Source organism: Saccharopolyspora dendranthemae, assembly GCF_007829955.1.
In the GTDB taxonomy this organism is placed as follows: Bacteria; Actinomycetota; Actinomycetes; order Mycobacteriales; family Pseudonocardiaceae; genus Saccharopolyspora; species Saccharopolyspora dendranthemae.
The window spans coordinates 287,928-344,901 of record NZ_VIWX01000002.1; the positions used below are offsets into that span (position 1 = coordinate 287,928).

54 protein-coding genes (2 of these 54 only partly in view) are annotated in these 56,974 nt (G+C 69.7%); 33 read left to right on the forward strand and 21 right to left on the reverse strand.

What is annotated here, in order from left to right:
* From FHU35_RS10270 to FHU35_RS10300, 8 genes are all read left to right on the forward strand, one after another.
* A protein-coding gene (locus FHU35_RS10270; RefSeq protein WP_145739861.1) for a YeiH family protein crosses the window boundary here: on the forward strand, positions 1-947 show its 3' portion. 37 nt of this gene lie to the left of the window's left edge; the window shows 947 of its 984 coding nt (coding positions 38-984); its start codon lies off the left edge, out of view; the stop codon is at positions 945-947.
* Between the two features lie 108 nt (positions 948-1,055).
* Positions 1,056-1,136, forward strand: a complete 81-nt coding sequence (locus FHU35_RS30400) for a putative leader peptide (RefSeq protein WP_425474135.1) — start codon at positions 1,056-1,058, stop codon at positions 1,134-1,136.
* Between the two features lie 106 nt (positions 1,137-1,242).
* Complete coding sequence (locus FHU35_RS10275; RefSeq protein WP_145738276.1) at positions 1,243-2,454, forward strand: SfnB family sulfur acquisition oxidoreductase; 1,212 nt, start codon at positions 1,243-1,245, stop codon at positions 2,452-2,454.
* 21 nt (positions 2,455-2,475) lie between these two features.
* The gene (locus tag FHU35_RS10280; RefSeq protein WP_145738277.1) at positions 2,476-3,114 is read left to right on the forward strand and encodes a 3,4-dihydroxy-2-butanone-4-phosphate synthase; all 639 of its coding nucleotides are present in this window, start codon (positions 2,476-2,478) and stop codon (positions 3,112-3,114) included.
* A gap of 105 nt (positions 3,115-3,219) precedes the next feature.
* The gene (gene sfnG, locus FHU35_RS10285) at positions 3,220-4,344 is read left to right on the forward strand and encodes a dimethylsulfone monooxygenase SfnG (protein ID WP_145738278.1); all 1,125 of its coding nucleotides are present in this window, start codon (positions 3,220-3,222) and stop codon (positions 4,342-4,344) included.
* 40 nt (positions 4,345-4,384) lie between these two features.
* Positions 4,385-5,605, forward strand: a complete 1,221-nt coding sequence (locus FHU35_RS10290; protein WP_145738279.1) for an acyl-CoA dehydrogenase family protein — start codon at positions 4,385-4,387, stop codon at positions 5,603-5,605.
* Between the two features lie 103 nt (positions 5,606-5,708).
* Positions 5,709-6,929 carry an IS30 family transposase gene (locus FHU35_RS10295; RefSeq protein ID WP_186459227.1) on the forward strand — a complete coding sequence of 407 codons (1,221 nt, stop codon included), beginning with the start codon at positions 5,709-5,711 and terminating at the stop codon, positions 6,927-6,929.
* A 198-nt stretch (positions 6,930-7,127) separates the two neighbouring features.
* The gene (locus FHU35_RS10300) at positions 7,128-8,255 is read left to right on the forward strand and encodes an NAD/NADP octopine/nopaline dehydrogenase family protein (RefSeq protein ID WP_145738280.1); all 1,128 of its coding nucleotides are present in this window, start codon (positions 7,128-7,130) and stop codon (positions 8,253-8,255) included.
* Here FHU35_RS10300 and FHU35_RS10305 read toward each other — a convergent pair.
* Genes FHU35_RS10305 through FHU35_RS10315 form a run of 3 tightly spaced genes read right to left on the reverse strand, consistent with a single transcriptional unit; the run spans position 8,185 to position 11,503 of the window.
* On the reverse strand, positions 8,185-9,030 hold the full coding sequence (locus FHU35_RS10305; RefSeq protein WP_145738281.1) for an SDR family NAD(P)-dependent oxidoreductase: 846 nt from the start codon (positions 9,028-9,030) through the stop codon (positions 8,185-8,187). The two genes, FHU35_RS10300 and FHU35_RS10305, sit on opposite strands and share 71 nt — an antisense overlap.
* Positions 9,027-9,935, reverse strand: coding sequence for an alpha/beta fold hydrolase (locus tag FHU35_RS10310; protein WP_145738282.1), 909 nt, complete (start codon positions 9,933-9,935; stop codon positions 9,027-9,029). The genes FHU35_RS10305 and FHU35_RS10310 overlap by 4 nt, the downstream gene beginning before the upstream one ends.
* Positions 9,932-11,503 (reverse strand): flavin-containing monooxygenase, encoded by a 1,572-nt coding sequence (locus FHU35_RS10315; RefSeq protein ID WP_145738283.1) that lies wholly within the window; start codon positions 11,501-11,503, stop codon positions 9,932-9,934. The genes FHU35_RS10310 and FHU35_RS10315 overlap by 4 nt, the downstream gene beginning before the upstream one ends.
* Before the next feature lie 19 nt (positions 11,504-11,522).
* On the opposite strand from FHU35_RS10315, the gene FHU35_RS10320 reads away from it, so the two are divergent.
* Positions 11,523-12,767: a PucR family transcriptional regulator gene (locus FHU35_RS10320; RefSeq protein WP_145738284.1), complete on the forward strand. Its 1,245-nt coding sequence runs from the start codon at positions 11,523-11,525 to the stop codon at positions 12,765-12,767.
* A 5-nt stretch (positions 12,768-12,772) separates the two neighbouring features.
* On the opposite strand, the gene FHU35_RS10325 is transcribed toward FHU35_RS10320, so the two are convergent.
* Positions 12,773-13,840, reverse strand: a complete 1,068-nt coding sequence (locus FHU35_RS10325) for an NAD-dependent epimerase/dehydratase family protein (RefSeq protein WP_145738285.1) — start codon at positions 13,838-13,840, stop codon at positions 12,773-12,775.
* 143 nt (positions 13,841-13,983) lie between these two features.
* Between FHU35_RS10325 and FHU35_RS10330 the strand changes: the two genes are divergently transcribed.
* A complete protein-coding gene (locus tag FHU35_RS10330; protein WP_145738286.1) occupies positions 13,984-15,165 on the forward strand; it encodes a zinc-dependent alcohol dehydrogenase in 1,182 nt (393 codons plus the stop codon).
* A 40-nt stretch (positions 15,166-15,205) separates the two neighbouring features.
* Here FHU35_RS10330 and FHU35_RS10335 read toward each other — a convergent pair whose 3' ends face one another.
* Positions 15,206-16,495: an ATP-grasp domain-containing protein gene (locus tag FHU35_RS10335; RefSeq protein ID WP_186459363.1), complete on the reverse strand. Its 1,290-nt coding sequence runs from the start codon at positions 16,493-16,495 to the stop codon at positions 15,206-15,208.
* 303 nt (positions 16,496-16,798) lie between these two features.
* Here FHU35_RS10335 and FHU35_RS10340 point away from each other — a divergent pair, with 303 nt between their 5' ends.
* Positions 16,799-18,583 carry a thiamine pyrophosphate-requiring protein gene (locus tag FHU35_RS10340; protein ID WP_145738287.1) on the forward strand — a complete coding sequence of 595 codons (1,785 nt, stop codon included), beginning with the start codon at positions 16,799-16,801 and terminating at the stop codon, positions 18,581-18,583.
* An 80-nt stretch (positions 18,584-18,663) separates the two neighbouring features.
* Here the strand turns inward: FHU35_RS10340 and FHU35_RS10345 are convergent, their stop codons facing one another.
* Both FHU35_RS10345 and FHU35_RS10350 read right to left on the reverse strand, forming a co-directional pair.
* Positions 18,664-18,855: a hypothetical protein gene (locus FHU35_RS10345; RefSeq protein WP_145738288.1), complete on the reverse strand. Its 192-nt coding sequence runs from the start codon at positions 18,853-18,855 to the stop codon at positions 18,664-18,666.
* Between the two features lie 145 nt (positions 18,856-19,000).
* Entirely contained in the window at positions 19,001-19,978 is a 978-nt protein-coding gene (locus FHU35_RS10350; protein WP_145738289.1) for a TIGR03557 family F420-dependent LLM class oxidoreductase, read from the reverse strand.
* Positions 19,979-20,172: 194 nt separating this feature from the next.
* On the opposite strand from FHU35_RS10350, the gene FHU35_RS10355 reads away from it, so the two are divergent.
* Positions 20,173-22,197 (forward strand): CocE/NonD family hydrolase, encoded by a 2,025-nt coding sequence (locus FHU35_RS10355; protein ID WP_145739865.1) that lies wholly within the window; start codon positions 20,173-20,175, stop codon positions 22,195-22,197.
* A gap of 122 nt (positions 22,198-22,319) precedes the next feature.
* On the opposite strand, the gene FHU35_RS10360 is transcribed toward FHU35_RS10355, so the two are convergent.
* From FHU35_RS10360 to FHU35_RS10370, 3 genes are all read right to left on the reverse strand, one after another.
* Positions 22,320-22,598, reverse strand: a complete 279-nt coding sequence (locus tag FHU35_RS10360; protein ID WP_145738290.1) for a WhiB family transcriptional regulator — start codon at positions 22,596-22,598, stop codon at positions 22,320-22,322.
* Positions 22,599-22,699: 101 nt separating this feature from the next.
* Complete coding sequence (locus FHU35_RS10365) at positions 22,700-23,155, reverse strand: ATP-binding protein (RefSeq protein WP_145738291.1); 456 nt, start codon at positions 23,153-23,155, stop codon at positions 22,700-22,702.
* Between the two features lie 64 nt (positions 23,156-23,219).
* Complete coding sequence (locus tag FHU35_RS10370; RefSeq protein WP_145738292.1) at positions 23,220-23,594, reverse strand: STAS domain-containing protein; 375 nt, start codon at positions 23,592-23,594, stop codon at positions 23,220-23,222.
* A gap of 70 nt (positions 23,595-23,664) precedes the next feature.
* Here FHU35_RS10370 and FHU35_RS10375 point away from each other — a divergent pair, with 70 nt between their 5' ends.
* A complete protein-coding gene (locus FHU35_RS10375) occupies positions 23,665-24,876 on the forward strand; it encodes a PP2C family protein-serine/threonine phosphatase (RefSeq protein WP_145738293.1) in 1,212 nt (403 codons plus the stop codon).
* A 227-nt stretch (positions 24,877-25,103) separates the two neighbouring features.
* Here the strand turns inward: FHU35_RS10375 and FHU35_RS10380 are convergent, their stop codons facing one another.
* Together FHU35_RS10380 and FHU35_RS10385 are read right to left on the reverse strand one after the other, a co-directional pair.
* A complete protein-coding gene (locus FHU35_RS10380; protein WP_145738294.1) occupies positions 25,104-25,301 on the reverse strand; it encodes a DUF2795 domain-containing protein in 198 nt (65 codons plus the stop codon).
* Between the two features lie 59 nt (positions 25,302-25,360).
* The gene (locus tag FHU35_RS10385) at positions 25,361-26,251 is read right to left on the reverse strand and encodes an alpha/beta hydrolase (RefSeq protein ID WP_145738295.1); all 891 of its coding nucleotides are present in this window, start codon (positions 26,249-26,251) and stop codon (positions 25,361-25,363) included.
* A 292-nt stretch (positions 26,252-26,543) separates the two neighbouring features.
* Here FHU35_RS10385 and FHU35_RS10390 point away from each other — a divergent pair, with 292 nt between their 5' ends.
* The 9 genes from FHU35_RS10390 to FHU35_RS10430 all read left to right on the forward strand — a co-directional run bounded on the left by FHU35_RS10390 (position 26,544) and on the right by FHU35_RS10430 (position 36,298).
* Positions 26,544-27,332 (forward strand): MlaE family ABC transporter permease, encoded by a 789-nt coding sequence (locus FHU35_RS10390; protein WP_145738296.1) that lies wholly within the window; start codon positions 26,544-26,546, stop codon positions 27,330-27,332.
* A gap of 3 nt (positions 27,333-27,335) precedes the next feature.
* Positions 27,336-28,175, forward strand: a complete 840-nt coding sequence (locus FHU35_RS10395; RefSeq protein WP_246110220.1) for an MlaE family ABC transporter permease — start codon at positions 27,336-27,338, stop codon at positions 28,173-28,175.
* A complete protein-coding gene (locus tag FHU35_RS10400) occupies positions 28,172-29,494 on the forward strand; it encodes an MCE family protein (RefSeq protein ID WP_145738297.1) in 1,323 nt (440 codons plus the stop codon). Before FHU35_RS10395 ends, FHU35_RS10400 begins: the two co-directional genes overlap by 4 nt.
* Positions 29,491-30,519 (forward strand): MCE family protein, encoded by a 1,029-nt coding sequence (locus tag FHU35_RS10405; protein WP_145738298.1) that lies wholly within the window; start codon positions 29,491-29,493, stop codon positions 30,517-30,519. Before FHU35_RS10400 ends, FHU35_RS10405 begins: the two co-directional genes overlap by 4 nt.
* A complete protein-coding gene (locus FHU35_RS10410; RefSeq protein WP_425474136.1) occupies positions 30,519-31,547 on the forward strand; it encodes an MCE family protein in 1,029 nt (342 codons plus the stop codon). Before FHU35_RS10405 ends, FHU35_RS10410 begins: the two co-directional genes overlap by 1 nt.
* A complete protein-coding gene (locus FHU35_RS10415) occupies positions 31,544-32,728 on the forward strand; it encodes an MCE family protein (protein ID WP_145738300.1) in 1,185 nt (394 codons plus the stop codon). The genes FHU35_RS10410 and FHU35_RS10415 overlap by 4 nt, the downstream gene beginning before the upstream one ends.
* Positions 32,728-33,861 carry an MCE family protein gene (locus FHU35_RS10420; RefSeq protein ID WP_145738301.1) on the forward strand — a complete coding sequence of 378 codons (1,134 nt, stop codon included), beginning with the start codon at positions 32,728-32,730 and terminating at the stop codon, positions 33,859-33,861. The genes FHU35_RS10415 and FHU35_RS10420 overlap by 1 nt, the downstream gene beginning before the upstream one ends.
* A complete protein-coding gene (locus tag FHU35_RS10425; protein ID WP_145738302.1) occupies positions 33,858-34,973 on the forward strand; it encodes an MlaD family protein in 1,116 nt (371 codons plus the stop codon). Before FHU35_RS10420 ends, FHU35_RS10425 begins: the two co-directional genes overlap by 4 nt.
* 95 nt (positions 34,974-35,068) lie before the next feature.
* Entirely contained in the window at positions 35,069-36,298 is a 1,230-nt protein-coding gene (locus tag FHU35_RS10430) for a PucR family transcriptional regulator (RefSeq protein WP_145738303.1), read from the forward strand.
* Positions 36,299-36,313: 15 nt separating this feature from the next.
* On the opposite strand, the gene FHU35_RS10435 is transcribed toward FHU35_RS10430, so the two are convergent.
* Positions 36,314-38,551 (reverse strand): GH92 family glycosyl hydrolase, encoded by a 2,238-nt coding sequence (locus tag FHU35_RS10435; RefSeq protein ID WP_246110221.1) that lies wholly within the window; start codon positions 38,549-38,551, stop codon positions 36,314-36,316.
* A 452-nt stretch (positions 38,552-39,003) separates the two neighbouring features.
* Between FHU35_RS10435 and FHU35_RS10440 the strand changes: the two genes are divergently transcribed.
* From FHU35_RS10440 to FHU35_RS10455, 4 genes are read left to right on the forward strand one after another with little or no spacing between them, the layout of a single operon-like run.
* A complete protein-coding gene (locus FHU35_RS10440) occupies positions 39,004-41,283 on the forward strand; it encodes an ATP-binding protein (protein ID WP_145738304.1) in 2,280 nt (759 codons plus the stop codon).
* Between the two features lie 5 nt (positions 41,284-41,288).
* Positions 41,289-41,708, forward strand: a complete 420-nt coding sequence (locus FHU35_RS10445; RefSeq protein ID WP_186459364.1) for a roadblock/LC7 domain-containing protein — start codon at positions 41,289-41,291, stop codon at positions 41,706-41,708.
* Positions 41,709-41,711: 3 nt separating this feature from the next.
* On the forward strand, positions 41,712-42,086 hold the full coding sequence (locus FHU35_RS10450; protein ID WP_145738306.1) for a DUF742 domain-containing protein: 375 nt from the start codon (positions 41,712-41,714) through the stop codon (positions 42,084-42,086).
* Positions 42,070-42,663 (forward strand): GTP-binding protein, encoded by a 594-nt coding sequence (locus FHU35_RS10455; protein WP_246110222.1) that lies wholly within the window; start codon positions 42,070-42,072, stop codon positions 42,661-42,663. Before FHU35_RS10450 ends, FHU35_RS10455 begins: the two co-directional genes overlap by 17 nt.
* Here FHU35_RS10455 and FHU35_RS10460 read toward each other — a convergent pair.
* Positions 42,617-44,005, reverse strand: coding sequence for a flavin-containing monooxygenase (locus FHU35_RS10460; protein ID WP_186459365.1), 1,389 nt, complete (start codon positions 44,003-44,005; stop codon positions 42,617-42,619). The genes FHU35_RS10455 and FHU35_RS10460 overlap by 47 nt on opposite strands.
* 243 nt (positions 44,006-44,248) lie before the next feature.
* Between FHU35_RS10460 and FHU35_RS10465 the strand changes: the two genes are divergently transcribed.
* On the forward strand, positions 44,249-45,325 hold the full coding sequence (locus FHU35_RS10465) for a tryptophan dimethylallyltransferase family protein (protein ID WP_186459366.1): 1,077 nt from the start codon (positions 44,249-44,251) through the stop codon (positions 45,323-45,325).
* 51 nt (positions 45,326-45,376) lie between these two features.
* Here FHU35_RS10465 and FHU35_RS10470 read toward each other — a convergent pair whose 3' ends face one another.
* On the reverse strand, positions 45,377-47,029 hold the full coding sequence (locus tag FHU35_RS10470; protein ID WP_145738310.1) for an L-lactate permease: 1,653 nt from the start codon (positions 47,027-47,029) through the stop codon (positions 45,377-45,379).
* A gap of 119 nt (positions 47,030-47,148) precedes the next feature.
* Here FHU35_RS10470 and FHU35_RS10475 point away from each other — a divergent pair, with 119 nt between their 5' ends.
* The 5 genes from FHU35_RS10475 (at position 47,149) to FHU35_RS10495 (ending at position 51,777) form a co-directional block, all read left to right on the forward strand.
* Positions 47,149-47,925, forward strand: coding sequence for a FadR/GntR family transcriptional regulator (locus FHU35_RS10475; protein ID WP_145738311.1), 777 nt, complete (start codon positions 47,149-47,151; stop codon positions 47,923-47,925).
* Positions 47,926-47,994: 69 nt separating this feature from the next.
* Entirely contained in the window at positions 47,995-49,287 is a 1,293-nt protein-coding gene (locus tag FHU35_RS10480) for an aspartate aminotransferase family protein (RefSeq protein WP_145738312.1), read from the forward strand.
* 426 nt (positions 49,288-49,713) lie between these two features.
* The gene (locus FHU35_RS10485) at positions 49,714-50,130 is read left to right on the forward strand and encodes a peptidase inhibitor family I36 protein (protein WP_145738313.1); all 417 of its coding nucleotides are present in this window, start codon (positions 49,714-49,716) and stop codon (positions 50,128-50,130) included.
* A 93-nt stretch (positions 50,131-50,223) separates the two neighbouring features.
* On the forward strand, positions 50,224-50,685 hold the full coding sequence (locus FHU35_RS10490) for a nuclear transport factor 2 family protein (protein ID WP_145738314.1): 462 nt from the start codon (positions 50,224-50,226) through the stop codon (positions 50,683-50,685).
* 78 nt (positions 50,686-50,763) lie between these two features.
* Positions 50,764-51,777 carry a CobW family GTP-binding protein gene (locus FHU35_RS10495; protein ID WP_145738315.1) on the forward strand — a complete coding sequence of 338 codons (1,014 nt, stop codon included), beginning with the start codon at positions 50,764-50,766 and terminating at the stop codon, positions 51,775-51,777.
* A gap of 29 nt (positions 51,778-51,806) precedes the next feature.
* On the opposite strand, the gene FHU35_RS10500 is transcribed toward FHU35_RS10495, so the two are convergent.
* Positions 51,807-52,571, reverse strand: coding sequence for a 2-phosphosulfolactate phosphatase (locus tag FHU35_RS10500; protein ID WP_145738316.1), 765 nt, complete (start codon positions 52,569-52,571; stop codon positions 51,807-51,809).
* A gap of 351 nt (positions 52,572-52,922) precedes the next feature.
* Between FHU35_RS10500 and FHU35_RS10505 the strand changes: the two genes are divergently transcribed.
* Positions 52,923-54,125 (forward strand): hypothetical protein, encoded by a 1,203-nt coding sequence (locus FHU35_RS10505; RefSeq protein ID WP_246110223.1) that lies wholly within the window; start codon positions 52,923-52,925, stop codon positions 54,123-54,125.
* A 51-nt stretch (positions 54,126-54,176) separates the two neighbouring features.
* On the opposite strand, the gene FHU35_RS10510 is transcribed toward FHU35_RS10505, so the two are convergent.
* The 5 genes in view from FHU35_RS10510 to FHU35_RS10530 are tightly spaced (at most 8 nt apart) and all read right to left on the reverse strand, a layout consistent with a single transcriptional unit that may run on beyond the window.
* Positions 54,177-55,007, reverse strand: a complete 831-nt coding sequence (locus tag FHU35_RS10510; protein ID WP_145738317.1) for a methylenetetrahydrofolate reductase — start codon at positions 55,005-55,007, stop codon at positions 54,177-54,179.
* The gene (locus FHU35_RS10515) at positions 55,004-55,627 is read right to left on the reverse strand and encodes an MBL fold metallo-hydrolase (protein WP_145738318.1); all 624 of its coding nucleotides are present in this window, start codon (positions 55,625-55,627) and stop codon (positions 55,004-55,006) included. The genes FHU35_RS10510 and FHU35_RS10515 overlap by 4 nt, the downstream gene beginning before the upstream one ends.
* Complete coding sequence (locus FHU35_RS10520) at positions 55,624-55,866, reverse strand: MDR/zinc-dependent alcohol dehydrogenase-like family protein (protein WP_145738319.1); 243 nt, start codon at positions 55,864-55,866, stop codon at positions 55,624-55,626. Before FHU35_RS10520 ends, FHU35_RS10515 begins: the two co-directional genes overlap by 4 nt.
* A gap of 8 nt (positions 55,867-55,874) precedes the next feature.
* Entirely contained in the window at positions 55,875-56,474 is a 600-nt protein-coding gene (locus tag FHU35_RS10525; protein ID WP_145738320.1) for a sarcosine oxidase subunit gamma, read from the reverse strand.
* A protein-coding gene (locus FHU35_RS10530) for a 2Fe-2S iron-sulfur cluster-binding protein (RefSeq protein ID WP_145738321.1) crosses the window boundary here: on the reverse strand, positions 56,467-56,974 show its end. Its footprint extends 2,309 nt past the window's final position; 508 of the gene's 2,817 nt are visible here — the last part of the coding sequence; its start codon lies off the right edge, out of view — the gene reads right to left on this strand; it ends in the stop codon at positions 56,467-56,469. Before FHU35_RS10530 ends, FHU35_RS10525 begins: the two co-directional genes overlap by 8 nt.

Sequence of the window (56,974 nt, forward strand, 5' to 3'; positions counted from 1 at the left end):
CGGGACTCGCGCTCGCCGCGACCGCCGTCGCGGTGGCGATGGCGGTGTCGTCGCAGGTTCCGGCGCTGAGCGCGTTGACCATCGCGGTGGCGCTGGGCGTCGTGGTCGGGAACCTCCCGCGCTTGCCCGAACGGGTCCGGCCCGGCCTGGCGTGGGTGGCGCGCACGCCGCTGCGCGCGGGTGTGGTGCTGCTCGGGCTGCAGCTGAGCGCCGGTCAGATCCTCGGGCTGGGTGCGGGCACGGTGCTGGCCGTGCTGATCACGGTGATCGCGACCTTCGCGGGAACCCTGTGGCTGGGAAAGCTCCTGGGGGTGTCGAAGGGCTTGTCGTTGCTGGTGGCGACGGGGTTCTCGATCTGCGGGGCGTCCGCGGTGGCCGCGGTCGAGGGGGTCGTGGACCGGGAGGACGAGGACGTGGCCACCAGCGTGGCGATGGTGACGGTGTTCGGGACCATCGCGATGATCGCGCTGCCGGTGACCTTCTCCCAGACCGGCGTCGGCGGTGACCTCGCCGGCCGCATCGCGGGTGCGGGGGTGCACGAGGTGGCCCAGGTGGTGGCCGCGGCGTCTCCGCTGGGCGCTTCCGCGGTGGCTGTCGCGGTCGTGGTCAAGCTCAGCCGCGTCGTTCTGCTGGCACCGCTGGTGACCGCCGTCAGCCTGCTCCGGCGGCGGGACGACAGCGCGCTGCGTCCGCCGATCATGCCGCTGTTCGTGGTCGGGTTCCTCGTGACCGTCGCCCTGCGCAGCAGCGGGCAGCTGCCCGATTTCGTGCTCGACCTCGCCAAGCCGGTCGCCACGCTGCTGCTGACCGCCGCGCTCTTCGCGCTGGGCACGACGGTGCGCGTGGCCGCGCTGATGCGCACCGGGCCGCGCGCCTTCGCGCTGGGCACCTGCTCGACGATCCTGGTCACCGCGCTGGCCACCACGACCATGACGCTGCTGAGCTGAGGAGTTCCGCGCACCGGGAACGGGGGGAGCGGGTTCTGACGTCGTCCGCAGGGTGGGATGCCGGCTCCAGCTGTTGACACCCGTCTCGGGCGCTGATGGCATGAGCTCGTGCTCATCGCGGATCTGCTGACCAAGCGCCGCCACGTCGACCTCGTTCGCGTGGCCGCGCAGGCGTGTCGCGTCCGCTGAACGTCAGCGTTCTTCTTCTTTCTCTCTCCCACCTCATTCGGCGCAGCCGCGTTCGTCTCGTGCTGCCACGCGCCGTCTTTCGCTGCCCAGGTTCGAGGAGCACCAGATGGCAACGACTTCAACCACGTCCACCTCGGTGGCCGCCGTCCTGCGCGACGACGCCGAAGCGCTCGCGCAGGCCCGCCGGTTGGCCGCGTCCTTCGCGGTGGAAGCCGCCGACCGCGACCGGGACCGCCGGATCCCGCACGCCGAGCTCGACGAGCTGTCGGCCAGCGGCCTGCTCGCGGCCACCGTTCCCGCCGCTCACGGTGGTGCTGACATCACGACCCGCACGCTGCTGGAGGTGTTCCGGCTCCTGGCCAGCGCCGATCCCAGCATCGCGCAGATCCCGCAGAGCCACTTCGCCTACGTCAACGTGCTGCGCGAGAGCGCGACTCCCGAGCAGGAGCAGTTCTTCTTCGCGGAACTCCTGGCGGGCAAGCGGTTCGGCAACGCGCAGTCCGAAACCGGGAGCCGCACGGTGCAGGACGTCCAGACCCGGCTGCAGGACACCGGTGAAGGCGACTTCGTGCTCAACGGCCGGAAGGGCTACTCCACCGGCGCTCTGCTGGCGCACTGGATCCCAATGCTGGCCAAGGATGACGAGGACCGGCTCCAGGTCGCCTACGTGCCGCGCGACGCCGAGGGCGTCGAGGTGATCGACGACTGGGCGGGGATGGGCCAGCGGACCACCGCCAGCGGCACCGTCGTGCTCGACCGGGTGCGGGTGCCTGCGGACCGGATCGTCCCGCACCACTTGACCTTCGAGCGCCCGCAGCTGCACGGCGCGCTCGCCCAAGCCCTGCACGCGGCCATCGACGTCGGCATCGCGGCGGGAGCGTTGGACGAGGCCGCCGAATTCGTGCGCACCCGCAGCCGGCCGTGGGGCGAGGCGGGCGTGGACACCGCGGCTGAGGATCCGCTGACCATCCAGCGATTCGGCGACCTGGGCATCCGGCTGCGCGCGGCTGAAGCCCTGCTGGACGAGGCGGGCGCGGCGATCGACGCAGCCCGCGCGGACCTGACCGACGAATCCGCGGGGGCCGCTTCCATCGCCGTGGCCGCCGCGAAGGCGTTCGCCGACGGCACCGCCATCGAGCTGACCAACGCCCTGTTCGAGGTCTCCGGAGCGCGTTCCAGCCTCGATTCGGCGAACCTGCACCGCCATTGGCGCAACGCCCGGACCCACACCCTGCACGATCCGGTCCGCTGGAAGGTCCACCACGTCGGCCGCTACACCCTCAACGGCACCTTGCCGCCGCGTCACGGCCAGATCTGATCAGAGGAAACGAGGAACCCCATGCTGATCGAAGAGCAGGACGTCGCACTGTCGGCCGTCGCCGCAGGAGAGGCCGTCGTCGTGCACGGCGCCGGTGACGAAGGAGGTGTCGTCTTCGCGGCGGGACGCGCGGACGTGTCCAACACCGCGTTCGCCGTGCGGCACTCGTCGGGATTCCTGTGCGTGGCTCTGCCGGAGGAGCGCTGCGACGCCCTCGCCCTGCCCCCCATGTTGCCGCGTGCTCACCGAGACACCGGGGCCACGGTGTGCGTGACGGTGGACGCGAGCGTCGGTGTGAGCACCGGCATCTCGGCCGCCGATCGCGCCCGCGCCGCGCGGGTGCTCGCCGATCGCGACGCCGTGGCCGCGGACCTGACACGCCCCGGGCACCTGGTGCCCGTCGCGGTCGACCTGCAGCACCCGGTACCGAGCCTCGCGCAGGTGGCGCTGCGCCTGGTCACCTCGTCCGGGCACGCCCCCGCAGCCGTCTTCGCCCACCTGGTCAGCCCCGTCGACGAGACCCGGATGGCCACGGGGGAGGAGCTGCGCGCCTTCGCCGTCGACCACGGGCTCACGGCCGTCTCCGCCGCTGCTGTGGTGGACACGGCCGGTGGACGGCACGACGGCCTCACCGGCGTCGGCGCCCGGCCGGGTAGCTGACCCGCCCCCGAGAAGCCCGCTCGTAGCGGGACATCCCTCCTAGCGCACGTGGTGCACGTGCGTCGATTCCGCCTGTCCGATTCCGCTCGCATTGGAGCAATTCGCATGTCCGACAACGCACCGCTGAAGTTCGCCTACTGGGTCCCCAACGTCAGCGGGGGACTCGTCACCAGCAGCATCGAACAGCGCACCGAGTTCACCTACGACTACAACAGGAAGCTCGCCGTGCTCGCCGAGAACAGCGGGTTCGAGTACGCCCTGAGCCAGGTGCGCTACGCCTCCTCCTACGGTGCCGCGCAGCAGCACGACCCGGCGGCGTTCAGCCTCGGTCTGCTCACCGCCACCGAACGGCTGAAACTCATCGTCGCCGCCCACCCGGGTCTGTGGCACCCGGCGATCCTCGCGAAGTTCGGCATCACCGCCGACATCATCTCCGGCGGCCGGTTCGCGGTGAACATCGTCAGCGGCTGGTTCAAGGACGAGTTCACCGGCCTCGGCGAGCCCTGGCTCGAGCACGACGAGCGGTACCGCCGGACCGAGGAGTTCATCCGCGTCCTGCGCGGGCTGTGGACCGAGCCGAACTTCGAATTCCCCGGCGACTTCTACCAGATCCACGACTTCAGCCTCCGCCCGCAGCCGTTCGACGTGCCCGGGCGTCCGCACCCGGAGATCTTCCAGGGCGGGAACTCCACCGCCGCGCGCAAGCTCGCGGGACGGGTGTCGGACTGGTACTTCAGCAACGGCAAGGACTTCGACGGCTTTTCGGAGCAGGTGGCGGACGTCCGGGGCTTCGCCGCCGAGAACGACCACGCCGTGCGCTTCGGGCTCAACGGCTTCGTCATCGCCCGCGACACCGAGGCCGAGGCGCGCGACGTGCTGCGCGAGATCGTCGACAAGGCCGACGTCGGCGCCGTCGAGGGGTTCCGGAAATCCGTGCAGCAGGCCGGCAACGCCACCTCCGACGGCAAGGGCATGTGGGCGGACTCCGAGTTCGCCGACCTCGTCCAGTACAACGACGGCTTCCGCACCGGCCTGATCGGAACGCCCGAGCAGATCGCTCACCGGATCGTCGAGTACAAGAAGCGCGGAGCCGACCTGCTGCTGCTCGGGTTCCTGCACTACCTCGAGGACGTCGAGCACTTCGGCAAGAAGATCCTGCCGATCGTCCGCGAACTCGAAGCCGACCTCGACCGCACCGGTGACCCCATCGGTGTCGGCAACGCCCGCTGAGACCGGGCAATTCGCGCAACACCGAGAGAGGGAGACAACCGTGACCACAACCGAACAGCGCCGGTTCACCGATCGGCCCGACACCGCCCAGGGATGGTTGCAGCGCGCCCGCGAGGTCGCCGAAGTGCTCGCCCAGACCGCGGTCGCGCGTGACCGCGCCAACGAGACACCGCACGAGGAGGTGCGCCTGCTCAAGGAATCCGGGCTGGTGACGCTCCTCGGGCCCCGTGAGCACGGCGGTGCGGGCGAGACGTGGCAGACGGCCTACCGGGTGATCCGCGAGGTCGCCAAGGGCGACGGATCGATCGGCCAGCTGCTCGGGTACCACTACCTGTGGGCCTGGGCCGCGAGGCTCGTGGCGACCCCGGAGCAGATCACCGAGGTCGAAAGGCTCTACACCAGCAACGAGTTCTTCTTCGGCGGAGCGGTGAACCCGCGCGATGAGGATCTGGTCATCACCGACGAGGGGGACGCCCTCGTGTACCGGGGTCGCAAGTCGTTCTCCACCGGCGGCAAGGTGTCGGACCTGACGGTGCTGGAAGGCGTGCTGGAGGGCACCGACACGCACATCTTCGCGATCGTGCCCTCGCAGCAGGACGCCATCGTCTACGGCGACGACTGGAACAACCTCGGCCAGCGGCTCACCGAGTCCGGCAGCGTGGAGATCAACGGCGTCCGCGTGCCGTGGGAATCGGCGGCGGGATTCGTGGACAAGGAGTTCCAGCCGCTGACCTACAACACGCTCAACGTGCCCGCGATCCAGCTGGTGTTCACCAACTTCTACCTCGGGATCGCCCAGGGGGCCCTGGACGCGGGACTCTCCTACACCGCCGGCCACACCCGCGCCTGGCCCTACGGCGGCGACAACAAGGACTCCGCCGGTGAGGAGTTCTACCTCCTGGACGGGTACGGCGACCTGCAGGCAAAGCTGTGGGCGGCGGAAGCCCTGGTGGACAAGGCGGGAGAGGAGATCTCGGCGGTCCTGCACGCGGAGCGCGAAGCCCTCACCGAGCAGCAGCGCGGTGACGTGGCCGTGCGCATCGCGGCCGCCAAGCAGCGGGTCATCGACGTCGGCCTGGAGATCGCGAACCGGGTGTTCGAGCTGACCGGCGCTCGCGCGTCGTCGAACTCGGTGGGCCTGGACATCTACTGGCGGAACCTGCGCACCCACAGCCTGCACGACCCGGTGGCCTACAAGCGGGTGGAGGTGGGCCGCTACGCCCTCCTCGGTGAGATCCCCGAACCCACCTGGTACACCTGACCGACCCCGAGCAGCGGTGGTGGCCCCCGGTGGGCCACCACCCTCCCTCACCGCACCGATTCCCAGTTTTAGTCCAAACCGAGGACGCGGGTTCAAGCGGTCGTTGCAACTCCTGTTGTGTTGTAGGGAGTGTGCGCTGGTGGGTCGTCCGGTGGAGCCGCGTGAGGTGCGGGTGGTGTTTTGGGCTGGGGTGCGTGGTGGGTTGTCGTTGGGGGCGGCCAGTGCTGTGGCGGGTGTGTCGTTGACGTCGGGTAAGCGGTGGTTCACCCAGGCTGGCGGGGTGGTGGGTAATGGTGTGGGTGAGTGTTCGGGTCGGTTTTTGTCGTGTGCCGAGCGGGAGGAGATTGCCGTCCTGCGTGCGCAGGGGCATAGCCGGGCCGAGATCGCTCGCCGGTTGGGGCGGCATCGGTCCACGATCGGTCGTGAGCTGGACCGCAACACCACTGGTGAGCGTGGGTATCGGGCCAGTACCGCCCAGAGCGCGAGTCAGCGGCGTGCGCGGCGTCCGAAGACCGCGAAACTGGCTGCCGACACCGAGTTACGCGACCACGTTCAGCAGCGGCTGCGGCAGTGTTGGTCTCCGGAACAGATCAGTGCCAGGCTCGCCGAGGAGTTTCCCGACCGACCGGAGAAGCGGGTGTCGCACGAGTCGATCTATCAGTCTCTGTATGTGCAGGGCAGGGGCGCATTGCGCCGGGAGTTGGCCACGTGTCTGCGGACCGGCCGGGCGTTGCGCCGGCCACGGCGGATGCCCGATGCCCGGCGGGAACGCGTCGGCCGCATCCCCGACATGATCAGTATTTCCGAGCGGCCCGCGGAGGCCACCGACCGCGCGGTGCCCGGACATTGGGAAGGCGACCTGATCGCCGGTCAGGACAACGGCTCGGTGATCGGCACCCTGGTTGAGCGCTCCACCCGGTTCTGCATGCTGCTACACCTGCCCGAAGGCAAGGACGCTGAGCACGTCAAAAACCAGATGATCACCGCCATCCACACCCTGCCCACCCACTTGCGCAGGTCTCTGACCTGGGACCAGGGCAGCGAAATGGCCAGGCACACCGACATCACCCTGGCCACAGACCTCGATATCTACTTCTGCGACCCCCACAGCCCCTGGCAACGCGGCACCAACGAAAACACCAACGGCCTGCTCCGCCAGTACTTCCCCAAAGGCACCGACCTCTCCCGGCACAGCCCCGAACACCTCGCCGACGTCGCCACCGAACTCAACGGCCGCCCCCGCAAAACACTCGCCTGGCGCACCCCCGCCGAAGCACTCCACCAACTACTGTCCACACCAAACCAAGTTGCAACCACCGGTTGAAACCGCCGGACCTTCGGTGCCCGAAATGTCCACTCAGTTTGGACTAAAACTGGGACATGCCCGGGAAGTCACCCGCTCGCGCCGTGTTCCGCGACGGCGAGGAAGCGGTGTGGGACAGGTCATAGGCCGTGCGGGAACTGCTCGCGCCGCGCCTCCGACAACTGGAGCGTGAACTCGATCAGGAGAGGGAGTGCGGTGGTGGACGAGATCGGCGTGCTCGGGGCGGGCGGCGAAGGGCTGGCCGTCACCGCGTACCTGGCTTCCCAGGGGCATCGGGTGCGGTTGTGCACGCGAAACCCCGAGCGAGTGGCGGGAGTTCGGGATACGGGCGAGCTGCGGGCCACCGGTGAGCTGGTCGGCCGGTTCCCGGTCGCGCAGGTCGCCTCGGATCCTGCCGAGCTCGCCCGGCGCTGCCGGATCGTGGTGGTCGCCGCGATCACCACCGCTTACCCGGACATCGCGGACTCGCTGGCCGCGCACCTCGACGAAGAGCACGTCGTCGTGCTGTTCTCGGGAAAGCTCTGCGGCAGTGCCGAATTCGCCGCGCACCTCCGCAGGGGAGGGGCGCCGGAGGTGGACGTGGTGGAGACCGACGCGCTGTTCGCCGCCCGCCCCGACGGGGATGACGGCGTGCGGGTCCTCGGCACGAAGCGGTGGAACCTGGTCTCCGGCGCCACGCCCGGTGCGGTCGAACGCAGGGCTCCGGTGATCCGGGAGTGGTTCCCGTGGCTGGAGTCCGCCACCAACCTTGTCCACAGAGGACTCACCGACTTCGGTGCCGTCGCTCACGCTCCGATCGCGCTGGCCAACCTCGGCACCATCGACCGCGGCGAGGAGCTGCTGTTCTACCTCGACGGCGTCTCCGACCGCACCGTCGCGCTGCTGCGCGAGGTCGAGCAGGAGTTCCGCGAGGTCGCCGCCGCCTACGGTGCCGAGCTGATGCCGATGCCCGAAGTCCTCGACCGCTACTACGGCTGCACGACCACGAGCCTGCTGGCGGCGATGCGCAGCGCCGAGCCGTACAAGGCCATCCTCGCGCCCGAATCGCTGGACCACCGGTTCCTGCACGAGGACATCGCCTCCACGCTGGTCCCGCTGGAAGCGCTCGCCGCCAAGGCGGGGATCGACACGCCGATGGTCGGCTCGATCATCACCGTCATGTCCACCTTGTCCGGGAAGTCCTTCCGCCGCAGCGGAAGGACCCTGGAACGGCTCGGCTGGGCGGACCTGGACCACCAGGAGATCCGCCGGCTGCTCACACCTGCGAGAAGCGGCGACGCTCGAACTTCGCCGCCAGCGCGGGGTAGAGCCGTGGCAGCAGTCTGACCATCAGATCCACCAGCTTCGCGTCGTTGCCGACGAGCACCCGCTCCTCCCCGGCCTCGACGCCGTCGACGACGATGCGGGCGGCCTGCTGCGGCGGCATCTTCAGCAGCTTCTCGTTGTAGGTGCGCACCCGCGCCTCCTCCTCGGCGCTGACCGCGCCGCGCTCCCGCGCGTCCTGCAGGCCCGCGGAGGCGATGTTGGTGCGCACCCCGCCGGGGTGCACCACCGTCACCCGCACCGGGTGCCCGGCCAGCAGCATCTCGCCGCGCAGGCTCTCGGTGAACCCGCGGACGCCGAACTTGCTGGCGCAGTAGGCGGTGCTGCGCGGCTGGCCCATGATGCCGTTGAGGCTGGACACGTTCACCACGTGACCGTCACCGGAGGCGATCAGGTGCGGCAGGAACGCCTTGCTGCCGTGGATCACGCCGAACAGGTTGACCCCGAGCACCCGCTCGTAGGTCTCCCAATCGTTGTCGGCGACCGTCCCGCCCGCCGCGATGCCCGCGTTGTTGTAGACCTGGTGCACGACGCCGAAGTGCGATGCCACCGACGCCGCGTAGGACTGCACCGCTTGCCGGTCGCTGACGTCCAGCCGCGCCGAGTGCGGTTCCGCACCAAGAGCTTCGAGCCGGGCGACGGTGTCGGCGAGTCCGGATTCGTCCACATCGGACACCGCGAGCCGGGCGCCCCTGCGGCACAGCTCGAAGGCCACCGCGCGCCCGATTCCGGAACCGGCACCGGTGACGACGGCGACCTTGCCACGGACCTCGCTCATCGAGTCGATCCCTCCTCCGCCGACGTGCGGATGTGCTCGCTGGTCATCGTCACCAACCGGTCGATCAGGTCGGGCGCGATGTGATGCCCCATGCCGTCGATCTCGACGTAGTGCGCGCCCGGGATCGCCGCGGCGGTCGCGCGGCCACCGCTGACGTGGACCATGCGGTCGGTGGAACCGTGGACGACCAGGGTCGGCGCGGTGATCCGCCGCAGCTCGGCCGTGCGGTCGCCGCTGGCGTGGATCGCGCCGATCTGTCGGGGCCTGCCCTCCTTCGCGCGGGCACCGCCGCCGCGCTCCCACAGGCCGGCCGCCCAGGCGCGCTCCAGGTCGTCGTCCGGCGGGAACGACGCCGACCCGATGTGCCGCAGCATCCACAGGTGCCGCTCGACGGAGGCCTCGACCGTGTGGGTCGGGCCCTTGGCCATCCGCACCAGCGTCGATCGTGCGGGCTGGCCGACCTGGCGGCCTCCCGTGGTGGAGAAGATCGAGGTCAGCGACCCGGTGCGATCGGGGTGCCGGGCGGCGATCGTCTGGGCGATCATGCCGCCCATCGACATCCCCACCAGCTCGACCCGCTTGAGCCCGAGGTGGTCGAGCAACCCGACGGTGTCGGCCGCCATGTCACCGAGGTCGTAGGTGTCCGGCCGGGGTCGGGCGAACAGCTGGCGCAGCCTGCCGGGCGGGGGCGCGTCGATGCGCGACGAGCAGCCGGCATCGCGGTTGTCCAGGCGCACCACCTGGAAACCGCGTTCGGTGAACCCGTCGACCAGGCGCTGCGGCCACGACGTCAGATCCAGCCCCAGCCCAGCGATCAGCACCAGCGGAGTGCCGTCGGCCGGACCGTCGAGGCGGTAGCAGATCCGGGGTCCTGCGGGCAGGTCGACGAACCGGTCCTCGCTCACCTGGCCACCTCCACTCGGGCGTTGACGCGGGAGAACCGCAGTTCGGGATCGGTGACGTCGTCCGCCCGCAGCAGCTTGACGTCGGAGTGGTAGCTCAGCGAGGTCAGCCACGGCATCCGGTCGCCCTGCTTGGGCAGCTGGTCCACCGCGCGCTGGATGTAACCGGCGCCGAAGTCCAGGAACGGCCGCTGGGGCATCTCCGGATCGTTCGGGACCGGGCGGCAGACGTCCAGCCCGTAGCGGTCCATGTGGGTCAGCAGGCGGCAGAAGTGCTCGCACAGCAACCCGATCTTCAAGGTCCACGACGAGTTCGTGTACCCGATCGCGAAGGCCAGGTTCGGCACACCGGAGAGCATCATGCCCTTGTAGGCGATCGTGTCCGGCAGGTGCACCGGCTGGCCGTCGACCACCAGGGGCACGCCGCCGAAGGGCTGAACGTTGAGTCCGGTGGCGGTGATGATGATGTCCGCCTCGAGCTCAGCGCCGGAGGCCAGCCGCACGCCCCGCTCGGTGAAGGTCTCGATCTGGTCGGTCACCACCGAGGCGTCGCCCCGCCGGATCACCTTGAACAGGTCGCCGTCGGGGACCGCGCACAGGCGCTGGTCCCACGGGTCGTAGGGCGGGTTGAAGTGCGTGTCGACCGGATAGCCCTCGGGCAGCGCCTTGATGTTGACGTAGCGGATCAGCTTGCGCGCTGCCTTCGGGAAGCGCTGGCAGAAGCTCCAGATCAGCCGCTGCTGCAGGATGTTCTTGCGCCGCGCGATCGCGTAGCCGCGTTCGGGGCCGAACAGCTTGCCCGCGATGTTGGCGACGGCGTCCTTCTTCGGGACCGGCATGACGTAGGTCGGCGTGCGCTGCAGCATCGTCACGTGCGATGCGGTGTCGGCCATCGCGGGGACGATGGTCACGGCCGTCGCGCCGCTGCCGATCACCAGCACCTTCTTGCCCGCGTGGTCCAGGTCCTCCGGCCAGTGCTGCGGGTGGACGATCGGGCCGCCGAAGCGCTCCCTGCCCTCGAAGTGCGGGGTGAAGCCCTCGTCGTAGCGGTAGTAGCCTCCCGCGCTGAAGATCCAGCGGGCGCTGAGCTGGTGGCGCGCACCGGTGTCCGGGTTCTCGACGTCGACCCGCCAGCGCGCCTGCTCCGACGACCACTGCGCGCCCACGACCTTGTGCTGGAAGCGGATGTGGGCTTCGAGGTCGTTCTCGGCGATGGTCTCGCGCAGGTAGTGCAGGATGCGCGGCGCCGAGGCGATCGACTCCTCGTCCCGCCACGGCTTGAACTCGTAGCCGAAGGTGTGCAGGTCGGAGTCGGAGCGGATGCCCGGGTACCGGAAGAGGTCCCACGTCCCGCCGGAAGCGGCGCGCGCCTCCAGGATGGCGAAGGACTTCGCCGGGTGGGAGGTCTTGAGGTAGCGGCCTGCGCCGATACCGGAGATGCCGGCCCCGACGACCAGGACGTCGAGGTGCTCGACCGGGGTTTCGGTGGTGGTCACGGTGATGCTCCCCGCCTGCCGACTGCTGTTCTCCGCAGCATGCCCGTCGACGGCGGAGTTGCGCCACAGCGACATGCACCAGCATCATGCGCTGGTGGTGCGAAGTGCTGCGTCGTCGGATTCGGGATGGCCGAGCGCGTCCCCGCGCGTGCGGGAGCTGTTCCGCCGGGGCGCGGAGATCGCGTTGAACCCGCACGCCGCGTGGGTCGAGGAGCTGCACGCGGCCGCTCTGGGCGGTGCGCGGGTGCGGCTGGTCGCCGAGGACCCCGTGCTGGCCGCGGCGACCCGTCGGGCCAACCTCGCGAACCTGCTGCACTGGGCGGCGGCCAACGTCCAGAACCCCGGCCGCCGGGTTCCGCCCAACACCCACTCCGAACTGCTCGACACGGCTCGCGACCTGGTGCGGCGCGGCCTGGACGAGACCGCGCTGGACTCCTACCGGACCGGGCAGAACGTCGCGTGGCGGCGCTGGATCGAGATCTGCTTCGGACTCACCGACGATCCGCAGGAGCTGCGCGAACTCCTCGACATCTCGGCGGTGTCGATCGGCACGTTCATCGACGACACCATCGCCGCGGTCAGCGAACGCATGCAGCACGAACGCGACGAGCTCACCCGCGGTGCGCACGCCGAACGCCGGGCCGCGGTGACGCTGCTGCTGGAGGGTGCGCCGATCGGGCAGGCGCGGGCCGAGAGCAGACTCGGCTACCGGCTCGCCGGACCGCACACCGCGGTCATCCTCTGGAGCGGCGCGGGAGGGTCCGATCAGGTCGAGGCCGCCGCCGAGGCGGTGACGCGCGCGGCCGGCGCCGACCAGCGGCTGACCGTCATCGCCAGCGCGGCGGCGATGTGGGTGTGGCTGCCGGTCGCCACCGCGCCGCCCGCAGCGGAGCTCGCGGCGCGCCTCGCAGGCCACCCCGAGGTGCGCGTCGCGGTCGGCCGCCCGGGCAGGGGCGTCGAAGGCTTCCGGCGCAGTCACCTCGACGCCGCGACGACCCAGCGCATGGTCGCCCGGCTCACCTCGCCGCAGCAGGTGGCCCGCTACCAGGACGTGCAGCTGGTCTCGTTGCTGACCAGCGAACCCACCCAGACCGACGAATTCCTCGCCGACACCCTCGGCGACCTCCAGCACGCCGACGCCGACACCCGCACCGCCGTGCTGACCTACGTCCGCGAGCTCGGCAGCACGACCCGCACGGCCGAACGGCTCTACACCCACCGCAACACGGTCCTCCGCCGCCTCTCGCGGGCCGACGAGCTGCTCCCGCGCCCGCTCGCCGAGAACGCGCTCGCGGTGGCGGCCGCGCTGGAGACCCTCCACTGGAGCGGCACCCGGTAGGCGGCTCAGGGGACGCGGCCGACTCCGGTGGCGAGCTCGTGCACCCGTCCTCCCGGGATGGGCGAGCGCAGCGGCGGGCTGGTCCCGCCCGCGCCCGAGCGCAGACCGCGCACGAAGTCCGACACCGCGGTGGTGGAGCTGTGCCGAGGCGACCAGCCGAGCTCTTCCCGGGCGCGGCTGGTGTCCATCACCGGCAACCGGATGAACGCCTCGAACAGGTGCGGTGACGCGGGAACCAGGTGCAGGTGCCAGGCCGCCGACAGCGCGGTGCGCACCAGCTGAGGGGGGACCGTGACCGGACGGGCCTGGAACAGGTCCGCCAGAGCGCTGGTGTCGATGACCGGGTCCGCCGCGACGTTGAAGGCACCGCCGTTCCCGGACCGGATGGCGAGCCGGTAGGCCTCGCCGACGTCGTCGCTGTGGATCGCTTGGAAGCGAAGGCCGGCCGGGATCGGCAGCGCAGGCAGGAGCTCGGGCCGCACGAGCGCGTTGGGCAGGAACGGCCCGATGAACAGGCGCCTCTGCTGCGTGGCGGACTCGGTCTTGAAGCAGAACGCGGTGCGCATCCGCGTGACGCCGATGTTCGGGTGGCGCTGCTCGAATCCGTCGAGGTAGCGCTCCAGGTAGGCCTTCTCGGCGCTGTAGGCGGCGTTGGGCCACCCGTGGGTCGGCCAGCTCTCGTTGACCGGCCGTCCGGCAGGGCCCGGTGAGTAGGCGGCGACCGAGGAGGCGTAGACGATGCTGCGCACACCGGCGGCAGCGGCTGCCTCGAACACCCGGATGCTCCCGAGCACGTTGTTGCGCCACGTCACCACGGGATCGTGCGTGGGCTGGAACAACCAGGCGAGGTGGACCACGGTGTCCGCCGAGGTGAACCGCCCGACGAGGTCGTCCTCGCGGATGTCGGTGCGCTCCCAGGCGATTCCGGTGCCGAGCTCCGCAGGTTCGCGGCGCGAGAGCGCCGTGATCGATTCCACCCCGGAGTCCCCGCGCAGCGCTTCCACGACGCTGGTCCCGATGTTGCCGGTGGCGCCGACGATCGCGACTCGCCGGGCGCTCGCGGACGCTGCCATGAGTCCTCCTGGGATCGGGTGCGAACGCTCCCCAGTCGGTTTCCCCGCATCCTGCGGTGCAAACTCGCGCCCGCCTCCCGGCCACGTTTGGACCGCAGGGCTACCGGAAAGACGGTGTGGTGCGACCAACCGAGGAGGTGGCTGTGAAGGCGTTGACCTGGCACGGACCGCGAGATGTGCGGATCGAGGACGTGCCCGACCCCGAGCTGGAGGCCGGCACGGACGCGATCATCCGCGTGACCAGCAGCGGGCTCTGCGGTTCCGACCTGCACCTCTACGAGGTGCTGGCGCCCTTCCTCGATCCCGGCGACGTCCTCGGCCACGAACCGATGGGCGTGGTGGAGGAAACCGGGTCGGCGGTGCAGCACATCGCACCCGGGGACCGCGTGGTCGTCCCGTTCAACATCTCCTGCGGGCACTGCTGGATGTGCGACCGCGGTCTGTTCGCCCAGTGCGAGACCACCCAGGTGCGCGAGCAGGGCAGCGGGGCCGCGCTGTTCGGCTACACCAAGCTCTACGGCAGCGTTCCCGGTGGCCAGGCCGAGTACCTGCGCGTCCCGCAAGCCCAGTTCGGGCCGATCAAGGTCCCGGAAGGCCCGCCCGACGAGCAGTTCCTCTTCCTCTCGGACGTGCTGCCCACCGCCTGGCAGGCCGTGGAGTACGCCGAGGTCCCCGAGGGCGGCACGGTGGCCGTGTTCGGGCTCGGCCCTATCGGGCAGATGGCCGCGCGGATCGCCCAGCACCGCGGGTTCCGCGCCCTCGGCGTCGACCGCGTCCCGGAACGGCTGAACATGGCCCAGCGCCACGGGGTTCGCACGATCGACGCCGCGCAGGAGGACGACGTCCCGGGCGCGGTGCGCGAACTGACCGACGGCCGGGGCGCGGACTCGGTGATCGACGCCGTCGGCATGGAGGCGCACGGCTCACCGGTCGCCGAGCTGGGGCAGAAGGTCGCGGGTGTCCTGCCCGATTCCGTCGCCGAACCGCTGATGTCGAAGGCCGGCGTGGACCGGCTTTCCGCGCTGCACCAGTGCATCGACAGCGTCCGCCGTGCGGGCACGATCTCGCTCAGCGGCGTCTACGGCGGGATGGCCGACCCGATGCCCATGCTCACCCTCTTCGACAAGGGCGTTCGGCTCGCGATGGGTCAGGCGCACGTGAAGCGGTGGATCCCGGACCTGCTGCCGCTCGTCGGCCACGAGTCCGACCCGCTCGGCATCCGGGACCTCACCACCCACCGCCTCCCGCTGGGGGACGCGCCGCAGGCCTACGACACCTTCCAGCGCAAGGAGGACGGCGCCATCAAGATGGTCTTCGAGCCCTGAGCGATGAGCGCTTCCCGGACGGGCGGCACCGCCTTCCGGCTCAGGCCTCGTCGAGGGTGAAGGGGAGGAGTTCGATGCACCGGTCGAACTTCCCGCGCAGGTCCTCCTCGTCCTCGGCTCCGAGGTAGACGGCGAACAGCTCGTAGCTGTAGCTGTCCTGGGCGGGCAGTTCCGAGAGCCGATGCCCGGGCTCGGCGATGATGTCCACCGTTGCGCCCGGGACCTCCTCCCGGACTCGCGCGAGGTCGGCCTCGGACGGCGTCGCGGTGACGAACGCGTCCTGGAAGACGCGCTGGAACCACTTCGCCGCGACCCGCTGCCGGCCTCCGCGATCCGGCAAGGTCGGCTTCTCGCCGACGGACAGCTGCACCATCGCCTGGTGGTTGGGCAAGCCGTCGACGAGCTCGAAGAGCGGAGCGTGCGACTGCGACAGCCTGGGATTGATCTCCAGGACGTTGAGCGCGTCGCTCTCGGTGTCCCAGAAGAACTCGATGTTGAAGGTCGAGTCGTCGAGTCCGATGTGCTCGATCACGTCCTGGCTGATCTGGGTGGCCCGGTTCTGCACCTGTTCCGGCACCCCGCTCGGGTACTGGAAGCGCAGGAAGCTGGAGGTGTCCGGGTAGCACACCGAGTCCACGATGCCGTAGACGTGCGCGCGCCCGCCGTGCACGTAGCCCTCGGTGGTGATCTGCTCGCCCCGGACGGTTTCCTCGGCCAGGCAGGCCATTCCGCCGGTCTCCTCGATCTCCGGGGGCAGCTCCAGCTTCGACAGCAGGAAGTCGAAGGCACGTCCGACATCACCGATGCCGTCGCGGATGTCGGCGACCCTGGCGCGCAGCTCCTCGCTGTCGTTGGCCTTGAACGCCAGGTCGGACGAGTAGGACTTCACCGGCTTGAGCCACACCGGGAACCGCATGCCGGGAGGGGTTTCCGGGTTGTCCAGATCGACGATCGCGAAAGAGGGGTGGGCGTCGGTGACCTCGCGCTGGACCAAACGGCTCCAGAACTTGTGCTCGCACTTGACCACGGCTTCCAGGCTCGGTCCCGGCAGGCCGTTCTGGGTGGCGAGGATCGGCACCATCGAGCTCACCGGGAAGTCCCAGTAGCCGACGATCGCGTGGACCGGCTCCGGGAAGTTCTCGATCCGTTCCTGCGCATCGGCCAGCAGCTGCTCCAGCCCGGTGTCGCCGTACATCAGGGTCTCCTTGTCCAGGAGCGGGTGGAGCCGGTACGGCGCGAGGTGCTCGAGCTCCTGCATCAGGGCGAAGTTGCGCTCGTCGGGTCCCAGCAAGAAGACGTTCTTCGGCTGCTCAGTTCCACCACGTTCCATACCCGGTTCCATACCCGGATCCACGATCGTCAACCACACGATCGCCGATCAGGCTCGTCACACCACCGCCATGAGGCGGGGGCGATCGCGTCCACTGCGTGGCCCCGGTCTCGTGCGGACTCGGCTGATCGGCGTCCTGTTCGCCGTCGACCCGGCTTTCCCGCTGCTGCACCGGGGGAGTGCTCGACCCGGTGAGTGGCGAGACCCGCCCCGGCTGAGGGATCGAACGATCGGTTTGGCACCCGGTGATCCGGGTAGGCGGAGTGGGGACGACGCCTACACGGACGATCGGAGTGTGCGGCAATGGCCGAGAAGGTGGCCGACTACCTGCTGCGACGCCTGCGGACCTGGGGTGTGGAGCACGTCTTCGCCTACCCGGGTGACGGCATCAACGGGATCCTCGCTGCGTGGGAACGGGCGGACGACGACCCGCGGTTCATCCAGGCCCGGCACGAGGAGCTCGCCGCGTTCGAAGCGGTGGGCTACGCGAAGTTCTCCGGCGAGGTCGGGGTCTGCGCGGCGACCGGCGGGCCGGGTGCGATCCACCTGCTCAACGGGCTCTACGACGCCAAGCTCGACCACGTGCCCGTGGTGGCGATCGTCGGGCAGCAAGCGAGCACTTCGCTGGGCGGCGCCTACCAGCAGGAGGTGGACCTGTCCTCGTTGTACAAGGACGTCGCCGAGTACGTGCAGTTCGTGTCCACCCCGGAACAGCTGCCGAACGCGCTGGACCGCGCGATGCGCACGTCCTGCGCGCGCCGCACCGTCACCGCGCTCATCATCCCGAACGACGTGCAGGAGCTGGACTACTCACCGCCGACGCACGCGTTCAAGATGATCCCGTCCAGCGTCGGGATCTCCGAGGCGGTCACGACGCCGGCCGAGGAGGACCTGGACCGCGCCGCCGAGGTGCTCAACTCCGGCGAGCGGGTGGCGATCATGGTGGGTCAGGGCGCGCGGAAGGCGGCCGGCGAGGTCACCGCGGTGGCCGACGCGCTCGGCGCCGGGGTGTCGAAGGCGTTGCTGGGCAAGGACGTGCTGCCCGACGACCTGCCGTGGGCGACGGGAGCATCGGGTCTGCTGGGCACGCGGCCGTCGTGGGAGCTGATGCGCGACTGCGACACGCTGCTGATGATCGGCGCGAGCTTCCCCTACAGCCAGTTCCTGCCGGAGTTCGAGCAAGCCCGGGCCGTGCAGATCGACATCGATCCGACGATGATCGGGATGCGTTATCCGTTCGAGGTGAACCTGCTCGGCGACGCGAAGGCGACCTTGTCGGCCCTGCTGCCCCGCCTGCGTCGCAAGGAGGACCGCTCGTGGCGGGAGAAGGTCGAGCGCGGCGTGAGCGACTGGTGGGAGCTCATGGAGCGCCGGGCCGGGGTCGAGGCCGAACCGCTCAACCCGGAGCGGGTGTTCCACGAGCTCTCGCCTCAGCTGCCGGATGACGCCATCATCACCGCGGACTCCGGTTCGGCCGCCAACTGGTACGCCCGGCACCTGCGCGTGCGCGGCGACATCCGCTGCTCGCTGTCGGGCACCCTGGCGACCATGGGGTCCGGCGCGCCGTACGCCACGGGCGCGAAGTTCGCCCACCCGGATCGGCCGGTGATCGCTCTGGTCGGCGATGGTGCGATGCAGATGAACGGCATCAACGAGCTCATCACCATCGGGCAGCACTGGCGCGAGTGGGAGGACCCGCGCGTGGTGGTCGGCGTGCTCAACAACGGCGACCTCAACCAGGTCACCTGGGAGATGCGCGCCCTCAACGGGGCTCCGCAGTTCATCCCCTCGCAACGACTTCCCGGTTTCGACTACGCGGAGTTCGCGCGCAACGCGGGTTTCCGCAGCATCCGTGTCGCCGATCCGGACAGCGTCGCCGACGCCTGGACGGAGGCGTTGCGCAGCGACCGTCCCTGCCTGGTCGAGTTCGTCACCGACCCGACCGTGCCACCGATCCCGCCGCAGGCGGATTGGAGCCAGGTCGAGTCGATGGCCGAGGCGATGCTCAAGGGTGATCCCGAGGCGTGGTCGGTGGTCAAGGAGGGCGTGAAGTCCAAGGCTCAGGACTACCTCCCGGGCCGGGGCTGACAGCGCGGCCGTAGAACGAAAGCCGCCGCCGGTGGGGATGACCGGCGGCGGCTTTCGAGGTCGGTGTGGGGCTTCGCGAATCAGCGGTGCCTGTGCGGTCCCGATTCCGGCGGAACGCGCGGGCCCGTGTGGAGCAGGCGGTTGGCCCTCCCGGTGCGCCGCGCCGGAGGCACGTCGTTCGCGGAGGCCTCGTTCTTCGGCTTCATCGGGTTGTGCTGCGCGACCTCGTCGCGCATCCGCTGCGTCAGCTGGCGGAGCTTGTCAACGGCCATGGTGCTTCCTCCTCGTCGTGGCTCTTGCGCTCCCGCCCCTCGGGTTGGCAGCGGTGGCGGAGGTCAAACTCGCAACCGGAGTCGGACTTCTCACTTGCGCGGGCGGCGCGGGCGGCTGAAACCCCTTGCCCCAGCGAGAGGAACCTCAGCTCCCGGCGGCTTCGCGCAAGGCGGGCAGGAGCTTCTCGCGGGCGAAACCGAAGAAGCCGGCGGGATCTTCGTCCACACCGACCTGGACCAGGGCGACGTCGGTGAATCCCGCGCGCCAGTACGTCTTCATCGACTCGACGATCGGTTCGACGTCCGGCCCGCAGGGGATCGCGGCCGTCACGTCCTCGAGCCGCACGTGCTGGGTGGCGGCCGCGAAGCCCGCGGTTCCCGGGAGCTCGGCGTTGACCTTCCAGCCACCGGCGAACCAGCGGAACTGCGCCAACGCGCGCTTGGCGGCCGCATCGGACGAGGGGTCCCAGCAGATCGGTTGCTGGCCGTACTTGCGCTGGCCCCCACCGGTCGCCGCGTCCCAGCCCTGGCAGAGCGCTTCCTCCGGTTGAACGGCGATCATCGCGTCGGAATGCGGTGCGAAGCGCTGCACCGACTGGTCGCCCGAGACAGCGGTGCCGATCGGGACCCGCTGGTCCGGCAAGTCCCACAGCTTCGCCGAATCGACCCGGTAATGATCGCCGGTGAAGTTCACGTAACCGCCATCGAAGAGCGAGGAGATGATGCGGAGCGACTCCTCGAGCATCTCGTGGCGCACGTTCACCGGTGGCCAGCCCTGCCCGATGACGTGCTCGTTGAGGTTCTCACCCGCGCCGACACCCAGCGTGAACCGGTCTTCCGACAGCAGGCCGATGGTGGCGGCCTTCTGGGCGACGACGGCGGGGTGATAGCGCATGATCGGCGCGGTGACGAAGCTCAGCAGATCCATCCGCTCCGTCGCCTGCGTGACGGCCCCCAGCACGCTCCACGCGTACGGCGAGTGCGCCTGCTCGTCCAGCCACGGCGAGTAGTGGTCGCTCATGACGGCGAAGTCGAACCCGGCGCGCTCAGCGGCGGCGGCGTGCTTGACCAGCTCGCGCGGCCCCGATTGCTCGGTCATCAGCGTGTACCCGAACCGAACCATGCTCCTGACCTCCACCGATGTCGGGTTGAAGCTCATCGGAGCCTCGGGCCGCCGTGAGCTCCGGACAGTCCTGTTCCGCGAGTAACCGCTGAGCCGCGTGGTGAAACGTGTGCCGGTCGGCGCATGACCCCAGCGGGAGGTGGGTAGGGCAGCGGGTGAGGCCCGAACACCAGCTTCAACGCATGGGAGGACGCGTGCGCGAGGTCGACGAGCTGCCCTGCGAGATCAAGCAGGAGGAGGAGATCTGGATCCCGTTGGCGGACGGGACCCGGTTGGCCGGGCGGATCTGGCGGCCGGTCTCCTCCGACACCGAGCCGGTGCCCGCGGTGCTGGAGTTCATCCCGTACCGGCAGCGCGATCTCACCTCGCTGCGGGACTCGATCCACCACCCCTACCTCGCCGGCCACGGCTACGCCTGCGCGCGCGTGGACCTCCGCGGCAGCGGGGATTCGGACGGCGTGCTCACCGACGAGTACCTGGAGCAGGAGCTCTCGGACGCTGAGGAAGTGCTGGCCTGGCTGGCGGACCAGTCCTGGTGCACCGGTCGCACCGGCATGATGGGCATCTCCTGGGGCGGTTTCAACGCCTTGCAGGTCGCGGCCCGCAGGCCTCAGAGCCTCGGCGCCATCGCCGCGCTGTGCTGCGCCGACGACCGCTACGCCGACGACGTGCACTACATGGGCGGATGCCTGCTCAGCGACAACCTGTCCTGGGCGAGCACCATGTTCGCCGAAACCACCTGCCCGCCCGACCCGGCGGTCGTCGGCGACCGCTGGGAGGAGATGTGGCGCGAACGGCTGGCCGACAGCGGGTTGTGGATCGACACCTGGCTGCGTCACCAGCGCCGGGACGACTTCTGGCGGCACGGTTCGATCTGCGAGGACTTCAGCGCGGTCGAATGCCCGGTGATGGCCGTCAGCGGCTGGGCGGACGGCTACTCCAACGCCGTCTTCCGGCTGATGCAGAACCTCGACGTCCCCCGGCGGGGGTTGATCGGTCCGTGGTCGCACAAGTACCCCCACCTGGGCCAGCCCGGCCCGGCGATCGGTTTCCTGCAGGAGCTCGTGCGCTGGTGGGACCACTGGCTCAAGGACGCCGACAACGGCGCGATGGACGGTCCGATGCTGTGCACCTGGATGCAGGAGAGCATGCCGCCGTCGACCAGCTACGAGGAGCGGCCTGGTCGCTGGGTGGGCGAGCCGTCGTGGCCGTCACCGCACGTGGAGCGGACCCGGTTCCCGCTCGCCCAGAACAGGATCGCGCAGCAGGGGGAGCAACACCGCGGACCGCCGCTGAGGGTGGCCTCGCCGCTGTCGGTCGGCCAGTACGGCGGGAAGTGGTGCTCCTACAACGCACCTCCGGACCTGCCCTACGACCAGCGGGAGGAGGACGGCGGTTCGCTGGTCTTCGACACCGAGCCGCTGGACGAGCGCTGCGAGATCCTCGGCGGACCGGTGCTCGACGCGATGGTCGAAGTGGACCGCCCGGTGGCGATGCTGGCCGCTCGGCTCTCCGACGTCCATCCTGACGGGCAGGCCACTCGGGTCACCTACGGCCTGCTCAACCTCACCCACCGCAACGGCGACGCCGAGCCCGAGCTGCTGGTGCCCGGGGAGCGGTACCGGGTGCGGTTGCGGCTCAACGGTGTGGCGCAGGCCTTCCCGGAGGGCCACCGGATCCGGCTGGCACTGTCCACTTCGTACTGGCCGTTGGCGTGGCCGCCGCCGGAACCCGTTCAGCTGACGGTGCATTCGGCCGACAGCGAGCTGGAACTGCCGATCCGGCCCTGCGCGGAGGCAGACGAGCTGCCTACTCCGCTGTTCGGTGAGCCCGAGGGTGCCCCGCCCGCTCCGGCCAAGCAGATCACGCCGGGCGAGCAGCGCTGGCGGGTGGGCAGGGACCTGGTCGACTACCGCTCGTCGCTCGAGGTGATCAAGGATCTCGGGCTGGTGCGATTCGAGAACATCGACCTGGACGTCTACCGGCGCGCTACCGAGCTCTACAGCTGGGTGGGGGAGGACTTCGACTCGGTGCGCGGCGACATCGAGTGGACCATGCGGTTCACCCGCGGCGATTGGTCGGCGCTGGTCAGCACTCGGACGGCGTTGACCACGTCGGCCACCGAGTTCCGCCTGCACGCCGAGCTCGACGCCCACTTGGATGGGGAGCGGGTGTTCTCCAAGAACTGGGACCGCCGGATACCGCGAGATCACGTGTGAGAGGCCGGGAACGAACTTCCGCGCCGGGAAGATTTCCTCCCCGGCGCGGAAGTCCTCACTGGCGCTGGTGGGGCTCGCCCGCTGAGCGGGGCCCGTTGCGGCCGACCGCGAACCTCGGCGGCTCAGCTCGCGATGCGCAGCAGGCCTCTGCGTTCCTGCTCGCCGAGTCCACCCCACACGCCGTAGGGCTCGTGCGCCTTCAGCGCGTGCTCGCGGCACTGCGCCATGACGGGGCAGCGCCGGCAGACCGCCTTGGCCTGGCGTTCGCGCTGCGCTCGCCGGTTGCCGCGTTCGTTGTCCGGGTGGAAGAACCGGCTCGCCCGCAGGTCCCGGCACGCAGCGTGGAGCTGCCAGTGCCAGGACTCGATGTTGGGTTGGGGAAGCCGTTGCGTGGCGGTCATGCGCACCCCCGAGTTCGAGCGGGTTGATCATCCGGTCGATCATCGGAATACCCGAGCGGGATGCGGTTCACACGAGTTCGCAGCAGATTTCTCGCACTGCGTCAGCCTGGGAGCGGCTCGCCGCGGTCGGAGCGAGCGGTGTCCCAGCGCATCAGCACGCGGGTGCCGTCCTCGCCGGAGGTCACCACGGCTTCGTCTGCCAGGCGGTGGATCAGCGGAAGACCGCGTCTGCGTTCCGCGGCGCTCTTGCTCGGCGTCTGCCACGAGCCGTGATCGGTGATGGTCACCTCCACGGCTTCCTCCCGCAACGCGGCCTCGACGTCGAGTGGTCCCGGGGCCCCGTCGTAGGCGTGCTCGACCGCGTTCGCCATCGCCTCGTAGCTGGCCAGTGCCAGCGAATCGATGACCCTGTCGTTGAGCCCGGCGGAGCGTGCCCACTGGTCGAGTTCGTCGCGCAGCACCGGCAGGACGTCGGCCGAGGCCGGCACGCGCTGGCGATGCAGGTTCGCGACGACCTCGCGGTCCGCGTCCGGCCCACCGGATTGACCGGGTGCCATAGGTGGTTCCTAACGGGTGTGCTTCAACCGCGTGTCAATTCTTAGGGTCGCCGCTGGGAACCTTTCACAAACCCGCTGTTCCGGCGAGAGCGCCGTCGCGGTCGGCGAAGACGTCGAATTCCTGGTCCAGACCCATGAGCTGGATCGGGCGGAGCGTCGCGGGATTGGCGGCCACGACGCGGAAGGTCGCCCCGGCGGCCTCGGAATTGCGGTGCGCGCGCATCAGCACGGCCAGGCCCGCCGAGGACAAGAAGGTCACGTCCGTGATGTCGGCGACGAGCACGTCCGGCTTCTCGGCCAGCGCCTGGTCCAGAGCGGACTCGAAGTGAGGTGAGTTGACGAGCTCGATCTCTCCGGCCGCGGTGACGAAGAGTGTGCGCCCCGACCACTCTTTCACCGTGTTGAACGGCATCGGGTGTTCGTTGATGTCGGAAGCCATCACCCCATGATGACTTCCGCGACCACCGCTGGCAAAGCAAGTGCCTTGGCGTGGCGGTTAGGCTGAGGCCATGAATGCTTCTGCGGAGACATCCGCCGAGGAGCGTTTGCGACGCATCGAACTGGTCACGGACACCTCGCTCGCCCATCTCGACGTCCACGACCTGCTGGACGAGGCCCTGGCTCGGGTCCGCGAGGTCCTGGGCGCCGACATGGCCGCCGTGCTGATGCTCGATCCGGGTGGCGAGGAGTTGATCGCCACCGGATCCGTCGGCATCGAGGACGAGGTCCAGCGCGGAGTTCGCGTACCGGTCGGCGGCGAGTTCGCCAGCGCCGTGCTGGGTGCCGACCACGCCGTGGTGTTCGGCCGGGGCGATGACGTGATGGTCAGCGGGTTCTTGCAGAGGAAGGGCATTCGCGCCCTGGCAGGAGCCCCCATGGTTTCCGGCGGGGACGCGGTGGGGGTCCTGTGCGTGGGCACGTTCGACGACCGCGAGTTCGCCGACGAAGACGTGGAGCTGCTGCGCTTCGCCGCTGACCGGATGGCCTCGATCTCGCAGGTGGGATCGTCGCGGGCGGAGCGGATCGCTGCCACAGTGCTGCAGCACAGCCTGCTGCCGAGCCGGTTGCCGCAGGTCGAGGGCCTGTCGATGGACGGTCGCTACCTCGCCGGCGCCGACCACGGGATCGGCGGTGACTGGTACGACGTCTTCGAGCTGCCCTCCGGACGGGTCGGCATCGTGATCGGGGACGTCGTCGGCCACGGTCTGCTCGCCGCCGTGGTGATGGGACGACTGCGCAGTGCCCTGCGCGCCTACGCGCTCGACGAGGATGATCCTGCGCGGGTGCTGCACAAGCTCGACCGCAAGGTCGCCCACTTCGAGCCCGACGCCATGGCCACCGTGGCCTTCGCGCTCTACGAGCCGGAAACCGCCAGTCTGGAGATCTCGCTCGCCGGGCACATACCGCCTGTGCTGACCACCCCGGAGGCCAGTGGCGAGTTGACGAAGGTGCCCGTCGACCCACCGGTCGGCGTGGCGGTCTCCCCGCGCGAACGACGGTCCACCACCATCGACCTTCCCGAGGGCTCGGTGCTGTGCCTGTTCACCGACGGGCTCGTCGAGCGCCGCAAGCAACCGATCGACACCGGCCTCGAGGCGTTGTGCGAAGCCGTCGAGCGCGCGCCCGCCCACTCGGTCTGCACCTCGGTGATGGAGCGCCTCGTCAAGTCCGCTTCGCCCAGCGACGACGTCACGCTCCTCGTGCTCAGCAGGTGCGCCTAGAGGGTGTTGATGGGTTGTTTTGCGTGGTGGTGCCGGTGGCGGAAACCCCCGAAGGGGAATGCACAGCGGCTTCGTGGACTCCGTGCGCCGCTCCTTGAGTATGCCGCTTACCCCGGGGTGGACATAAGCGTCCCGGCGTACTCGCCACGAAGGCGCTCAGAACCCGCGGCGGTGCGGGCTGAGTCCCACACCTGAAACGGCGGCTCTGCCGCATTCCTCAACAGCCTTTAGCTGCCCAGCTCCACTTCTTCGTTGATCTCTTGCTGGTTCTCGTAGGTGCGGTCGGGAACGATGCGCACCGCGCGCAGCACTTCGCTGTCGGCACCTCGCTCCTCGGCGAGGTCGACGAGCTCCTTCTTGCTCACCGGGTAATGCACCTCCCGCAGGAACGGCTGCACGTGCTCGGGATCTGGTGGGTGGGTCATCGCCGGTCACCTCCTCGCCATCTCGGGGCTTCACGCTGGTTTCCCCGGATGCGGCGCGCTCAATCACCCACGAGGGCGGAAACCTGGTTGGTCGCGTGCTCGGCTTCGGGCAGCGCCTGCAAGATCCAGCCGTGGAACATCCCGGGGTACTCCTCGTAGTCGATGTCGGATCCGTGCGCGTGGATCCGCTCGCGCAATCGCCGCGAGTCGGTCAGCAGCACGTCGCGGGTACCGGTGAAGACGCTCATCGGCGCCAGCCCGCTCAGATCGCCGAACAGCGGGCTCACCCGGGGATCGCGCGGGTCGAGACCGCGCGTGTAGAGGCGGGCGGCCTCGCGCAGGCCGGGCGCGCTGAGGAACGGGTCGTTCGATTCCCGCTCGGCGATGGCGGGGTGCGACGTCGTGAGGTCGAGCCAGGGCGCGAACAGCACCAGCCGCCTCGGTTGCGGCCGGCGGAGGCGCTTGAGCCGCTGAGCGATGTAGAGCGTCAGCCCGCCGCCCGCGGAATCACCCATGATGATCTGGTCCTGAGCCGGAATCCCGTTCAGGACCTGCTGGTAGCACTCCCAGATCATGGTCAGCGTGTCCTCGTAGGTGTGCGCGGGGGCCAGCGGGTAGATCGGGACGGTGACCACCGACCCGGTCGCGTCGATGAGCCGGGCGAGGAACCTCCAGTGCGCGTGCTCGACCTGGTGCACGTAGGCGCCGCCGTGCAGGTACAGGATGTGCTGGGAGTTCTCCGGTTCGTGCGGGTGCAGGGTGAAGCAGCGGTGCCCGAGCACGTCGGACTCCTCGACGCGGAAGCGCCGGTAGACCCAGCCCGGCACCTGAACGCTCTCGGCCTCGTGACTCTCCGCACTCGCGCGCAACTTCGCGAGATCGGCGAAGATTCGCTTGCGCCGCGTGATCCAGTACTGGGCGATCACCACCCGCGCCTGCCAGCTCACCACGCCGGGAACCTCCTCTCGTGGGGATCCGCCCATCGCTCCGCGGGTACCCGCCCGCAACGCGGGTCAAACGGGACTGGAGCGGCAGGTGGACGGTGAATCTCCACTTGGGACCGTGAAACGCACTGGCGAAGAACGGTTCTCACGGCAGGTGCCGGCGCACATCGTCGGCGAGGTGCCGGCGGGTTACGGGCGATGTGCACCGGAGTGGGGGAATCGCTGGGCAGAGTGCCCCTGGATGGCGGGTGTGCGGCTGATCACCCTGGGTTCCCTGTCGAGAACTGCGGGAGCCGCGATGGGTGATGGAGTGACGAGTCCGGCCGGTTCCGGTCCGCTCAGCGAGACCGGCCGACTGTTCCTGCACGCCGTGGACGTCGCGAAGGCGGTGTTCGCCCGGCCGTTCCAGTGGCGCGAGTTCATCCAGCAGTCCTGGTTCGTCGCCAGCGTGACCATCGTGCCCACGGCACTGGTGTCGATCCCGTTCGGGGCGGTCATCGCGCTCCAACTCGGGTCGCTGACCAAGCAGATCGGTGCCCAGTCGTTCACCGGCGCCTCCAGCGTGCTGGCCATCATCCAGCAGGCCAGCCCGCTGATCACCGCGCTGCTCATCGCCGGTGCGGGCGGTTCGGCGATCTGCGCCGACCTGGGCGCCCGCTCCATCCGCGAGGAGATCGCCGCGATGGAAACCCTGGGCGTCTCGCCGATCCACCGGCTGGTCGTGCCGCGCGTGCTCGCGGCCATGCTCGTCGCCACGCTCCTCAACGGCGTGGTCAGCGTCGTGGGAGTGCTCGGCGGGTACTTCTTCAACGTCATCATGCAGGGCGGCACGCCCGGCGCCTACATGGCCAGCTTCAACGGCCTGGCGCAGCTGCCCGACCTGTGGATCGGCGAGATCAAGGCGGTGATCTTCGGGTTCATCGCCGGGGTGGTCGCCGCGCACCGCGGGCTGAACCCGGCGCCGGGACCGAAGGGCGTCGGGGACGCGGTGAACCAGGCGGTGGTCATCTCGTTCATGCTGCTGTTCCTGGTGAACGTGGTGCTCACCGCGATCTACCTGCAGCTCGTCCCGCCGAAGGGGATGTGAGCCGTGGCCCAGGCGACCGGCCGCGCGCGGCGGCTCCTCAACGGACCGCTGAGGGTGCTCGACACCTCCGGCGATCAGGCGATGTTCTACCTGCGGGCGATCGCGTGGGCACCGCGCACGCTGCGCCGCTACGCCAAGGAGGTGCTGCGGCTGCTGGCGGAGGTCACCTTCGGCAGCGGGGCGCTGGCGGTGCTCGGCGGCACCATCGGGGTCATGGTGGGCATGACCCTGTTCACCGGAACCGTCGTCGGCATGCAGGGCTACACCGCGCTCAACCAGCTCGGCACGGCCAGCTTCACCGGTTTCGTCTCCGCCTACTTCAACACCCGCGAGGTGGCGCCGCTGGTGGCCGGTCTGGCGCTGTCGGCGACGGTGGGTTGCGGGTTCACCGCGCAGCTGGGCGCGATGCGCATCTCGGAGGAGATCGACGCGCTGGAAGTCATGGCGGTGCGCAGCGTTCCGTTCCTGGTGACCACGCGCGTGCTCGCCGGGCTCGGTGCGGTGATCCCGCTGTACGTGATCGGGCTGATGTCGTCGTACCTGGCTTCGCGGGTCATCACCGTCTACTTCTACGGCCAGTCAGCGGGCACCTACGACCACTACTTCCACCTGTTCCTGCCGCCGGAGGACGTGCTGTTCTCCTTCGGGAAGGTGCTGCTGTTCAGCCTGATGATCGTCCTGGTGCACTGCTACTACGGTTTCCGGGCCGCCGGAGGGCCCGCCGGGGTCGGTAGCGCGGTGGGCCGGGCGGTGCGAACCGCGATCATCTCGCTCAACGTCCTGGACTTCTTCCTCAGCCTCGCGATCTGGGGCGCGACCACGACCGTGCGGATCGCCGGATGAGGCCGGGGGAGCGGGCCGAGACGTTGCGCCGCCGGGTGGTCGGCGCGGTGTTCATCAGCGTGATCGTGCTGTTCCTGGCCTCGACGGTCGCTGCGTACCAGAAGGTCTTCACGCCGGCGGTGAACGTGCTGCTGCGCACCGACCGGGTCGGCAACCAGCTGCTGCCGCCTTCCGACGTGAAGGTGCGCGGCCTGGTCGTCGGCGAGGTGCGCCGGGTGAGCGCGACCGCGAGCGGGGCCGACCTGGAGCTGGCGCTGCAGCCCGACAAGACCCACCTCATCCCCGCCGGGGTCACCGCGCGCCTGCTGCCGAAGACCCTCTTCGGCGAGCGCTACGTCAGCCTCGTCCTGCCGCCGGTCCCGTCGCGGGAGTCGCTGCGCGAGGACGACGTGATCGAGCAGGACCGCAGCCATGCTTCGATCGAGCTGGAGAAGGTGCTCAGCGACCTGATGCCGGTGCTGCGGGCGGTCCGGCCGGACAAGCTCGCCACCACGCTCAACACCGTTTCGATGGCCCTGGACGGCCGGGGCGAGCAGCTGGGAGAGACGCTGGTGGCCACCAACCGCTACCTGGAGCAGTTCAACCCGGTGCTGCCCGAGCTCAAGGGCAACATCCAGGCGTTGGCCGACGTCTCCCACCTCTACGCCGACACCACGCCCGAGCTGACGAATGCGTTGCGCGACCTGGCGGTCAACCACCGGACCGTCGCCGACAACCGCGCGGGCCTCGATCGGCTCTACCGCACGGTGACGACCGCGGCAGGCGATCTCGACGGTTTCCTGCGCGCCAACGCGGAGAACATCATCGGCCTCAACGCCGCGAGCCGCGAGCAACTGCGGCTGCTGGCGCGCTACTCGCCCGAATACCCCTGCCTGTTCGACGATCTCGCCGATTCGGTGCCCAGGCTCGACCAGGTCGCGGGCAAGGGGACCGACACACCCGGCGTGATCCGGTTACGGGTGGAGATCAGCGACGGCGGCGACAAGTACCTGCCCGGGCACGACGAGCCGAGCTGGCAGGACAGGCGCGGACCTCGCTGCTACGACCAGGTCCCGATGCCCGCCGACCTGCCCGGCGGAGGGCCGCCGCGCGACGGTTCGACGCACCCGCCGCAGCGCGAGGAGCGCACGCCACCGGCCTCGACCGCTCCGAGCTCGTTCACCGGTCCCGCGGGTTCGATGCAGCACTCACCACCAGAACGACGCCTGATCGCAGCGCTGCTCTCGCCCGCGACCCGGCTGCGGCCCGACGAGGTCCCGGACTGGAGCACGTTGCTGGTCGGCCCCTTGTACCGCGGAGCGGAGGTGGAACTGGGATGAGATCGCTCAGACCCTCGCTGACCAAGCTGGTCGTGTTCGTCGCGGTAACGCTGCTGGCGACCGGGTTGCTCGGCGTCACCATCGCCAACACGAGCTTCGGCCCCACCACGGGTTATTCGGCTCGGTTCACCGACGTCACCGGGCTCAACGAGGGCGACGACGTGCGCATCGCCGGGGTGAAGGTCGGCCAGGTGCGGTCGATCGAGATCGCCGAGAAGCGGCAGGCGCACGTGGAGTTCGCGCTCTACGGCGACCGCTCGCTACCCGCCACGACGACCGCGTCGATCAAGTACCGCAACCTGATCGGCCAGCGCTACGTCTCCGTCGAGAGGGGCGAGGGGACTCGCGAGATGCTGTCGGAGGGGGCGACGATCCCGATCGAGCGCACCCGGCCTGCGCTGAACCTGACGGTGCTGTTCAACGGTTTCAAACCGCTGCTGCAGGCGCTCTCGCCCGAAGACGTCAACAAGCTCTCGCACGCCATCATCCAAACCCTGCAAGGAGAAGGCGGCACCGTGCAGAGCCTGCTGGCCCACATCGGATCGCTGACCCAGACCCTGGCCTCGCGGGACCAGGTGATCGGCGAGGTCATCACCAACCTCAACGACGTGCTGGGCGCGGTCGGCAGCCGCAACGCTCAGCTGGACGAGGTGCTGGTCCAAACCCAGCAGGTCGTCTCCGGCCTGGCGGCAGACCGGGACCAGATCGGTTCCGCGGTCGAAGGGCTCGGCCAGGTCAACGACGCCACCGCCGGGCTGCTGGCCGAAGGCAGGCAGCCGCTGCGCGAGAGCGTCGAGCACCTCGGCGTGCTCGCGCGCAACCTCGACGGCCACCGGGAGCTCGTGGAGCGGTTCGCCGCGGGTCTGCCGACCAAGCTGAACACGATCAACCGCACCGCCAGCTACGGCTCGTGGTTCAACTACTTCCTGTGCCGGACCTCGGGGCAGGTGCGCATCTCCGACCTCGGCGTGACCGTGCCGCTGCCGACCACGCCCCCCGACCAGATGCCCGCGAGGTGCCGATGATCGAGCGGTTGAGACGACGCGATCCGGCCGCCGCCGGGGTGGTCGGGCTGGTGCTGATCACCGCGATCTCGCTGCTGGCCTTCTACTTCGAGGACCTGCCGGTCGTCGGCGGCACCACCTACCGGGCGCAGTTCACCGAAGCGGCCGGGCTCAAACCCGACGACGAGGTCCGCATCGCCGGGGTCAAGGCGGGCAGGGTGACCGACATGTCGTTGCGCGGCAAGCACGTCGAGGTCGCCTTCCGCGTCGACGACGCCTGGGTCGGCGACCGCACCACCGCCTCGATCGAGATCAAGACGCTGCTCGGCCAGAAGTACCTGTCGCTGGATCCGCAGGGGGAGCGGGAGCAGGAGTCGTCGACCTCGATCCCCGCCGACCGCACCCGCTCGCCCTACGACGTCACCGAGGCGTTCCAGGACCTCGGTCGCACCTCCGGGGAGGTCGACACCGGTGCCCTCGCGCAGAGCTTCCAGACCATGGCCGACACCTTCCGCGGCACCCCGGCGCACATCGGCGAGGCGCTGCGGGGGCTCTCGTCGTTCTCGCAGGTCATCTCCAGCCGTGACGCGCAGCTCAAGCAGCTGCTCGGCCACACCCGCGAGGTCAGCCAGGTTCTCGGCGACCGCGACGAGGTCTTCGCCGAGCTGCTCGCGGACGGGAACCTGCTGATGGAGGAGATCCGCTTCCGCCGCGAAGCGATCAGCACCCTGCTGCGCAGCACCCGGCAGCTCTCCGAGCAGCTGCGCGGGCTCGTCGCCGACAACCACGCTCAGCTGCGGCCCGCGCTGGCCACCCTGGAACGGGTCACCGAGGTGCTGCACCGCAACCAGGACAACCTCAGCAGGGGACTGCAGAACCTGGCGCCGTTCGCGCGCTACTTCAGCAACACCGTCGGCAACGGGCGCTGGTTCGACAGCTACGTGTGCGGCCAGTTCCCGCCCGTGCTGGGAGCCGGCCCGGTGACGTCCAACGAGGAAGGCTGCCGGCCGCCGATCGAGGGCGGCGCCGGTTCGGGAGGCCCGCGATGAGAGCACGCGTGGTGGCGATCGCGATGGCGGTGGCGCTGCTGGTCACCGGCGGGACCTGGTGGGCGGTGGCGGTCGCCGCGCGCACCTCGGTGACCGCCTACTTCGGCGCGACTGTCGGGTTGTTCCCCGGGTCGGACGTGCGGGTGCTGGGCATGCGGGTCGGCTCGGTGACCGAGGTCGTTCCCGAGGGGACCGAGGTGCGGGTCGAGATGCGCATCGACGACGGCACGCCGATCCCCGCCGAGGCCAAGGCGGTCGCGGTGGCGCCGAGCTTGGTCAGCGACCGGTACGTGCAGTTCACCCCCGTCCACGAAGGCGGGCCGGAGCTGGCCGACGGGGCCGTGATCCCGCGCGAGCGCACCGCGACGCCGCTGGAGCTCGACGAGATCAACCGCAACACCGACCGCACCATGCGGATGCTCGGCCCCGACGGTGCCAACCGCGACGGGGCGCTGTCGGATTTCCTCGACGTGCAGGCCGCCAACCTGGGCGGGCACGGTGCGCAGCTCAACGACATGCTGCGGCAACTCGGCAAGGCCACCAGCACGCTGTCGGGGTCCAAGGAGGACCTCTTCGCCACCGTCGACGACCTGCAGCTGTTCAACCGCACGCTCGCCGACAACGACCAGCAGGTGCACCGGTTCAACAGCCAGCTCGCCGACACCGCCGGATTCCTGGCCTCGGAACGCGGCGAACTCGGTGCGGCGCTGCGGGAACTCGGTCCCGCGCTGTCGGACACCGCCGGGTTCATCCGCGACAACCGCGCCGTCCTGCGGACCAACGTGGACCACCTGCGGGCCGTGACGCAGGTGCTCGTCGAGCAGCGAGCAGCGCTGGAGGAGGTCACCGACCTGGCACCGCTGGGCCTGTCGAACCTCGCCAACACCTACGACGCGTCGGCCGGGGTCACCCGGACCCGGGGCAACATCAACGAGCTGACCCACCCACCCATCGTCATCGTCTGCAAGCTGCTGCGGCAGTCGCCCCCGGACCGCCCCGTGCCGCCCGTGCTCGCCGACGCCTGCAACCGCATCGAACCGGTCGTCACCGGAGCGATCCCGCTGCCGTCCCCGGCCGAGGCGCTGTCCTCGCTGGAGCACGGGAACGCGCCGGACATCCCGCTGCCGCTGGTCGACGCCATGCGCGACACCGGTTCGCCCTACCCGGGAGGGGGTCGTTGATGCGGATCGCCTTGGCGCTGCTGAGCTTCCTGCTGGTCGCGGGATGCGGCCAGCACGGGTTCACCGGCATGTACAACGCGCCGCTGCCCGGCGGTGCCGACCTCGGCGACGACCCGTACCGGGTGACCGCGCAGCTCGCCGACGTGCTGGACCTGGTGCCGCAGGCGGGCGTGAAGGTCAACGACGTCGCCGTCGGCCGGGTCTCCGGCATCCGGCTCGCCCCCGACGGGTGGACCGCCGAGGTCACCCTGGAGATCAACCGCGACGTGCGGCTGCCCGCGAGCGCAGTCGCCCAGCTGCGCCAGTCCAGTCTGCTCGGTGAGAAGTACGTCCAGCTCGACGGTTCCACGACGCCCGGATCGGCGCTGCTGTCCGACGGCGACCACATCCCGTTGTCCCGCACGAATCGGCACCCGCAGGTCGAGGAGGTGCTGGGTGCGCTGTCGATGCTGCTCAACGGCGGTGGCATCGGGCAGCTCCAGCAGATCAACCAGGAACTCGGCGCGGCCCTGTCCGGCAACGAGGCCGACATCCGCTCGCTGCACCGGAACCTGGAGGTCTTCACCCGGGAACTCGACGGCCAGCGCGACGAGATCACCCGCGCCATCGACGGCCTCAACCGGCTCGCCGCCTCGCTGGTCGGGCAGAAGCAGAACATCGTCTTCGCGCTGGACAACCTCGGCCCGGGCCTGAAGGTCATCAACGAGCAGCGCGGGCAGCTGGTGGCCATGCTCCAGCAGATGGACCGGCTCTCCGAGATCGCCGTCGAGACGACGGAGCGCAGTAAGCAGGACACCCTGGCCAACCTGCGCTCGCTGAGCCCCGTCCTGCGACAGCTCGCGGCGGCGGGTGAGGACATCCCCAAGTCGCTGGAAATCCTGGTCACCTTCCCCTTCACCGACTACACGGCGAACGCGATCAAGGGCGACTACACCAACCTCGACCTGCAACTGGACCTCGACCTGAGCACCGTCGTCGACAACGTGCTGCAGGGACGTCCGCCGCCCACCGGCGGCATCGGGCCCGGCGAGCCGCCCCTGCCGCTCCCTGCTCCCGCCACGCCCGCGCCGGGAGCGCCGCCGCCACCGAGGCCGGGCGGGCCGTTCGACGCGGTGCTCGGAGGTGCCCGATGATCTCGAAGCGGGTCAAGGTGCAGATCGGCGCGTTCGTGCTGATCGCGCTGGTCGGCATCACCTACGTCGGTGCCACCTACGCCGGGCTGGACCGGCTGGTGTCCTCGCGCGGCTACACCGCCATCGCCCGGTTCCGGGACTCCGGCGGCATCTTCACCAACGCCGAGGTCACCTACCGGGGACTGCCGATCGGCCGGGTCGGGCCGCTACGCCTGACGCCCGAGGGCATCGACGTGTCGCTGGAGATCGAGGACGACGCGCCGAAGGTCCCGGCCGATACCGACGCGGTGGTCACCAACCGGTCGGCGGTGGGTGAGCAGTACGTCGATCTCCGGCCGAGATCCGACGGCGGCCCGCACCTGGGCGAGGGCTCTGTGATCAGCAGCGACCGCACGTCCATCCCGGTGCCACCGGAGGACCTGCTGGCCAACATGGACCGCACGATCAGCAGCATCCCGATCGGCTCGCTGCAGACCGTGGTGGCCGAGCTGGACCTGGCCTTCACCGGTCTCAACGGGCCGCTCGGCGCACTGCTGAACGACTCCCACGCCTACACCCGGCACGCCACCGATCACCTGCCGCAGACGCTGGACCTGATCACCAGCGGCCGGACGGTGCTGGAGACCCAGCGGGAGCACGGCGCCGAGATCGCGTCCTTCAGCCACGACCTGCACCTCTTCGCCGGTCAGCTGCGGGCCTCCGACCCCGACTTTCGCCGGGTGATCGGTGCGGCACCCGACGCAGCCGAGCAGGTCAGCGCCTTGCTGCGGGAATCAGGGCCGCAACTGGGCGAGCTGTTTGCGAACCTGCTGACCACCGCCGAGGTCTACCGCACCCGGCTCGACGGGGTGGAGCAGCTGCTGGTCACCTACCCGAGCTTGGCGCAGGGCACCAAGACCACGGTCCCCGGCGACGGCCGGGCCCGCTTCGGCCTGGTTCTGCAGAGCTTCGACCCGTTCGTCTGCACGCGCGGTTACGAGAGCACGCACCAGCGCCCGGGCAACGACCTCACCGAGGCCCCGGCGAACGGTGGGGCGCACTGCGCGGAACCTCCCGGCAGCCCCACCAACGTGCGAGGTTCGGCACGAGCGGGAGATCCCGGTCCGAACTGATCGGGAAAGCGGAGGTTGATCATGCGGTATTCCAGCCAAAACCGCACCGCGACGGGGACTTCCGCGAATCGGTTGGTCTGGGGCATAGTGCCCCCGTGACTCGGTCGTGGCCCTGTCCGACCGCTCGGGTCCGGGAGTTGATCCGGACCGGGGCGGAGAAGGCGTTGAGACCGCCCGCGGCGTGGGCGGAGGAGCTGCACGCCGCGGTGCTGGACGCCGACCGGACGCAGGCCATCGCCGCCGACCCCGTGCTGGCCGACGGGCTGCGGCAGACCAACGTGGACAACGTCCTGCACTGGGCCGCGGCCAACGTCCAGGAACCCGGCTGCCGCGTTCCGCCGCACCTCGGCACCCAAGCCCTCGACACCGCGCGCGACCTGGTCCGGCGCGGTTTGGACGCCCACGCGCTCGACACCTACCGGGCCGGGCAGAACGTCGCCTGGCGGTTCTGGATGGAGATCTGCTTCTCGCTGACCTCCGATCCGGACGAGCTGCGCGAACTCCTCGACGTCACCGCGCTGTCGATCTCCACCTACGTCAACGACACCATCACAGGTATCAGCGAGCGGATGCAGGACGAGCTCGACACGCTCCTGCGCGGCACGAACGCCGACCGCCGCGCGGCGGTCACGCTCATCCTCGAGGGGTCCCCGATCAGCGCGAACCGCGCCGAGCTCAAGCTCGGGTACGGGCTGACCGGCCCGCACACGGCCGCCGTGGTGTGGAGCACCGCCCACGCCGGCCTGGACGAACTGGAGTCCGTCGCGGAAGAGCTCGTCCGACTCACCGGCGCCCGCCGCCGGCTGACCGTGGTGGCCACTGCCGGGACCCTGTGGATCTGGCTGCCGGTGGGGACCACGGCGGACATCGAGAGGCTGTCCGCCGAGCTGAGCTCCCACTCGCACGTGCGGGTGTCGATCGGTCGCCCGGGCAGGGACGTGGACGGTTTCCGCCGGAGCCACATCGACGCGCTGACGGTCCAGCGGATGCTGGCCCGGCTCAGCTCGTGCCGCCAGGTCGCCCGCTACGAGGACGTTCAGCTGGTGGCGCTGATGACGGCCGACCCCGCGCACGCCGACGAGTTCGTCGCCGAAGTGCTCGGGGCGCTGCGGGACGCCGACCCGGAGGTGCGCCGGGTGGTGCGCACCTACATCCGCGCGCAGTGCAACGCCTCCCGCACCGCCGAAACCCTCTACACCCACCGCAACACCGTGCTGCGCAGGCTGGCGCGGGCGGACGAGCTGCTGCCGCGCCCGGTGGCGGAGGACGTCGTCGGCGTCGGCGCCGCGCTGGAAGTGCTGCGGTGGCGCGGCGCCGACGCCTGACGCCAGATCTGGCGATCAGCCCGGCACGTCGTAGGACGGCGGCGCGTCCTGCGGGGAGCTCCCCCACGCGGGATCGGGCTGGTCGCTCAGGGTGAAGTCGAGCGCGCCGCCCGCCGCGACGAAGTCCTCGCCCACCCACGGCCTGGTGCTGTCGGTTCCGTTGACCTGGAGGGCGTGGACGTACCTGGCGTCCTCCGAGGCGTCCGGGGCGTTGAGGGTGATCGTCGTGCCGTTGCCGCGGTCGATGCTCACCGAGGAGAAGATCGGGCTGGCCAGCACCAGTTCCGACCGTCCCGGAGCCTGCGGGTACATGCCGATCGAGGCCCACACCGACCAGGACGACATCTGCCCCAGGTCGTCGTTGCCGACCTCGCCGTCCGGTGTGGACTTGAACAACGATGTCAGCGCCTGCCGGACCACGTCCTGGGTCCTGTCCGGCCTGCCCGCGTAGGCGTAGGCCCACGGCGTGTTCAGCGACGGCTCGTTGCCCAAGTAGGCGTAGGGCTTGTCCGGGCCGCCGTTGAGCTCGGTGAAGAACTCGTCCAACCGGGCGGTGGCCGCCTCGTTGCCGCCCATCAGGTCGAACAGCGCCCGGTGGTTGAACGGGACCATCCAGGTGTACTGGGCGCCGTTGCCCTCGGTGTACTCCTCGGTCTGCACCGGGTCGAACGACGGCCAGGAACCGTCGGCGTTGCGCGGCTGGAGGTAGGAGTTGTCCGGGTTGAACAGGTTCTTGAAGTTCTGCGCCCGGTTCAGGAACTCGTCGTGCACCGCGGTGTCGCCGAGGCGGGCGGCGAACTGCGCTATCGCGAAGTCCGCGCTGTTGTACTCCAGCGACGTCGCCGCCGAGCCCCACACGTCCTGCACGCCCGGCGGGACGTAGCCCAGCGAGTCGTACTCCTCGTGGCCGGGCCGCTCGTCGGTGTTGGTGGCCCCTTCTCTCATCTCGCGCAGCGCCGCCGCGGTGTCGAAATCGGTGGCGCCGAAGGCATGAGCGCTCGCCACCATGATCGGCAGCGGATCGCCGACCATCACCCCGGTGCCGCCGTTGGCGACCGTCCAGCGGTCGAAGTAGCCGCCCTGGGCGGACTGGTTCACCGCGGACTGCGCGATGTCCGAGGCGATGTCCGGTGCGATCAGCGCCACCAGCGGCAGCTGCGACCGGTAGACGTCCCAACCGGAGTAGTTGGCGTACTGGGCGTGTCCTTCGGCCGCGGTGTGCACCTGGCCGTCGAAGCCGGTGTACTGCCCGTTGACGTCGCTGAAGACGTTGGGGTGCAGCAGGGAGTGGTAGAGGCCGGTGTAGAGGCGCCGCCGGTCCTCGTCGCTCCCGCCGCCGACGTCGATGCGTCCGAGCACGTCGTTCCACGCCGCTCGGGATCCGTCCCGGATCTCGTCGAAACCACGTGCGGCCTGCTCGGTTTCGGCGTTGGCCTTGGCGTTGTCCTCGCTGACGAAGGAGATCCCGATCCGCGCCACCACCTCAGGCGCTGCGCTGTCGAACTTGACCAGCGTCTGACCTCCGTTGACCTCCTGGGAGGTGAAGTCGCGGTCGAAGGTCGCGTGGAAGTAGACGCGGTAGGAGTTGCCGGCGCCGCAGAAGCCGCCGCTGTCGCTGTGACCGCTGATGGTGTTGGTCCCGACGGTCACCGAACCGCTCGCGTCGTTGAACGCCTTCCCGGCGTCCACCGACAGCGCGGCCTGCTGGCCCTGCGGGTAGGTGAATCGCGCGAGCCCGGAGCGTTGCGTCGCCGTCAGCTCCGTGCGCAACCCGTTGTCGAAGGTGACGTCGTAGGCGCCGGGGGAGGCCGACTCGTTGTCGTGCGAGAACGAGTAGTCGCTCACCGGCGAATCGCCGAGCACGGGCATGAACGGGATGTTGCCGAAATCGCCGCAACCTGCGCCGGAGAGGTGGGTGAGGCTGAACCCGCGAATGCGGTTGTCGTCGTAGGAGTAGCCGCCGTGCTGGTAGGTGGCGGTGTCCGGGCTGAACTGCATCATCCCGAAGGGCGCCACCGCGCCGGGGAAGGTGTTGCCCGCCCCGCCGCCGTGGCCGAAGTCCGGGCCACCCGGCTTGGTGCCGACGAACGGGTTGACGTACTGCGCCGGATCGTCGATCCGCGGCGCCGCGTCGGCGCGGGGAGTGATCGCCGAGGGGATGGCCAGTGCTGTCGCGGCCGCGATGATCAGTGCCGCGAGCCGTCTGGGAGCGGTGGAGCGTCGAACCGTCTTGACGTCGTGCAGGCGTCGCAAGGAAGACCTCCCGATTGACAACGTTGTCCAGACCAGGATCTTCTCAACGTAGCGAGGGGTCCGAGACCGTGCAATATCGGGCGAAAATGACAACCGGACAACCCCGGGTGAATCCGTTCCCCGTGAATGCGGTTCGCGCTGACGCGCTTTGCGGAAGATCTGTGCGGTGATCGAAAGAGGAATGTAACCGAAATCGGGTTCCGCCGTTCATCTCGGCCGGAGGAGAGCGCCAATTCGGATCGGTGATCATCCGCGAGAACCGTGCTGGTACTGTCCCGGCCAAGCGCGGATGATCATCGAACTGGCAGCGGCTGCGCGGCTGCTCACTTCGGTTGGAGTTGCCCGATGTCGTGGACTCCCAGCGGGGCTCGCGCTCCGCACATTCCGCGTCAAGGCTTCCCGGGGGGCCGGGGCCTGTCTCGCCTGAGCACAACCGAAGGAGCGCGGTCGGCGTGAAGTTAACCAGGAACAGAACGCGCGAGCCGGACAGGACGAGCCTCCGGCGCAGGATCAGGAACATTCTGATCACCATCGTCGTGCTGTTCTTCGTGGTCGTGCTCGCCGGCTTCGCGCCGGCCTTCGTCGACGGGCTCATCGTGCGCACGGTCGCGCTCACCGTGCAGGACACCTCCATCCCGGCGGTGCGGACCTTCACCGCGGTGCAGTCCGAACGCCAGCTCGTCGCCCGCGCCTTCTCCGGGGAAGGCGCTCCCGACGCCCTCGGTCAGCGCTACGCCGCCACGGACCAGACCATCGGTGAGCTCTCCGGCAAGCTGACCGAGCTGTCCGGCAACTCCGCGACGCCCCCGGACCTCAAGGCCAAGATCGACAAGGTCAACGTCCTGATCGGCCAGCTCCCGGAATCCCGGCCCACGTTCCCCTTGGACCCGGCCCGCAAGACGGCGACCCTCCAGCGCTACAACGAGGTCCTGGACGCCGGTGCCGACCTGTTCGGCGGTCAGGCCCGCGCGGTCGAGGACGCCCCGGCCGGGCACGCAGGCATCAGCGCGACCGAGATCTTCCGCTCCGGCGACCAGATGGCGCGCACCTCGGTGCTGGCCGACCGAGGTGTGGAAGCCCGGATGAGCCCGGACGAGCAGGTCGAGTTCGCGATGCTGGTCGGTTCCTACCGCGACGAGCTCGAAGAGCAGATCCCGCACTCGGCGCCGCAGGTCCAGCAGAGCTACCAGGAACTGACCCGCTCCGCGAGCTGGGGCCAGCTGCAGGCCGTCGAGCAGCAGCTGATCACGCGCGGTCAGGCGCAGGGCGTGACCACGCAGCAGTGGCACGAGATCAGCGACGAGGTCGGCGGGCAGATCACCGAGCTCGCCGTGGTCCAAGCCCGCTACGGCTCGGACCTCGGACTGGCCAACGGCAATGCCGCCCTGCTGCGGACCACGCTGTTCGCCGGCCTGGTGCTGATCGCCACCGCCGGTGCCGCCGTGCTGATGTGGTGGTTCGCCGGTCGCCAGCTGGTCGCCCTCGTGCCGCAACGACTGGTCGAGCTCCGCGACGCCGTGCGCAAGGTGGCCGACGAGGACGTGCCCGAGCTGTTCCGGAAGGTGGAGCGGGGAGAAGAGGTCGACGTCTCCACGCCGCTGCGCTCCCTGGACTTCGGCAAGGACGAGATCGGCGACGTGGCGGACGCTTTCGCCGACGCGTACCAGGTCGCGGTGCAGGAGCGGATCAAGCAGAAGCGGACGAGCGATGCGTTCACCCGCGTCGTGGTCGGCATGGCCGCCCGCGTGCAGCAGATCGTGCAGAACGCCATGCAGATCGTCGACACCGAGGAGCGCGAAGCCGGCGAGGCCGCACCCCGCTACCGCGCGCTGCTGGTCCTCGACAGCCTCCTGCTGCGCGCCCGCCGGCTCGCGGAGAACCTGCGGCTGCTCTCCGGCAACCGCCTCGCCCGGTACCACCGCGGTCCGACGTCGATGGAGGTCATCCTCGAATCGGCGCGAGCCGAGATCGAGCACTACGGCCGGATCCACACCCGCCAGCCGGGTGCGGTGGCCGTCGACGGACAGGCCGCGCCGTACCTGATCCGCGTGCTCGCGGAGCTCATGGACAACGCCGCCAACTACAGCTCCCCGCAGGGCAAGGCCCGGGTCTGGACCGAGGAGCTCGGCGGATCCCTCGTGGTCGTCATCGAGGACCGCGGCCTGGGCATGCCCTCGGAGAGGCTTGGCGAGGCGAACGAGATCCTGGCCACCGACAGCGACTTCGCCCTCGGCAACGTGCAGCGCCACATGCAGCTGGGCCTCCCGGTGGTCGCCAGGATCACCCAGCAGTGGAGCATCCAGGTCCGGCTGGCGGCAGGCGAGTCCGGCGGCATCCGCGCCGAGGTGGCCATCCCCGCCGAACTGGTGCGTGAGGTCGAGGTCGAAAAGCCCGCCCCGGCACCGATTTCCAGCGCACGGGGAACGCTGTCCGGTGCGACGGCGCTGCTCGCCGACCCGGTGGAGACCCGCGCCCCGGCCCGCCCGGAACCGAAGAGGCCGCGAGTCGAACCGGCTGAGCAGGAGCAGCCGCTGGAGACTTCGCCCGTCGGGCTGCCCATGCGGCGCAAGGGTGCTTCGCCGGTCGGCAGAGCTCTCGACGAGGAGAAGAAGGCACAGGGTTCCGGTGCGGCCGACGAGGACGCCGGGACTCGGCGCAACGCGGGCGGCGGCGGAGCCATGGGCTTCGTCTCCGGACGCCAGAACCACGGTAGCGACACAGGTGAGGGGTGAACACAGTGAGCGAGAGCCGGGACGACTTGAGCTGGGTGCTGACGGATTTCGCGCAGCGCGTCGCCGACGTGGACTGCGTCGTGTTGTGGTCGTCGGACGGTTTCCCCAGGGCCGCCTCCGAAGGCGTCTCGAAGGAGCAGGCGGAGGATCTCGCCGCGATGTCCGCCTCGGCGTTCAGCTCGTCCAAGAGGGTCAGCGTGATCGGCGGGGGCGGTGATCTGAACAAGACGGTCATCGAGGGCACGAACCGGTTCGTGATCCTCGCGCTGGCCGCCGAGCGCTCCGGGATCACCGTGGTGGTCAACACCGCCGCCGACCCGCTGATCGTCAACGTCGAGCTCGACCGGCTGCTGGCGCAGGTCGGGGAGCACCTCGTGACCGAGGGGCGCGGTGGCTCCGGCTCGCTGACCGGGACGAGGCCGTAACCCATGTCCGATCAGCAGAACGTCCACGCCGAAGATCCGGGAGCGGGGGTCCGGCCGTTCGTCGTCGCCGGCGCCCCCGAGAAGTCGGACCTGGACCTGGACCTGGCGACCCAGGTGGTCGCGAACCCCGGCAGCGGGGGATATCGAGACCTGTCGATGAGCGACAGCGCCGCGCTGGAACTGGCGAAGAACCCCGTGGCCATAGCTGAAGTGGCGGGAAGCCTGGGGACGCCGGTACTGACCGCACGCGCCCTCGTGGGTGCGCTGCTCCGCCGGGGCGTCCTCAGCCTCGACGGCGAAAGCGCTCCGGACGAGACCGTTTCCGATGCAACACTGGAATACCTACAGGGGGTTCTGGACAGTGTTAAACAGCTTTGAGCGGCCGCCGGTCAAGCTCGTCATCGCCGGTGGTTACGGTTGCGGCAAAACGACGCTGATCAAGAGCGTGGCGGATCCGGATCGGTACGTGCGGCTGACCGACGAGCCGATCACGGACGCCAGCGCCACCGTGGACGCGCTCACCGGTGTGCCGGAGAAGACGACCACGACGGTCAGCATCGACTTCGGTCGCATCAACCTGAGCAACGGCACTCCGCTGTTCCTGTTCGGAATGCCCGGCCAGTCCCGGTTCTGGTCGGTGTGGGACGACCACACCCACGGCGCGTTCGGCGCCGTGGTCGTGGCCGACACGCGCCGCCTCGACGACTGCTTCTCCAGCCTGGACTTCTACGAGGACCGCAACATCCCCTACGTCGTCGCGGTCAACGAGTTCGACGGCACGAGGCGCTACGAGGCCGAGGACATCGCCAACGCTCTGCAGATCGACACCGCCAAGGTCCCGGTGGTGAACTTCGACGCGCGGGAGCGGGGCGACGTCAAGGACGTGCTGGCGAGGCTGCTCGAGCACGTCATGACGCTGATGGCCACTCAGCAGGCGGTCGGCGCAGGTCAGTGAGCCGGTTGCCCTGGCGGGCCGGGGACGTCGCGTCGGCCGGGCGCTCCCGGCCCTGTCGGCGCTCCTGCTTGAGCCCTCGGACGTAGCTCGGGACGTCGACGTGCAGGGCGTCCTCCGGGCGTTGCGCACCGTAGCGCCCGGCGCTCCGGGAGAGGTGGCCGCGTACCTCGGCGACCATCTCGTCCTGCGCGGGGAGGTGGGCTTCGCCGGTGACGAGTTCGCCGATCCACTCCGCCTGCAGCTCGGCCAGGCGGGTCAAAGCGCCCACCGGGCGCAGGAATCCGGCCAGGTAGAGCCCGTCGTGGCCGGGCGGCACGATCCGCTGGAACAGCGAGAGCCTGCCGTCCTCGTCGAAGACGACGTCGTCGGGCACCGGCAATGACATGTCGTAGCCGGTGCACAGGACGACGGCGTCGACGTCCTCAGCGCTGCCGTCGCTGAACGTGATGCCCTCGGTGGTGAGCTCGCGGATTCCCGGTCGGACCGTGATCTCACCGTGCGAGAGTCGGCTCAGCAGCTCGTCCGAGACGGTGATGGGAGCTTCCATCACCCGGTGATCGGGTTCCGGCAGGCCGTAGTCGGTGATCCGCCCGCGCGAGAGGTGCAGCAGCACCTCGATGAGCTTGCGCTGCGCCTTGAACGGCAGGAACGACCACCAGCGGCTCGCGGCGATCTCGTCGATCGGCATCCCCATCAGGGTTTTCGGCACCACGTGCGCACCTCGCCTGATGGACAGGACCGTTCGGGACGCGACGCGCGAGAGCTCGGCGGCGATGTCGCAGGCCGAGTTCCCGAATCCCACCACCGCGACCGCCTGGTCGCGGAACGGTTCCGGGCTCGTGTAGTCGGTGGAGTGGAGCCGCCTGCCGCGGAACAGCTCCGAACCGGTGAAATCCGGGTCCGGGTGTCGTGGCACCGAGTGATACCCCGAGGCCAGCACGACGTTCCGGAAGTGCCGCGTCCGCGCGGATTCCCCGCCCTCACCGCTGGTGACCAACCAGCCTCCACCCGGTGCCGGTTCCACGCGGTGGACGTGCGCGCCGAACTCGATGTTGCTGGTGAGGTCGTGCTCGTCGGCGAAGCGCCGCAGGTAGGACGCGACCTGGTCGTGCCGCGGGTACCGCGGGAAGTCCTCGGGCACGGGGAATCCCGTGAACCCGGTGACCTTGCTGGAGGTGTTGAGGTGCAGGGAGTCGTAGGCCGGATGTGACTCCTGCGAGCTGGAGCGGCCGAAGTTCCACACCCCGCCCACGTCGTTGTCGCGTTCCAGGGCGACGAACGTCACGCCGCGCTGCTTGAGCGAGCGCATCATCGCGAGTCCGGATATACCGGCTCCGATCACGCACACATCACGATGATCAAGCTGGTCAGATGTGCTTTTTCCATGAGAGTCCACAGTGCCCATCGAGCCCTCTCCGCGTGCAGACCATTCCCAATTCGTCGGAAGGATGAGATCGTGTAGACGTTGCTGACAGGCGCCGTGCCGCGATCAAGCGTAACCGCGATGCGGAAGGTCGGGGTAGTGCAAAGTTCAAGAGCGGTATCGTCATCCGTTCGCCGGTGGGGTGTGTTCCCCGCGCGAGGCGTGTCATTCACACAGTTCCTGACCAGCCAGTACCGAACCGCCGCCGAGCATCTCGGGTTCTCCCGTTCCGAAGTGGAGACCCTCGTCACAGAACTCAGCGTTGCCTTGAGCCCCTGGGGTGATCACCCGATCGGCTCTTGCCCTGAGGTTCCCTCTTTTGTTTCAGCGGACGGCTTTCCAGCCGAGATGTCCATCAGCTGGCGGGCGGGTCGCCCGGAGCTCCGAGTCCTCTTCGAATCCCTCGATGACGAGAACACTCCGGCCGGCTGCCAGCGGGCCGGCCGCGCCCTCTCCGATCGGCTGGACGGCCGGAAAGGCGTGGACCTGCACCGCTACCGCTGCGTGGAAGAACTCTTCGTCAGCGACGATCCGCTCGTGAACCGTCCCACCATCTGGCATTCGCTCGCATGGCGACCAGGAGAGCCCGTTCGGTACAAGGCCTATTTCAATCCGCAGGTGGAAACCGTCGATCAGGCGGGCGTGATGGAGAAATCGACTGAGGCGATGGAACGCCTCGGGCTCAGCACGCCGTGGTCTTCGGTTCGAATGTGGATGCCGGAATTGGTGGACCGCGGAATTGATGTCGAATTCGTGGCACTTGATTTGATGGATTCGAATCGCGCGCGCGTCAAGGTCTACTTCCGCATCAGCAGTCGCGCTTGGGAGGACGTGAACGCGGTGGCGTCCCTGGCGAGCGGGCACGATTCGGATCGGGCCGAGCGGGTGTGGCGATCGCTGTATCACGGACAGGACAAGGCGGAAGGCGAGGAGCCCTTGGTCTGCCTCGCTTTTCGACAAGGTTCGAACCGTCCGGTGGAGGCCAACCTGTACTTCCGATTACCGGGAAACGCGCAGTCCGATGAGGACGCAGCCGGGCGGATCTCCGGGCTCATGCGGCAGGAGGGCGTCGACCCGCGGTCCTACCGGGCCCTGATCAACGCCCTCGCGCCGAGAGAGGCGGCGAGGATGACAGGACTGCAGGACCTCGTCGCGTACCGCACCACGGCCCCGGGTGAACCGGCGGATCTGGGTGTGTACCTGAGGTTCTCCGTCTACGACCGGCCAGCGGAAGCCTGAGGCCGGTGACGCGGTGGAGGCGGTCGACGCCGCCTCCACCGCGTTCTGGGACTAGCCCGGCAGCATCCAGGACAGGACGGTGGCTTGCAGGAAGACCAGGGCGCAGAGGACCAGGAGCAGTCCTAGGCTCCACTTCAGAGTCGTGCGCAGCAGCGTCGCTTCCTGGCCCGCCAGGCCGACGGCGGTGGCGGCGATGGTGAGGTTCTGCGGGCTGACCATCTTGCCCATCACGCCGCCCGAGGTGTTGGCGGCGACCAGCAGAGCCGGGTCGACGCCCACCCTCTGCGCGGCGACCTGCTGCAGCCCGGCGAACAGCGCGTTCGCACTGGTGTCCGATCCGGTCACCGCGACACCGATCCACCCCAGCACCGGGGAGAGGAAGATGAACAGCGCGCCCGCGCTGGCGATCGCGGTGCCGATGGTGGTGGTCTGGCCCGACTGGTTCATCACGTAGGCCAGGGCCAGGACGCCGACCACGGCGAGCGCGGACCACCGCAGGGACTTCGCCGTGGAGACCAGGTCCGACAGCACGGACCGCAGCGGGATCCGGTACACGGCCGCGACGCCGAAACCGCAGAGCAGCAGCAGGCTTCCGGGTGAGGACAGCCAGTCCAGGTCGAACACCGCGGTGTCGGCGGGCTCACCGGAGGCGGTCAGCAGCTGCCCGTGCAGGCCGGGCCAGGGGATCTCCACGGTGGTGCTGTCGAGCGCGTCGCCCAGCGATCCCCAGAGCTTGACCACCGAGAAGACGGCCACGACCAGCGCGTAGGGGAACAGGGCCATCGCGGTTCGCGCGGGAGTGACCGGCTGCTCGGCGGCGGGAGCCCCGCCGGGCCGACCGGGAGCATCGTCCTGAGCGGAGCGCAGGCGATGGGTCGCGGCCTCACCGCCGGTGGGTCGCCAGAACCGGAGCAGGATCACCAGTGCAACGGCTCCCGCCAGCGAGGACACGATGTCCGTCAGCTGCACCGAGAGGTAATTCGCGCAGACGAACTGAGCCACGGCGAACCCGGCCCCGGTCACCAGCGCGGCCGGCCAGATGTCGCGCAGGCCGCGCCGTCCGTCGACGATGAGCGCGAGCAGGAACGGCACGGCGAACGCGAGCAGCGGCGTCTGCCTGCCGACCACGGCGCCGATGTCCTCGTAGGGGATCCCGGTCAGCTCGCCCGCGGTGATGATCGGGGTTCCCAGGGCGCCGAACGCCACCGGTGCGGTGTTGGCGAGCAGGACGGTGACGGCGGCGCGCACCGGCGCGAAACCGACCGCGACCAACATCATCCCGGTGATCGCCACGGGAGCGCCGAACCCGGCCAGCGCTTCGAGCAGGCCGCCGAAGCAGAACGCGATGACCACCGCTTGGATCCGCGGGTCGGGCGAGATCACGCCGAAGCACGTGCGCAGGTCCTCGAAGCGCCCGGCGGTCACCGTGAGCTGGTAGAGCCAGATCGCGGTGAACACGATCCACATGATCGGCAGGAGGCCGAACGCGGCACCTTCGCCCGCTGACGACAGGGCCATGCCCACGGGCATGCCGTAGGCGAGCACGGCCACGGCCAGGGCGACCGCGAGTCCGGACAGCGCCGCCCAGTGCGCCTTCACCCGGAGCGCGCCCAGCAGCACGAACACCGTGAGGAGGGGGAGGGCCGACAGCAGGGCCGAGAACGCCAGGCTTCCGCCAAGGGGCGCTGGATCCGGTTGGTACACAGGCGCGACACCTCTCTGAGTCACGAAACGCCATGTCGACCTTTATGTGGTCCGACCATAAGGTGGATGTACCCTAAGGGCCTTGAAACGGGCTGTAAAGGCTTGAGAGGGGCACCGAATTGGCCGGGGTCGATGGCGGCGAGGACCTCAACGAAGGCGGATCGTGGCGCCCGGTGGCGCGGGCGAGGACCTACGAACTCGTTATCGAGCGGGTCGAAGAGCAGATCGTGACCGGTCAACTCCAGGTCGGTGACCGGCTACCCGCGGAGCGCGACCTCGCGCAGATGCTCGGTGTGAGCCGCGGCGCGGTCCGTGAAGCCTTCCGCGCGCTGGAGGCCCAGGGCGTGCTGCGGATGTCGGTCGGCACCGGTCCCGATGCCGGTACGACCGTGGCCGCGACGCCGAGCAAGGCGCTCAACCGACTGCTGCGGCTGCACGTGGCGCTGGCCAACTTCCCCGTCCAGCACGTCGTGGACGCCCGGGTGATGCTCGAGCGCGAGAGCGCGTGGAACGCCTCCGAACGAGCGACCCGGGCCGAGCTCGCGGGCCTGCGCGAACTGCTCGCGGCCATGGACGACCCGGAGTGCGATCGGGAGCGGTTCAACGAGCTCGACACCGAGTTCCACGTCGCGATCGCCGAAGCGGGCGGCAACCGGCTGATCGCCGACATGACCATCGCGATCCGCGAATCCATGAAGCGGCCGCTGCTGACGGCGTTCCACGAGCTCGGCGACGGCTGGGAACCCATCGTCGAAGGGCTCCGGAAGGACCACCACGCGATCTACCGGGCGTTGGCGGCCGGCGATGGTGCCGCCGCGCAGGAGTGCACCGAGAAGCACATCCGGGGCTTCTACCGCGACGGCCTGGGAGGCTTCTTCACCGCCGAGCGGGCGTAGAGCGCTCCGCCGCCGAGCCCCCGTCCGGGCTCTGGACGTGCCGTGCGGTGGCTCCGTACTTTCTGCCGCATGGACGACCTCGCCACACGTGACCTGATCCGCTACTCCGGACGCGGCGCCTTCAGCCCCGATGTCATCGCGCGCGCGGAAGGCTCCTCGGTGTTCACCGAGGACGGGCGCGAACTGCTCGACTTCACCTCCGGGCAGATGAGCGCGATCCTCGGGCACTCGCACCCGGAGATCGTCGCGACCGTGCGGGAGCAGACCGCCCGCCTGGACCACCTCTACAGCGGGATGCTGAGCCGCCCGGTCATCGACCTCGCTCGGCGCCTCACCGAGACCGTGCCGGAGCCGCTGGACAAGGCGATGTTCCTGACCACCGGTGCCGAGTCGAACGAGGCGGCGCTGCGGATGGCCAAGCTGGTGACCGGCAAGCACGAGATCATCTCCTTCGCCCGCTCCTGGCACGGCATGACCCAGGCCGCCGCCCACGCGACCTACAGCGCGGGACGTGTCGGATACGGCCCGGCCACGCCCGGCAACTTCGCGCTGCCCGTTCCCGACGCCTTCCACCCCGACCTCGTCGACGCCCACGGCGACCTGGATTGGCGACGTCAGCTCGACCTGGGCTTCGACCTCATCGACGCGCAGTCCGTCGGCAGCCTCGCGGCCTGCATCGTCGAACCGATCCTGAGCTCCGGCGGCGTCGTCGACCTGCCCGTGGGCTACCTGGCGGCGCTGCGCGACAAGTGCCACGAGCGCGGCATGCTGCTCATCCTCGACGAGGCCCAGACGGGCCTGTGCCGCACCGGGAGCTGGTACGCGTTCGAGCGCGACGGCGTCGTCCCCGACATCCTCACGCTGTCCAAGACGCTCGGCGCGGGACTGCCGCTGGCCGCGGTGCTCACCAGCGCCGAGATCGAGCAGCAGGCGCACGATCGCGGTTTCCTGTTCTTCACCACGCACGTCAACGACCCGCTCCCGGCGGCGGTCGGCAACACGGTCCTCGACGTGCTCTCCCGCGACCGACTCGACCTGCGCGCCGGTGAGCTCGGGGAGCGGTTGACCGGCGGTCTCCGCGAGCTGGCGGGCGAGCACCCGGTGATCGGTGACGTCCGGGGGCGGGGACTGCTCGTCGGTCTGGAGCTCACCGCGGGCTCCGACGGCGGTGACGTCGACAAGCTCGGTGCCGCCGTGACTCAGCGGTGCACCGAGCTCGGGTTGCACATGAACATCGTCCAGCTCCCCGGCATGGGCGGCACGTTCCGGATCGCACCTCCGCTCACGGCCACCGAAGCCGAGATCGACCGAGGCCTCGCCATCCTCGACGAAGCCCTCACCCACGTGACCCGAACCAAGTAACCCCCGAGACCCTCTCCACCCATCACCCAGTAGAGGGGTTTCCCGGCCGAGTCCCAGTTTTAGTCATAACTGAGCATGATCAATGCCCGAAATGTCTGCTCAGTTTGGACTAAAACTGGGACCGGCCGCTCCCGCGTCGCGGACGTGCCTTCGGATCGCGCTGGGCGCAAGTGTCGGATCGTTGTGGTTGTTGAACGTTCGCGGACAACTTAAGTCGATCAAGCTTGGGCTGATCGTGTGCCGTTCCGCTCCGATGCTCGCGAAGATCGGAATCGGCGTTCCACCCTGGGAAAGCGAGCGGCGATCTTGATCGCTCGCTGGAAGAGCTTGTTGCTGGGGGAAATTCGAAACCCGGTCGGAATCGACTCGGGTGCCGGGTGGGCCCGCAGTGGCGCGAACCCGATCAACGCGAAGGAGAGGAAATCGATGCGATCATCCGTCCGGACGGCGCTGGGGGCGCTCGGGCTGGTCGTCATGTCGGCGGCGGCGAGCTCGTCGATGGCTGCGGCGGAGCCCGCTTCGGCCGCCGGTGCCAAGGCGGACTGCCCGGAGGGCTCGTTCTGCCTCTACGACGACGCGAACTGGAGCGCGCCGATGATCAGCGTGAACGTCAGGCAGGGGCCGTACGTCCTGCCCGAGTGGGCCCGCAACAAGGCCTCCTCGTACGAGAACAACACGGACCACTGCGTGGTGATCAGCGACTGGACGACCTTGTCGAGCTTCCGGGACGTCCTCTACCACCAGGAGGACCTGGGCAAGTTCGTCGACTACCCGCACGAAGCCGGCGGGAGCTGGGACAACCGGATCGACGAGATCGACACCCAGGACTCCGACTGCCTGTGATCGGCTGATGTGGTACCGAGGCGTCCTGCGGTCGTGCACCGCAGGACGCCTCTCGCCGCGCGAGCGGCGCCCAGCCCGACAACGGAGGTCGCAGTGCCCGAGGACCGCCCGCCCTACCCGCCGTTCACCCACGAGTCCGCGCTGCAGAAGGTCCAGGCGGCGGAGGACGCCTGGAACACGCGCGATCCGCAGCGCGTGGCCTCGGCCTACACGCCGGATTCGCAGTGGCGGAACCGGGACGTGTTCGTCGACGGCAGGGAGGAGATCGTCGCCTTCCTGACCGGCAAGTGGCAACGCGAGCTCGACTACGCGCTGCGCAAGAGCCTCTGGGCGTTCTGGGAGAACCGCATCGCCGTTCGCTTCCAGTACGAGTGCCGGGACGCCTCCGGTCAGTGGTGGCGCAGTTACGGCAACGAGCTCTGGGAGTTCGACGAGCACGGCCTGATGCGCCGTCGCGAGGCCAGCATCAACGACGTCGCGATCGACGAGGCCGACCGCCGCATCCGCGGTCCTCGCCCCGAGGCCGAGCGCGGGATCGACATCCCCCTCCGCTAGCTCCCGCTCCGTCGCCGTCCTCGCAGCGCCGCGTGGGAGGATGGCGACGGTGAGCGAGTTCCGATCTGGGGGAGCGCGGTGACGGCGCGAATTCCGGTGGTCGTGCTGGCGGGCTACTTGGGCTCGGGCAAGACGACCCTGCTGAACCACCTGCTGCGCAACGACGACGGGCGCCGGATCGGCGTGCTGGTCAACGACTTCGGCAGCATCGGGATCGACGCGATGAACGTCGCCGGACAGGTCGACGTCGCGATGTCGCTGGAGAACGGCTGCCTGTGCTGCGCGGTCGATTCCGACGGCGTGGACCGGATGCTCGACCGGCTCGCCTACCCGGGCGCTCCGCTGGACGCCATCGTGATCGAGGCCAGCGGGATCGCCGAGCCCCGGCAGCTGGTCCGGCTGGTGCTGTCCTCGCAGAACCCGGTGATCGAGTACGGCGGCCTCGTGGAGGTCGTCGACGCCGCCGAGTTCGACGACACCCGTGCCAAGCACCCCGAGCTCGACGACCACGTGCGGCTCGCCGACCTGGTCGTGGTCAACAAGATCGACCGCGTCGGTGACGCCGACCGCGAGCAGGTCGTCGGAGCGGTCCGGGAGATCGCCGACGGCGCTGTGCTGGCGGTCGAGCGGGGCAGGATCGCGCCCGGGATCCTCTTCGACGACCCCGGCGTGCGCGACTCCGCGGGCGCGAGGCAGCTGTCCTTCGCCGACCTGGAGGAGCACGACCACGACCACGAGCGGCACATGCACACCGCCTACGAGTCGATGGAGTTCATCGCCGACCGGCCGCTGAACCCGTCGGCGTTCGTGCGCTTCCTCAACGAGCGCAGCCGCGGCGTCTACCGCATGAAGGGACCCGTCGACTTCGGTCCGTCCGGTGACGACCAGCGGTACATGCTGCACACGGTCGGCGTCTTCGCCGCCTTCGAGAAGTCCAGGTGGAAGGGCTCCCGGGCCACCAACCTCGTCCTCATCGGCACGGATCTCGACACCGACGACCTCCACCGCCGCCTCCAGGACTGCATCGACCCGGACCCCGGCAGGATCGACGAGATGGGCATGCTCAACCTGGCCCGCCACATCGACGCCTGAGCACCTGCTGCCTGGACGAGCGCGGCGGGTCAGGCCCAGGCGTGCCCGAAACCGGCTTCGCTGGAGAGCACGGGCACCGCCCCGGTCACGTCGAGCTCCGCGGCGATCGCCACGTCGTCGGCGTAACCGCTGGTGATGAGCTCCTGGCCGGAAGCGCAGCGGGCGAGAGCGGTGCGGACGTCCTCGGTCGCTCGGAACGCGGCGAGCGCGGCCGAGGCCTCCGGCGAGAGCGGCCCACGGCCGCGATCGTGCAACGCGGCGATGACGGCACCGGCGCCGAGCAGGTCTTCCACGGCTGGGCGGAGTCCGCCGTCAGGCCAGCGCTCACCCGCGGCTATCACGCTCACCGGACGTTCGGCGGTGCCCCAGCCGCGTTCGGTCAGGCCGTGCCCGGTGGCGGTCGCATTGCGCAGGCAACCGGCCACCACCGTCACGTTGTCGCCCGCCGAGGACGCGATGGTCGAGCCGTTGGGAGAGGGCAGCACCAGCCGTTCGGTGAACGGCGCGAGCCGCAGCGCGGCAGGCGACAGCGACCAAGGGGAAGCAGCGCTCATCTGGCTCCGGCCCACCGCCAGTTCCGCTTCTTCGCGCGCGGCCAGCTCACCAGCCGTGCTGTCGCGCCACCGGTAGGGGAACACGCGCGTTCCCCGCTCCACAGCGACCGTGACCGACGTCGTGAACGACAACACGTCGACGATCACCAGACAGCCCGACGAAACCACTTCCGCTCCCGAAGCGCCCCAGTCGAACCGCACCCCGAACGAAGACTGCTGCGCCCATTCCGTCGTTGGCATCTTCGCGAAGCTAGTGCAGCGACAGCATCGAGCGGACGAGTCGAAAGTGGGGATCGTGTATCCGGAGTCTGGGCGCCGGTTCCGAGGCGGGAGTGCTGGAGGCGGACTGCGACGGCGACCTCGCCGACGTCTACCACCGGTTGCTGGTGCACCTGTGGTGGGGAAGTTTTCATGAAAACTTCCCCACCCCCTGCCTCGGCGTGGCCGGGTGCCGAGCTGGAGCTCGTCGATGCCTTCCGCGACGGGCGGGGGTTCTCTGCGGGCGGGGTCGGGGGTATGTAACGTCGCCAGCGCGCCTGGGGCCGCAAGAACCCCGGGCGCGTGGTAACGGCTATCGAGAGAGGGCGGAGCATGAGCGAGCAGGACCGGGGCGATGTTTCCGGTGAAGCCGGCGACCCGGGCGGCGAGGAGCACGACGAGAGCTCCGAGGACCAACGGGAAGCCGAGCAGCTCGCAGAACGCGGCGAACCGGAGTCGAGGGCTCCCGATCGGCGCCTCGGGCTGATCGCCGATCCTGACATGCCCGAGCAGGTCTCACGGCGGCTCGCCCGGGACCTGCCCGACATGCTCAGCGACGACGAGCTGTCGTGGGCGGTGGAGGTCGACGTCGACCCGGTGACGGCGGGCAGGCACAACACGCGCGACATCCTGGCGTCCACCCGGGAGCGGATGGACCGCCACAACTGGGACCACGCGATCTGCCTGACCGACCTCCCGGTGCGCGCCAACGGCCGCCCGGTGGTGGCCGAGGCGGACCCGGACCGGCACGTGGCGGTGGTGTCGCTGCCCGCCCTCGGCGGAACCCAGGTCTACCGGCGTTCCCGGCAGGTCATGCTGCAGATGGTCGACGAGCTCACCGGCCGCAGCGGGGGCGGGAGCAACCGCTACGGCCTGGACAGCAAGCTCACCAGGCTGTTCGCCCCCGTGCAGCGCCACGAGAACACCGGTGAGCAGGAAGTCGACGTCCGCTACACCACCACGCGCAAGCGCGGCCGGTTGCGACTGCTCACAGGGATGGTTCGGTCCAACCAGCCCGCGCAGCTGGTCTTCGGCCTGCGCAGCGCGCTGGCCGCGGCCGTGGCCACCAGCGCCTTCGGGTTGTCGTCGAGCACGATCTGGCAGATCGGCGACCAGCTCGGCGCGTTCCGGCAGGTTCTCGCCGGGGTGCTGTCGGTGGCGCTGCTGGTCGGATGGTTGATCGCCGCGCACGGGTTGTGGGAGAAGCGGCGCAACAACAGCGCCAACGACCGGGAGCAGGCGCTGCTCTACAACACCTCGACGATCGCGACGCTGACGATCGGCATCGGGGTCATGTACATCGGACTGTTCGTGGTCAACCTCGCGGTCGCGCTGTTCATCGTGCCCCCGAACCTGCTGGCGAGCAGCCTCGGGCACCCCGCCGATTTCACCCGCTACCTGGCCCTGGCGTGGGGGTTCACCACCATGGGCGTGATCGCCGGAGCGCTGGGGTCCAGCCTCGAGTCCGATCAGGCGGTCCGGCAGGCGGCCTACGGCTACCGGGAGGAGCAGCGCCGCAACGAACAGGAGCACTGAGAACTGCGGGGAGTTGCGGTGCGTGGCCGTGGGCGCGGTGGTCGAGCCGGGCTAGCGCAGGCGGCTCAGCTGGTGCTGCCGCCAGCGCTCGGTTCCCGCGAGGTCGTTGAAGGTGAACAGGTGGAATCCGCTGATGTTGTTGCCGGGCAGCGGGATCTGCTCGGCCAAGGAGGTCACCAGCTTGTCCGGCCGGTAGCCGCTGGGCAGGAAGAACCGCCAGAACATCGCTGATTGCTTGGCCAGGAACCGCGCAGACTGGCCGAGCCCGAGTCCCGCCGACACCCGGATCAGCTTCTGCCGGTTGACGCTTCCCGGGACTCCCACGCGGATCGGCGTGGTGATGCCCGATTCGTGCAGGCGAGCGGCCCAGCCCGCGGTGGTGCCGGGGTTGAAGCAGAGCTGCGTGACGATCTCGTCGGCGTGACCGGCCTTGCGCCGCAGCGCTTCTGAGATCACCTCGTCCGGAATGCTGCTGTGCCCCTCCGGGTATCCGGCGATGCCGACGTGGCCGAACTCGCAGCCGTCCTCGGCGAGGGCGAGCAGCACGCTCTCCGCGTCGGGGAACTCCCCAACCGGCTCAGCAGCGTCACCGCCGACGAGGAACAGCCGGTCCACGCCCGATTCCAGCAGACGACTCGCGATCTCGCCGAGCTCGGTGCGGTCGCGCACCAGGCGAGCCGCCAGGTGCGGAGCCGCGGTGTAGCCATTCTTGCTGAGCCGGACGGCGAGGTCGAGGGTCGGCTCCAGCCCGCGGGCCTCCGTGGTGGTCACCGTCAGCGGCACGTCCGCCGGGACGTGGGTGAGGACGGCGTCCTCGGTGCCGCGGAACGGCAGGACCTCGTAGGAAGCGTTGCGCAGCGCGCTCGCGAGGGCCGCGCTCATCTCGACACCCACTCGTCGAACCGCTCCGCGACGTCGCCGATGGTCGTGCTCGGGCCGTGTCCAGGACGCACTCGGGTCCGGGCGGGAAGCGGCAGCAGCCGGTCCCGGATCGAGTCGATGATCGTGTCGCGGTCGGACCAGGAGCGTCCGGTCGCGCCCGGCCCATCGGCGAAGAGGGTGTCGCCGGTGAACACGGTCGCCAGGTCGGGGCAGTAGAAGCACACCGAGCCTGGGGTGTGGCCGGGCGTGTAGAGCACGTTGAGGCTCAACCGTCCGATGTGGAACGTCTGGCGGTTGACCAGGCGTCCGTCCGGTTCCCGGACCGGGTGGGTCAGTTCCCACACCGGGCGCTCGGCGGGGTGGAGGTAGATCGGCGCGCCGACGGCGTCGGCCAGCTGCGGGGCCATCCCCACGTGGTCGTCGTGGGCGTGTGTGACCAGCACGCCCACCACCTCCCGGCCCGCGACGAGCCGGAGGATCGCGTCCACGTCGTGCGGCGCGTCGATGACCAGGCACTCGTGCTCATCACCGACGACCCACAGGTTGTTCTCGACGTCGTGGACCTCGCCGTCGAGGGAGAACTTCCCCTCGACGGTCGCGTGGTCGACCCGGATGCTCAACAGAACGTCACCACCGAACGCAGCACTTCACCGCGGCACGACTTCTCGAAGGCCGCGGTGAGGTCATCAAGGGAGATCTCCCCGCTGGGGGACTTCTCGAGCGGCGGCGAGGCCTGCGCGAGGAGCTCGATGAGCATCGGGAAGTCCCGTTCGGGGAGGTGATCACCGTACCAGCCGGACTCCTGCGCGCGGCCTCGGGTGAAGGCGTTCGCGGCCACCGCCTCGCGGGTTGCGCTCACGTCCGCGCTCATGCGCAGCTGGACCAGTGGTACTCGGCGGCCGCGTCGTTGAGCCAATCGGCGAGGTAGCGGGCGAAGGACGCCCGGACGAACACCCAGTAGGCGGGCGGTTCCGCTTCGCGGCAGACCAGCAGGACGCCGGCGCGGGCCAGCAGGGTCTGCGCGCACCGGTCCGCGCCGAAGCTGCGCCGGTGGAGGTCGAGCGCGCAGCCCTTCGCCAGCAGCTCAGGCGCTTTCGGCCCGGAGACCTCGATGATGGTGCGGTGCGCCGAGACGTCCACGACGGCGCCGTGCTCCTCGCCGAGCGCTTCGGTCACGGTCGTCCGGATCGTCCCGGCCTCGCCCTCCGGGCCGACGAGCAGCCACTCGTCCGGCCCGAGCCAGGCGATCAGCAGCCGTTCCGTACGCGCCACCTGCCCGGACTGGTTGGGCAGCATCGTGCCGAGCGCGGTCCCGATCCTTTCCGCCGCAGGACTCTTCGGGTCGACCCGGAGCGTGACCTGCGCGCTGAAGGCCACTTCGGACAGTCGCACGGTGCCGGGCACCGAGGACCGGGTGAGGACGTCGGTGTGCGCGGCCAGCGGGGATTCGCCGTAGGGCTCAGCCATCGCGGCGGGCTCCTTCCTTGTCGTAGAAGACCGGTTCGGTGATCTCCACGGGCACCAGTCGATCGCCGACGTGGCTGTAGATCGTCTGCCCGATGCGGTCGCGCCCGCTCTTGACCAGTGCGAGGGCGAAGGGACGGCCGAGCGCGGCGCTGCGGTAGCTGGAGGTGACGTGCCCGAGCATCGGCACCGGTGGTGCCGGCAGCTCACCCCTCTCCACGAGCTGCGATCCTTCCGGCACGACGGGGGAATCGGCCGGGGGGAGCAGCCCGACGAGGTGCTTGCGGTCGGTGCGCGCGGTGTCGGCGCGGGCGAAGGAGCGCATGCCGAGGAAGTCGTCCTTCTTCTTCGACACCGCCCAGCTCATGCCGAGGTCGTGCGGGGTGACGGTGCCGTCGGTGTCCTGGCCGACGATGGGGAACCCCTTCTCCGCGCGCAGCACGTGCATCGTCTCCGTGCCGTACGGGGTGATGCCGAAGGGCGTTCCCGCGTCGTGCAGCGCC

Excerpts from the sequence above, each read along its gene's own strand:
- FHU35_RS10365 (WP_145738291.1), bottom strand. The coding sequence starts at position 23,155 with ATGGCACCCGGTCAATCCGGTGGGCCGGACGCGGACCGCGAGGTCGTC.
- FHU35_RS10305 (WP_145738281.1), bottom strand. The coding sequence starts at position 9,030 with ATGAGCGAGGTCCGTGGCAAGGTCGCCGTCGTCACCGGTGCCGGTTCC.
- sfnG (WP_145738278.1), top strand. The coding sequence starts at position 3,220 with ATGTCCGACAACGCACCGCTGAAGTTCGCCTACTGGGTCCCCAACGTC.
- FHU35_RS10315 (WP_145738283.1), bottom strand. The coding sequence starts at position 11,503 with ATGTCGCTGTGGCGCAACTCCGCCGTCGACGGGCATGCTGCGGAGAAC.
- FHU35_RS10405 (WP_145738298.1), top strand. The coding sequence starts at position 29,491 with ATGAGATCGCTCAGACCCTCGCTGACCAAGCTGGTCGTGTTCGTCGCG.
- FHU35_RS10340 (WP_145738287.1), top strand. The coding sequence starts at position 16,799 with ATGGCCGAGAAGGTGGCCGACTACCTGCTGCGACGCCTGCGGACCTGG.
- FHU35_RS10480 (WP_145738312.1), top strand. The coding sequence starts at position 47,995 with ATGGACGACCTCGCCACACGTGACCTGATCCGCTACTCCGGACGCGGC.
- FHU35_RS10380 (WP_145738294.1), bottom strand. The coding sequence starts at position 25,301 with ATGACCCACCCACCAGATCCCGAGCACGTGCAGCCGTTCCTGCGGGAG.
- FHU35_RS10510 (WP_145738317.1), bottom strand. The coding sequence starts at position 55,007 with ATGAGCGCGGCCCTCGCGAGCGCGCTGCGCAACGCTTCCTACGAGGTC.
- FHU35_RS10335 (WP_186459363.1), bottom strand. The coding sequence starts at position 16,495 with ATGGAACGTGGTGGAACTGAGCAGCCGAAGAACGTCTTCTTGCTGGGA.
- FHU35_RS10485 (WP_145738313.1), top strand. The coding sequence starts at position 49,714 with ATGCGATCATCCGTCCGGACGGCGCTGGGGGCGCTCGGGCTGGTCGTC.
- FHU35_RS10325 (WP_145738285.1), bottom strand. The coding sequence starts at position 13,840 with ATGGCAGCGTCCGCGAGCGCCCGGCGAGTCGCGATCGTCGGCGCCACC.
- FHU35_RS10375 (WP_145738293.1), top strand. The coding sequence starts at position 23,665 with ATGAATGCTTCTGCGGAGACATCCGCCGAGGAGCGTTTGCGACGCATC.
- FHU35_RS10425 (WP_145738302.1), top strand. The coding sequence starts at position 33,858 with ATGATCTCGAAGCGGGTCAAGGTGCAGATCGGCGCGTTCGTGCTGATC.
- FHU35_RS10360 (WP_145738290.1), bottom strand. The coding sequence starts at position 22,598 with ATGACCGCCACGCAACGGCTTCCCCAACCCAACATCGAGTCCTGGCAC.
- FHU35_RS10415 (WP_145738300.1), top strand. The coding sequence starts at position 31,544 with ATGAGAGCACGCGTGGTGGCGATCGCGATGGCGGTGGCGCTGCTGGTC.
- FHU35_RS10450 (WP_145738306.1), top strand. The coding sequence starts at position 41,712 with ATGTCCGATCAGCAGAACGTCCACGCCGAAGATCCGGGAGCGGGGGTC.
- FHU35_RS10420 (WP_145738301.1), top strand. The coding sequence starts at position 32,728 with ATGCGGATCGCCTTGGCGCTGCTGAGCTTCCTGCTGGTCGCGGGATGC.
- FHU35_RS10390 (WP_145738296.1), top strand. The coding sequence starts at position 26,544 with ATGGGTGATGGAGTGACGAGTCCGGCCGGTTCCGGTCCGCTCAGCGAG.
- FHU35_RS10350 (WP_145738289.1), bottom strand. The coding sequence starts at position 19,978 with ATGGTTCGGTTCGGGTACACGCTGATGACCGAGCAATCGGGGCCGCGC.
- FHU35_RS10345 (WP_145738288.1), bottom strand. The coding sequence starts at position 18,855 with ATGGCCGTTGACAAGCTCCGCCAGCTGACGCAGCGGATGCGCGACGAG.
- FHU35_RS10505 (WP_246110223.1), top strand. The coding sequence starts at position 52,923 with ATGAGCGAGCAGGACCGGGGCGATGTTTCCGGTGAAGCCGGCGACCCG.
- FHU35_RS10370 (WP_145738292.1), bottom strand. The coding sequence starts at position 23,594 with ATGGCTTCCGACATCAACGAACACCCGATGCCGTTCAACACGGTGAAA.
- FHU35_RS10500 (WP_145738316.1), bottom strand. The coding sequence starts at position 52,571 with ATGCCAACGACGGAATGGGCGCAGCAGTCTTCGTTCGGGGTGCGGTTC.
- FHU35_RS10280 (WP_145738277.1), top strand. The coding sequence starts at position 2,476 with ATGCTGATCGAAGAGCAGGACGTCGCACTGTCGGCCGTCGCCGCAGGA.
- FHU35_RS10400 (WP_145738297.1), top strand. The coding sequence starts at position 28,172 with ATGAGGCCGGGGGAGCGGGCCGAGACGTTGCGCCGCCGGGTGGTCGGC.
- FHU35_RS10275 (WP_145738276.1), top strand. The coding sequence starts at position 1,243 with ATGGCAACGACTTCAACCACGTCCACCTCGGTGGCCGCCGTCCTGCGC.
- FHU35_RS10525 (WP_145738320.1), bottom strand. The coding sequence starts at position 56,474 with ATGGCTGAGCCCTACGGCGAATCCCCGCTGGCCGCGCACACCGACGTC.